Consider the following 57,671-nt stretch of genomic DNA (forward strand, 5'->3'; position numbering starts at 1 on the left):
GGGTCATTTCCATCCAACAGAGGTTATTTCCAATAAACTGTCGTCCTTGTCATTGTTTACAAGTGGCATTCTGCTTCACGTAAGCCGCCCGATGCGCTGGGACAGTGACCACGTGGTAATCATGGACGATGAGTTGCTGGAAATTGCCCGTGAACTGGTTCGACATGATCTGCTTGCGACCACACATATTGGACTGGATTTCTTCGATGCAAGCATTAACCGTGTAGCTGCATGGGTTGTGGGTACTCGCAACACAATCAAAGCCCTTCTTCGTGCGATGCTGGAACCGGTGGATGCCTTGAAACAAGCTGAGCTGGATGGAGATTACACCCTGCGTCTCGCGTTAACGGAAGAGTTCAAATCCTATCCGTTTGGCGCAATCTGGGACTACTATTGTGCTAGGCAGGGAGTGCCTGTTCGTGAAAAGTGGATCACCGATATCAAAACCTATGAACAAGACGTATTGCTACAGCGTGATAAATCGTTGGTGTAAGTCTAACCACTGCGGAATGAAAGTTCCGTGGTGGTTTTTTTTCTTTTTTGACATTAATCACAAGGAAATGCATAAGTGAGGAGATTGCTTCCATACTAGGAATATAGATCCGTATCGCATACGTTTGCCACGCAGAGGAGGAGTAATAGCGTTGAATCTAGCCCACAACAAACTGTATATCGCTGCACTTGGCGGCGTGAATGAAATAGGAAAGAATATGTATTTGATCCAGTACAATCAGGACATCATCGTGATTGACTGTGGTTCGAAGTTTCCCGATGAGACATTGCCTGGGATTGATCTGATCATTCCGGATGTTGCGTATCTGCTGGAGAATCTGGATAAAGTACGGGGGCTTGTGGTTACCCACGGACATGAAGATCACATCGGTGGCATTCCCTATTTGTTAAAACAAATGAACATCCCCGTGTATGCATCCAGGCTCACTCGAGGGTTGATCGAGCTTAAACTGAAAGAGCATGGACTTCTGCGCAAGGCGGACCTGCATACGATCGATGCTCACTCCAGCATTACGCTGGGAGGAATCGAGGTTTCCTTTTTCGCAACCAGTCATAGTATACCGGATTGTCTTGGTATCTTCTTTAAGACCCCCGTGGGCAATGTCGTGCATACCGGAGATTTCAAATTTGATATGTCGCCTGTACATGGACCTTTCCCAGATCTGCACCGCATGGCCGAGATTGGCAAACAGGGTGTCCATATTTTGCTCTCCGAGAGTACCAATGCAGAAAGACCGGGATTTACACCTTCCGAGCGTGTAGTGGGAGACCACATTCTGGATGCCTTTATCCGTGCAAAACAAAAAGTATTTATCTCTACTTTTGCGTCAAATGTCAGCAGAGTACAGCAGATTGTAAATGCAGCATTCGAGACGGGACGCAAACTGGCACTGTTGGGCAGAAGTATGGTGAATGTGGTATCGGTGGCGAGTGAATTGGGGTATCTGCAAGTTCCTGACGGATTGTTGATTGAAGCCATCGACTCGGATCAGTTTCCACCTGAACAGGTTGTTGTCTTATGTACAGGTAGCCAGGGAGAAGCGATGGCAGCATTATCACGTCTGGCATCCGGTAAGCATCCACATGTAAGAATTAACGCTGGGGACACGGTCATTATTGCGGCCGGAGCCATCCCGGGCAATGAACGGAATCTTGCACATGTCATTGATAACCTGTATGTTCTCGGAGCACGTGTGATATATGGTTCAAGTGGTGCAGCAGGAATGCATGTATCGGGACACGGCAGTCAGGAAGAGCTCAAATTGATGTTGACCCTGATGAAACCGGATTATCTGATTCCGATCCACGGTGAGTTCCGTATGTTGTATCAGCACAGGCTGCTTGCCGAGTCTGTAGGTATAGAGCGTGATCATGTGTTTATCGTGAATAATGGGGATATGGTCCAGTACAAAGACGGCACTGCTTCTCTGGGTCCCAAAATTGCATCAGGAAACAGTCTCGTAGACGGTCTGATCATGGGTGATGTCGGCAATATTGTCCTGCGTGATCGCAGGCAACTGTCATCCGATGGTATGTTGGTGATTGTAACTACCTTAAGCAAAACGGAAAAACAGATGGTCACGTCACCCGAAATTATCTCCAGAGGGTTCATATTCGTCAAGGACTCGGAAGAATTCATGCATGAAATTCATGAGCTGGTTCTAAACCGGATGGGTGAGCTGACCGCGTCTGGCGTGAATCAGTGGAATGTGATCAAAAGAAAGCTGAAAGACGAGATCGGTCACTATATTTACGCTCAAACCAAGAGAAGACCTATGATCTTACCTATTATTATTGAAGTTTGAGTTATAGGGAGTAGCGAGTGTTCTTGTGTTAATGATCTGAGCAAACGTGCAGATGAAAGTTTAACAGCCTGATGAATGTGGGATCATACTTTCTGTATGAACGTCACAGTGATATCGGGCTTTTGCTATTACATAGGAAAGTATATTGGACACGATAAACGGAGGGAATCTAATTCGCCATGGCTTTGCGATTCGAAGTATAATAAAAGGTAAACTAGTTAAAGAAACAAGAGGGGTCTTTATGAATAAAACGATTTCTGATATCGCTCAGATGGCAGGTGTGGCAAAAAGCACGATCTCTCGCTACCTGAATGGCGGATCGGTTAGTGAGGATACACGCCAGAAGATTGAGCGTATTATCAAACAATACAATTATGTTCCTAACACATTTGCACAGAGTCTGAAGGCGAAGAAGACCAGTATCATTGGTACGGTTGTGCCACGTCTCGATTCTTTTGCGACCTCCCAGACACTGATCGGAATTGATGAAGAGCTGCGAAGTAATCAATATCAGATGTTGATCGCAAATACGAGTCAGGACATGCAGCGTGAGATTGATGCCATTTATGATTTTGCACGACAGAAGGTGTCGGGTATTATTCTCTTGGCTGCTGAAGTGACCGAAGCACATCTGAAGGCTGTTGAAGATATACGGATTCCGGTGTTATTGGTGGGGCAGCAACATGAGCGACTGCACAGTCTGGTTCATAATGATGACCAGGCAGGTTATGAGATGGGCAGATATGTCGTCGAACAGGGTCACCGCAAGATCGTCTATATGGGGGTTAGCGAGAAGGATCGGGCGGTAGGGATCTATCGTAAACAAGGGTTCCAGCGAGCAATCGCCGAGTGTGGTGGATGTGAAGTGAAGTATTATGAGACGAGCTTCAAGATGTCTGAAGCCATCGTGACCGCTGAATCCATCCTGAAAGAAATCACACCAACAATCATTGTAGGGGCCACGGATAATATCGCACTGGGTGTGATGAAGATCGCGTTCTCCAATAAAATTCGCATACCGCAAGATTTGTCTGTTACCGGATTTGGCGGATATGATATTACGGAGATGATCCATCCCACGCTGACGACTGTGAAATATCATTATTTGCATGCAGGGAAAGTAGCGGCGAATCACATTATTCGTCTGGTCAAAGGCGAGTCGGTGGAGGCACGAACAACACTGGACGTAGAACTGATTCCTCGAGAAAGCGTTGACAAATTATAAAAACATCCTTTATGATAATTCCATCGAACCGGTTCCATAGTGGGTATCCAATACGGATATGCGAACACGGGCAGGCATTAATGCCAAATGGAATTATTTTTTTGTATCCGTTGGAACCGGTTCCTATAATTTGATTTTCGTATAAGTTAAATAAGAAATAAACATGGCGGAGAGGGCAGAAAAAATCTGAAGAAACGGAGTGCTCGCCTTTATCACCGGATTTCACCCTTTAGATAAGGGATCAGGTAATCTGGGGATAACAGCGATCGGAGGATTGTTCTGCCATCGTAGTCCCAGTGTGAAGTTTCTTGGTCTAACTTATATAAGCGAGAATGGAGAACAGCTATGAAAATGACTAGAGAGCAGCGCTATAGACGGATTGAACAAGCTGAGCCTGAAGAGATTGCGAAGCTTGAAGCACAGATATCCGAGTGTCCATGGAGACAGAGTTACCACATTCAGCCCATAACGGGTCTGCTTAATGACCCTAACGGCTTTGCATATTATCAAGGCTATTATCATCTCTTCTATCAGTGGTTTCCACTTGGAACAGAACACGGCATGAAATACTGGTATCATACCCGCTCGAAGAATCTGGTGAACTGGGAAAATGTCGGGATTGGAATCGAACCGGATAGCTGGTATGACTCACACGGAGCTTATTCCGGAAGTGCGATTGAAAAAGATCGCAAGCTGCACTTGCTCTACACGGGCAATATGAGGAATGAGGCTTGGGTCAGACATCCGTATCAATGCTTGGCAGTCATGGATGAAAGCGGTTCAGTAACCAAACGGAATGATCCCGTAATCTCGTCTGTTCCAGCCGGATACACGGAACACTTCAGAGATCCCAAGGTGTGGCAACAAGGAGGTACATATTATTGTGTCATTGGTGCGCAGAGAACAAACGAGACGGGATGTACGGTACTGTATCGCTCAATTGATCTGAACAACTGGGAGTTTCTTGGTGAAATTCGCACGCAATTCACTTCCTTTGGTTACATGTGGGAGTGCCCGGATTATATGGAGATAGACGGGAAAGGCGTGCTTGTCTTTTCACCACAAGGCTTAGATGCTGCAGGAGATCATTATCAGAATATTTTTCAGTCCGGTTATCTGATCGGTGAGCCGCTCAATCTTCAGACGAGAGAGTTCAATCATGGTGAGTTTCAGGAGTTGGATCGTGGATTCGACTTCTATGCTCCACAAACCATGCAGGGCCCGGATGGAAGACGTATTCTGGTTGGTTGGATGGGGCTTCCTGATCTGGCATATCCGACAGATGATAACGGTTGGGCTCATTGCCTGACCATTCCTCGGCAGTTGACACTGCGAGGCGGGAAGTTAATTCAACAACCGGTTGTTGAGATGAACCAATTGCGTCAACAGGAGGAAGGCATGCATATTCGTGTAACGATTGACCATGAGAGTCGATCTTTCACTGGTTTGAATGGAATTTCCTATGAGCTGATATGTGAGATAAGCCAAGCAGATGCAGAGATGGTCGGCATCGAATTCCGTGCAAGTGGAACGGAGAAAACGGTTCTTCTGTATGATCGGATTCAGCAGAAAGTTATTCTGGATCGGACGATGTCTGGTGCCGAGCTGGCAGAGCAAAATGGCGCTGTACGGCGGTGCGCGCTTACTGCGGACGTAATTAAATTCCATCTGTTCGTAGACGCATCTTCAGTTGAGATCTTTGTGAACGACGGGGAAGAGGTCTTTACCAGCCGCATTTTCCCAAGTCGGGACAGCGTAGATATTCGTTTCTTTGCACACGGAGGCAAAGCTGATTTCGAAGCAACACAATGGATTTATTAAGTATTACGTGAGAGGAATGAGATAACATGTCGGAGAATCAACGGATTGCCCAGGAAGTCATTCATGCCATCGGGGGCAAAGAGAATATCGCATCATTTGCACACTGTGCAACACGTCTTCGCATCATGGTGAAGGATAAAGAGAAAATTGATCAGAAAACGGTCGAGAACATCGAAAAGGTGAAAGGGGCTTTTTTCAACTCGGGTCAATATCAGATTATCTTTGGTACGGGAACGGTGAATCGAATCTTTGAAGAAGTTGAGAAGCTGGGAATCGAAGGATCGTCCAAGGATGATGTGAAGAGTCAGGGAAAAAAGGAAGGAAACGCTTTTCAACGGGCAATCCGCACTTTTGGTGACGTATTTGTACCCATCATCCCCGTACTGGTAGCTACAGGGTTGTTTATGGGCTTGCGCGGATTACTTACCCAGAATGAAATTTTGGCTTTGTTTGGTGCAACACCAGATGATATCTCTTCCAATTTCCTGTTGTTTACTCAGATTCTGACGGATACGGCATTTGCATTTCTGCCTGCACTTGTAGCGTGGTCTGCATTCCGCGTATTCGGCGGAAGTCCGGTACTTGGTATCGTACTGGGGCTAATGCTGGTTAATCCGGCATTACCCAATGCTTACGCGGTGGCGGATGGATCAGCCCAGCCTCTGCATATGTTCGGTTTTATCCCTGTCGTGGGTTATCAGGGGTCGGTCCTGCCTGCGTTCTTCGTAGGTTTGATTGGAGCCAAGTTCGAGAAGGTACTAAGAAGACGGGTGCCTGAGGCACTGGACTTGATTCTGACTCCTTTTATAACGTTAACGGTTATGATTACACTTGGACTGTTCGCGATTGGTCCCGTGTTCCATTCCCTGGAAGAGTGGGTACTGCATGGAACAACGGCCGTATTGGATCTTCCGTTTGGCATCGCAGGTATTATCATTGGATTCTTCCATCAGATTATTGTTGTTACCGGTGTGCATCACATCTTTAACTTCCTGGAGATTCAGCTATTGGAGAAAACAGGATTCAATCCGTTCAACGCGATTATCACCTGTGCCATGGCTGCACAAGGAGCCGCTTGTCTAGCGGTTGGTCTGAAAACCAAAAATATGAAACTCAAAGCACTCGCATTACCTTCGTCATTGTCTGCTTTTCTGGGCATTACCGAGCCAGCTATCTTCGGTGTTAACCTGCGTTATATGAAACCATTTATTATGGGGCTGGTTGGTGGTGGTGTGGGTGGTTTCATCGCTTCCTTGTTCCATCTGCAAGGTACAGGCATGGCAGTAACGGTTATCCCTGGAACATTGCTCTATCTCAACAGCCAACTGCCGTTGTACATCTTGTCCAATGTGGTTGCCATGGCCATTGCTTTTGCACTTACCTGGTTCTTCGGATATAAGGATCAACCGATTGCAGAGGAACCGGTGAGCCATGACCACAGTGGAGTAACATCAGTTGACGTTCATGTAGCAGATTCTAATCCGCACGCTAATTCAGTTACCCATGCTGTTATAAGCAATCGTCCTAAGGTAGAATTGCTCGAAATCGCTTCGCCGATGAATGGTACTGTCGTTGATTTGGAGCAGGTTCCTGATCCGGCTTTCTCGGAAAAACATATGGGTGAGGGCATTGCCATTGAGCCATCAGAAGGTAAAGTGTATGCACCGTTTGATGGTGTCATTGCACATGTCATGAACAAAAGTAAACATGCGGTGATTCTGGAGCATGAGACAGGTGTACAGATGCTGGTTCATATCGGAATTAATACGGTTGGACTCAAAGGAAGTGGTTTTACCGCCCATGTGAATAGCGGAGATCGTGTAACTGCAGGGCAATTATTGATCGAATTCGACATGGATGTCATTCAGGCTGCGGGTCTGCCGTTGATAACACCTGTGCTGATTCCAAGCGGGAATGAAACGATAGCAACGGTTACAGGAACCTCAACCGGTCCTGTACATGCCAATGGGGATGCAATGCTTGTGGTGAGATTCAATGAACCTCAATAAGTGAACATATGAAATTATTTTCGCCAGATTTCTATGCAATTTTTATAACAAAACAGAAACGTTCTGTCCGAGCCCATTGCTCTGGACAGAACGTTTTGTAATTCCGATGGGAACTAAGAATTTAGAAACCCTTAAAACCGTTATGAAGCTACGCCAACAACACTGGTTCCATTTTTTGTGATTTTATACGTCAGCACATCGCCGTTCCAGAAGTGGAACTTGAGGGTGACTTCGCCATCATTGGTTTCATTAAAGAAGTTAGGTTTTAGCTCGATCACCTGACGATCGTAATCTGGGCTGAACGTGTAAGAGAACTCTTTGAACGAAGTCCAGTTCTGTGGACCGGCGTTCTCCCCGTTGGCATATGTCGCTTCCATCGTTGCCAGTTGGTTGCCGTTAAACGTAGTTGGAATGGCAAATGCACTGGTTGTACCAGTCGTATCGTTTAACGTAGGTGTGTTATATTTTATGATATTAAAATTCCAGTCCGCACCTTGGTTGAATCCTGCTGTGAGTGTGGCATTTACGCCCAAATCACCAGAGGCTGTCAATTTGGTTAACAGATTGGATTTTAACGTAAGCACATCTTTTTTGATCGTATAGTCTTTACCTCTGACAAGAGGAGTAGTTCCATTCTTCAACGAATTGAATTTGTTGCCATTCAGATTGAGTTTTACTTTTTTATCTTGAATGCTTTCATTTTGTTTAAGGTACACGAGGTCCGTTTCAGCTGTGGATGAGCGACCTGTCCAGCTTGCTTTCATCGTATCAAACAGTTCCTGATCAGACCAAGTAAAGCTTGTGCGTCCGAAGTGTTGTCCGTTATCCCACAACATCGTTGTCATCTGTTTTTGACGCAGATATTGCCCAACAAATTCGAAGAATTTCAGCTTTTCGCCTTGTTCAATGACACCTGTATGCTGGTCAAAACCAAGCAAGCCATACTCACCGACGATAACCGGAATGCCTTTGGCTGTAAAAGCATTGTATACCCGATCGAAGGTATCGGTAATGTCTTTCTGGACTTCCTCGTTATACTTGGTGTAACCTGCAATATTCACACTGAATGGCCAGAACCCGTAATAGTGAACGGTTGCAATAATGTTGGGGTCACTCAATTTTTGAATGGTCTTATTCAGTTCATCCAGATCAGGTTGAGCGGAAGAGGTATGCATCGTTGGAAGCACAAGTGGACGTGTATCGTTGTTTCCACCCGAAGTTCTTACAATCTTATGAAAAGAAGTATTCAACTCGTCCAGCATGCGATAGCCAATAGCCGCATCTGTTGTACCTCCTTCGGAGAAGCGGGGTTCGTTAACACTTTCGAACATGAGCTTGTCGGATGCATCTTTGAACTTGTCAGCGATCTGAGTCCAAGCAGCATTGTAACGGGCAAGTACGTTGTCATGGTCTTTCTCCATGTAACTGATCCAGCGCCAGGAGTCATGGTGAAGATTGATCATGACGTAGAGATCGGCATCGAGGGCCCAGTTCACTACTTCTTGGACCCGATTCATGTAAGCGGAATCAATTGTATAGTCGGGTGCGTCACCGATGTGAGCTTCCCAGGTCACAGGAATACGGATACTGTTGTAGCCCTCAGCTGCGATCGATTGAATCAGTTCCTTCGTAATGCGCGGATTGCCCCAGGCTGTCTCATCCTCACCAACGGCATCCAGAGAGTTACCCAGATTCCAGCCAGGCTCCATGGCGTTCACGTATGTCTGCATTTTGCTTGGCGCGGTTGAGGTACTGGCCTGTTCACTGTTGTCTGTTGCAGCGGAAGCGACAGCCGAAGAGAAGAGAGACAGAATCATGGCAGTTACAAGTGTAAGAGAGAGGACCGATTTACGATTTTTTTTCATTAACATAATCTCCTTCAGTTAGAATGGTTGAACTTGAATGGAAGTTAAGCAACTGTGAAAATGGAGCTCAACTCAAACCAAATCATGACTTGTTCAAAAATGGGATCACCACCGAATTATGTATTGAAAGCGTTTTCGGAATTTAATATATCATGATTATATATAGGAGGATACCCGCACAATTGCAATAAAACTCATGTGATAATTAGTGATCTGGTTTAGCTAGTAGATTGTGTGAAGATAATGATTTTATTTGGAATTGAGATGATATAATTGATTTTAACAATAATTAGATTCATATACTCTTGGAGGAATGTAAAATGAAGCTGGATGCACATCAACATTTCTGGGAATACAATATTGCCGAGTATGGATGGATTGGGGAAGAGATGAAAGCCATTCGTCAGTCTTTTCTCCCACATGATCTGGAACCTATATTAACACAATCGGGGATGGACGGATGCATTGCAGTGCAAGCGAGACAATCACTGACAGAAACTGAGTGGCTTCTGCAACTGGCAGACCAATACGAGTTTATCAAAGGTGTGGTCGGATGGGTGGATCTTTGTTCGGATGATGTTCGAAATCAGCTTGAACTGCTCGCGTCCAATCCGGTTCTGAAGGGTGTACGTCATGTCATACAGGATGAGCCTGATCTTCAGTATGTTTTGAGAGAAGATTTTCAGCGCGGGATTTCATTGCTTAAAGAGTATGATTTGGCCTATGATCTGTTGGTATCCAAGGAGCAACTGCCTTATGCCGTTGACCTGGTTAAGGCGTTTCCTGAACAGCGATTTGTACTTGATCATCTAGCCAAACCCGACATAAAATCAGGTATACTCTCACCATGGCGAGAAGCACTGCAGTCGTTGGCTGCCCAACCAAACACATATTGTAAACTTTCAGGAATAGTGACTGAAGCAGATTGGGCAAGTTGGACTCCGAGTGACTTTACATCCTATCTGAATATCGCCATAGAAGCCTTTGGTGCGGAACGGTTAATGTTTGGGTCCGATTGGCCAGTGAGTAACCTTGCGGCTTCGTATTCTGAAGTATACGGTCTCATTAAGACTCACATTCAATCCCTATCAGAGTCTGAGCAACAGATGATTCTTGGTGGGACATGTGCTGCCTTTTATCAAATATCATAATGGGCATTTCTTCGTTAAACCGGTTTCGGGAAGTTGACAACGGTTCTGATTCTTGCTAAAGTTTTATCCAATCCGCATAATTGATCTGGGAATGTTACCGATATGGGCATAACCTGAGCTGGCTTGTTTACACGTAATCGTGTACCCAGGCTGGTTCGGGTTTTTTCTATTTAAGCTGAACAAAAAAATGTGTAATTTTGCAGTTCAACTTAAATATGCTGTCTTTTTAATATTCTAACGATTTGAGCGGATAGCTGAATTACATATTTGGAAGGAGAAATGATGATGACGAATTTTGAGTTTCCTAAAGATTTTCTATGGGGTGGAGCCATTGCTGCGAATCAGGCGGAGGGTGCGTATCTGGAAGATGGCAAAGGCCTGAGCATCGTTGACTTGCTGCCAACAGGAGAGAGCCGCAGAAGCATTATGAAAGGTCATGTTCCAGCTTTTACGCCGCTCGCTACCGAATTCTATCCTTCACATGAAGCAATCGATTTTTATCACCGTTACCCTGAAGATATTGCTCTGTTTGCCGAAATGGGATTCAAGGCACTGCGTGTCTCCATTGCCTGGGCACGGATTTTCCCAACAGGAGAAGATGCACAGCCAAATGAAGCAGGATTGCAATTTTACGATAACCTGTTCGATGAATTGTTGAAGCATGGTATTGAACCTGTCGTTACATTAGCTCACTTCGATGTGCCTGTGCACCTGATCGAGAAGTATGGTAGCTGGAGAAGTCGTGAACTGGTAACCTTATTCGAGAAGTACGCTAAAACAGTATTCACACGGTACCAAGACAAGGTGACATACTGGATGACATTTAATGAGATCAACATGCTGCTTCATCTTCCATTCCTTGGCGCGGGGCTGGCGTTCAATGAAGGCGATAATATCAAGGAAATTCAATATCAGGCTGCTCACCATCAACTGGTTGCAAGTGCACTGGCAGTCAAAGCATGTCATGAGATTATCCCTGGTGCCATGATTGGTTGTATGCTTGCGGCAGGAAGCTTCTATCCGTATACCTGTAATCCGGAAGATGTGTTCCAAGGTATGGAGAAAGATAGAGAATCCTATTTCTTCATTGATGTGCAATCACGTGGGGAATATCCGGGTTATGCCAAACGTTTCTTCAAGGATCACGGGTTGAACATTGTTATGCAGCCGGGTGATGCGGAAATCTTGAAGAATCATACCGTAGATTATATCGGATTCAGCTACTATTCAAGTCGTACTACGAGTACCGATCCTGAAGTGGTTAAAAATATGACCAGTGGCAATGTATTTGGCTCGGTAGCCAATCCATATCTGGCGAAGTCCGAATGGGGATGGACGATTGATCCAAAAGGATTCCGTATTACTGCCAATCAGCTTCATGACCGTTATCAAAAACCGCTATTTGTCGTTGAAAATGGATTTGGTGCCAATGATGTGGTTACACCGGAAGGTGAAGTGGAGGATGCATACCGGATTGATTACTTGAAACGCCATGTAGCTGAAATGGGTGAGGCCATTCAGGATGGGGTCAACATCATCGGTTACACCAGCTGGGGACCTATTGATATTGTAAGTGCATCCTCAGGAGAGATGAGAAAACGTTATGGCTACATTTACGTGGACCGTGATAATGAAGGTCAAGGAGAGCTAACACGACTGAAGAAGAAGAGTTTTGAGTGGTACAAAAATGTGATTGCATCTAACGGAACAAACCTGGGTGACAAGTAGTTTATACTTTTCTGAATTAAAATGGTCTTGAACGGCAATAAAACATCGGAAGTTTCATCTATATCAATTGAACTAAACTTTTACACAAAACGGAGAGGACAGAAAAAAGCTGGAGAAGCGAAGCTACAAGCTTCCAATGGAAAGCTACTTCGTGAGTATCAACTCGCTTTATCCCCGGATTTTCCCTTTAGCAAGTGAATCAAAAAAATCAGGGGGTAACAGCGATCGGAAGGTTGTTCTGTCATCGGAGTAGCTAGTGTAAATATTCTCTAGTTCAATTGATATAACCATGTCACTTCCGATGGTCCTCACAGTGAAAGCGTTGACATATAGTCAGGTTCGCGCTATACTTGACGCAATTATATCGTTTCTGGGATTGTTACTACTCGAAGTAGGCAAAACCTAAGCACCAAAAAAGCAGACCACCATGTCTTGTTTATTTTGTGATGCTTCAGGTTTTTTTTGTATGCCCAAAAGACGATGTATAACTGCCAAGAGAGTGGAACGTGACGGGGGGATTGAAGTGAAAATAGCAAAGGTTATCAACAATAACGTCATTAGCATCTATCAGGCGAATGGAGCAGAGCTTGTGGTGATGGGACGTGGGATTGCCTTTAAGAAAAAGCCGGGGGATAAAGTAGACGAGACCCGCATCCAAAAAGTATTTGCATTGAAAAACAAACAGACATCCGATAATTTCAAAATGCTGCTGCGTGAAGTTCCGATGGAACTGATTGAAATTGTGGAAGAGATCATCACGTATGCGCGTGAGAATCTCGGCCGAAAGCTCAATGAGAACATCTATGTGTCCCTTACGGACCATATTAACTTCGCCATCGAACGTTATCGGGAAGGCGTGGAGATCAAGAACGCATTAATGTGGGAGATCAAGCAGTTGTACAAGCCTGAATTCGAGCTGGGTCTGAAGACACTGGAACAGATCAACACTCGAATGAATATTGAGCTTCCACCAGATGAAGCCGCGTTTATTGCCCTTCATATTGTTAACGCAGAGATGAACGAAGAAGTCATTACAACGATGAACATTACGAAGTTTATTCAGCAAATTATTAATATAGCGAAATATCATTTCAAAATGGAATTTGATGAGGATTCTCTCAGTTATTTTCGCTTCATTACACATTTGAAGTTTTTCTCTCAGCGAGTGCTCAGTGGTACGCATTACGACAACAACTATGATCATTTCTATGACATGATTAAGGAGAAGCATCCTGATGCCGCAGCGTGTGCGGAGAAGATTGAGTTGTTTGTCAAAAAAGAGTACAACCATGAGCTGACCAATGAAGAAAAGTTGTATCTGACAGTTCATATCGAACGAGTGGTTAATCGATAATATTTAAATGTTGACAAAAATGGTTTAATTATAATAATATGTGATTAACAGGAATTGAATACGATTTAACTGGGATTGTTACTGGTTATGCAGGCAAAACCTAAGTCATGAGAAGGTCAGGACCATTGTGTCAGTGTCCCCTTACTCAAGGCTTAGGTTTTTTGCGTGCAAAAAAATCGGTAAAGGGCCTGTTTGAGAAAAAGTGGGGGTGCAGATTATGAGTCAAGAGAAACTGGCCAAAGAGATCGTAGAACTCGTCGGCGGTGAGAAAAATGTGGAGTCGCTTGTTCATTGTGCAACACGGTTACGGTTTGTATTGAAGGACGACGCCAAGGCAGACAAGGCCAAGCTGGAGAAAACAGAAGGTATCATCGCAGTCAAAGAAAATGGAGGACAGTTCCAGGTTGTTGTTGGTAACAAGGTGCCTGAAGTCTATAATGCCATTGGACAGATCAGCAACATTCTGGATGATTCGTCGAACAAAGAAAAACCGGGCAAAAAAGCCAAGGGGATTGGCGGTATCATTGATATCATTTCCAGCATCTTTGCTCCACTTCTGGGAGTTATGGCGGGAGCCGGTATTCTAAAAGGGTTATTGTTGATTGCAAGTAATATCGGATGGCTGGAAACGACAGAAACAACTTATACGATCCTGTATGCAGCAGCAGATAGTCTCTTCTACTTCCTGCCTCTGTTGTTAGCGGTTACAACAGCGCGTAAATTCCAGGGTAATATGTTTGTAGCGATGACGATTGCGGGAGCACTGATCTATCCATCCATCGTCACGTTGAAAGCAGAGGGAACACCAACGGATTTCTTCGGTATCCCTGTCATTCTGATGAACTATTCATCTACGGTTATTCCTATCATTTTAGCTGTCATTGTCATGAGCAAGTTGGAGAAGTTCTTTAATAAGACACTTCACGATAGTGTGAAAAACTTTGTTACACCGTTATTTTTGCTAGTGATTATGGTACCTCTGACACTGTTGGTATTCGGACCATTTGGTGTATACGTTGGTAATGCAATTGCAGCCGGACTCGTTGCTGCATTTGGATTCAGTCCATTGCTTGCGGGAGCCGTTATGGGTGCAAGCTGGCAGTTACTCGTTATCTTCGGAATACACTGGGGTCTTATTCCGGTATTTATCAACAACGTTGCAGTGTATGGACAGGATGGCGTTAAACCGGCTGCGACAGCTTCGATCTTTGCTCAAACGGGCGCGGCTTTTGGGGTTATGCTGAAAACCAAGAACAAAAAACTGAAAACGCTGGCTGGATCATCCACATTGACCGCATTATTCGGTATCACTGAACCGGCTATCTATGGGGTAACATTACCACTGAAACGTCCGTTCATTGCTGGAGTAATCGGTGGTGCAGTTGGTGGAGCGATCATTGGTCAAGCGGGCACTTTGGCATTCGCGTCTGGTGCACCGGGATTGCTGACTTTGCCAATCTTCTACGGACCAGGTGGGCAAGGCTTCCCAGGATTGATTTTGGGTATCGTAGTATCCTTTGTGGTTTCGGCTGTACTGACGTACATCATGGGCTTCAAAGATCCGGTTGAAGAAGAAGAAACAAAGTCCGATTCTACGTCATCTGCTCAGCAACCTGCCCGTCCAATGAATGCTTCAGACGAAGAAGTATTTAGTCCAATTCAGGGAACGATTGTGGAATTATCGGAAGTTCCAGATCCGGCATTTGCTTCGGGAGCAATGGGTAAAGGGATTGCGATTGAGCCAGCTGTGGGCAGAGTGGTAGCGCCATTCGACGGTACAGTTACCGTTGCATTCAAGAAAAAACATGCCTTGGCTGTAGTATCTGACACCGGTGCAGAAATATTGGTTCATGTAGGTGTAGATACGGTCAAGCTGGACGGACAGCATTTTGTCTCCCATATCAAAGAAGGGGATCGGGTTCAAGCGGGAGACCTGCTGCTAGAATTCGATATTGCGCAGATTAAGGCGGCTGGTTATCATACGGTGACACCTATTATCGTAACGAATTCCGCCAACTATGAGGAAGTTATTCCGCAGGCAACAGGTCAGGTTGATACCCAGGACCTTCTATTGAAGTTGAACAGTGGAAAGGGAGAGGAATAAAGTAGATTAGATGCAAAATCAGTGTTTTAGGTTTTCATGGTTCCGTTGACAGGGTGGAATTGGAAATTTATAATTGGAATTGTACATCTATTACCTGATAATGAAAGGTGGATTATTGAACATGACGAATGCGATGAGACTGCGTTTCTTTCCTTTGAATCGTTAAATTAAATACGTTCAAAGGCTCTGACCGTTAGTTCAGAGTAAACGGGATCAGTCTGTCATTTTCAATTATCCTGACCTTATATACATGGTTTAACTTGTATTCTCGTTTACATTGGATCACAGGCCTTTGGCCTGTGATTTTTTGGTTTACTTATCACGAGTCTGAGCTGATATGATGCTCAATAGAGACTACAGGAGGTACGCCGCTATGATGACATTACTATTCTATTGATACGAGCTGGCACGATAAGCTCGTATCGATAGAAGTGTTCTTCGCTATCGATACGAAATAAATCTTATTTCGGAGGTAGCGAATATGGAAAAGATATGTTTTGAATTAGTGCAGGTTGAAATGTCCTATATGGATAAAGCAGTTCTGAATATTGAGCGACTGGCCGTGCATCAACTGGATCGCATCGGTGTAGTGGGTGGTAATGGTCAGGGTAAAAGTACATTATTGAAACTCATTGCGGGACAGATCCAGCCAATAGCCGGAAAGGTAAAACGTTACGCAGAGTTTGGTTACATGGAACAAGTAGAACCACCCCAGCCAAACGAAAATCTGGAGGTTGACGGGGCTTTACTCAGCAAATTGGCGATTCCTCAACATGATAAATCATGGAGTGGCGGAGAACAGACCCGTTTGAAACTGGCTCAATTGTTCACTCATTACCACGAAGTATTATTACTGGATGAACCCACAACCCATCTGGACCAAGAGGGCATTACATTTTTACTGGATGAATTGCGGTATTACTATGGGGCAATCGTGCTGATCAGTCATGACCGTGCGGTTCTGGATGAACTGGTGACCACGATCTGGGAAATTCATCAGGGAGAAGTCCACGTATATACCGGTAACTATAGTGATTATCAGGAACAGAAGAGGCTGGAGCGTGAACAGCAACACCTGGCCCATGAACAATTCTCCAAAGAGAAAAGAAGATTGGAGCTGGCCGCCCAGGAAAAGATGAAGAAAGCCGAGAAAATAACGCAGGCTGGAAACATGTCCAAAAAAGAATCCAAGGTAAAAGCAAACCGCATGTTTGAGACCAAATCCAAAGGTACCAGTCAAAAAGCAGTGCATCGTGCTGCTAAAGCGATTCAACAACGCATGCAACAACTTCAAGAGGTGAGTGCGGTGCAGGAGGATCGACCGATTATCTTCCGTCAGCCGAAGACATTGGAGTTACACAACCGATTTCCAATTATGGCAGATCGCCTTACACTTGAAGTGGGTGGAAACATATTATTGGAGGATGCAAGTTTTCAAATTCCGTTAAAACAAAAAATAGCGATAACTGGAACCAATGGCAGCGGGAAAAGCACATTGCTTAACCATGTTTTCCGTGCTGGAGATGGAATCACGATGTCTCCAAAAGCAAAGATCGGTTATTTTCAGCAAATGAGCTATCGTTTCACGATGAAAGATACTGTATTACAATTTCTGAAAAACCGTTCGGAATATGAGGAATCAGAGCTTAGAAGTGCGTTGCACGCGATGCAGTTTACAGGGAATGACTTGCTCAAGAATGTGGGAACATTAAGTGGAGGAGAAGCGATTCGTCTTCAATTATGTTATTTGTTTCTTGGGCAATATAACATTCTATTGTTGGATGAGCCGACGAATTTTCTTGATATGCATGCCTTGGAAGCGTTGGAGCGTTTTATCAAGGCGTATGAAGGAACGATTCTCTATGTATCTCATGACCAGAGGTTCGTTGAAAATACAGCGGATCAACAATTTCAGATTGCGGAGCGTCAATTAATTCGGGTGAATATATAAGTTGAACTAAAAATATTTACACTGGACACTTCCATGACAGAACAACCAACAAAAACAGCCAAAGAGATTTTGGCTGTTTTTGTTTTAGAATATGGATGCTCGTGATCCAATAGGATATGTAGATTCATTAAGAATCGATTTTTACAACCGTTGAATGCATGTTACCTGTAAGACGTTGAGGTGGAAATACCATGCGCACGGGTGCGATGATGATCGTGGCAAATACCGCTTTGATCAGATCACCAATAATGTAAGGATAGAATCCTTGAATCATGGCCTCGGGCAAGGACATTTTGTATGCATAAGCCAGCCAGGGAACGCCTGAGACATAATTTAATAGTGAACCAAATAATTCAATGATGATAAACGCAAAAATAAAACCTTTAACCCCTTGGATTCTCACTTTGGAGAGGAACAAACCGATCAGGAGTGCGGAAAAGGGCCAGATTACAACATATCCCCCGGTCGGACCTAAGAGAACAGCAAGACCACCAGTTCCATGTAGAAGTGGGAAGCCTAGTGCTGTCAGCACAACAACGAGAGCAATACTTAAGAACCCATACAACGGACCAAGTAACCCTCCGGCCAGCATAACAGCCAAGGTTTGTAATGTTATGGGTACCGGGGAAAAGCCAATAGGAATGCTTATGTAACCAAAAAGTACTAATATTGCGGCCATAAGGGCGCTGAATACAATGCCTCGCAAAGATAATTTCATGTTTGAACAATCCTCTCCATTTTGGTAATATGATTGTTAACCAATTATATAAATGTGGTTGACGATTAGGATCGTACCACATAAAAATAGAAAGGGAAAGGACTAATTTACGATGCAAGGCAACCTGCCCATAATTACATTAGAAGATATCCGAGTGCATTATGCTTCCGAGGATGGTCAACTAAGGAAAGCGCTGGACGGTATCTCGCTTACGCTGCATCAAGGAGAATGGATTAGTATTGTAGGGGCGAATGGCAGTGGGAAAAGTACGCTCGCCGGGCTACTCATTGGATTCATTCCATTATCGGGAGGGGTACGGATTATCCCGGAGGCACTAACCGTCCGAGGTGTATTGCAGCAACCGGATACCCAGGTATTGGGGGACACGATTGAAGAGGAATTCCACTATGCATTGTCTCCATTAATGATTACTGTAGAAGAACAATTGGAGCTCAGGCAGGACGTATTACATACCGTAGGACTTCAATATGCGCCGGATATGGCCATCTCACAGTTATCGGGTGGACAGAAACAACTGCTCAACATTGCTGTAGCGCTCGTGTCCAGACCCGATGTATTGATTCTGGATGAACCAACAGCCATGCTTGATCCCGGAGCAAGAGACCGTATTGAGACCATAGCTCAGAAGATCACCCAGCGGGGGACAACGGTAATCTGGATTACGCATCATCTGGAAGAAGCGACCTTGTGTGATCGGATTATTGCTATGGACCGAGGGCGTTGTGTGTACGATGGAAAGCCCGAGTCCTTTTTCTATGAAAAAGAGATGACTGAGAAGGCTATTTTGAATAAAGAGCAGCTATCTCCCTGTGAAAGATTAGGGTTGGATCCTCCGTTCACTGTGAAGACTGCGTTATTGCTCAAGCACAAAAAAGGCATCAGGCCAGAAGCCATGCCACTGAGGCCTGAACAATTGGCTAAGGAGGTCGCACGTTGGAGATCGAATTAACCAATATACGTATAGAAGCATCGGAATCGAGCAAGCGTGCACTGCTTGAAGATATAAATATTCAGTTGAACAGTGGGGAAATCACGTTGCTGTTGGGCTGCACGGGTTCAGGAAAAACGACTTTACTACAGACGTTGGCTGGTCTGAGACCTCCCGATGCAGGCAGTATCACATTGGATGGTACACCTTTCTGGAAAGAAGGAAAAGTGCCGAAGTCCATTTTATTGCAAATGGGACTATTGTTTCAATTTCCGGAACAACAACTGTTTGCCAGAAGTATTCAGCGTGAATTCGCATATTCTCTGCGTTCCTATCGATATTCAGAGAAACACCAACAAGAGCAGATCACAAAAGCTCTGAATCAGTGGGATCCGCCGGTATCCCCGGAGTTGGAACGACGTTTTCATCTGGACAGGTCGCCATTTGCCCTAAGTGGGGGAGAGAAGCGCAGACTAGGTCTTGCTCTCGGAATGGTGACCAACCCACATTGGCTTCTGCTGGATGAGCCGAGCGCTGGTTTGGAAGCGCAAAGTGTCGTGCTTTTGCTGGATGCATTGGAGCAACATCGTCAGGCAGGTGGTGGGGGCGTGGTAGCAACACATGATTTGGATACATTCTTGCCTTGTGCGGATCGGGTATTGTTATTGCAGGAAGGTCGCCTAATCGCCGATCTTACGCCGCGAGAACTTCACGATAGGCCTGAATTGCTGGAGCAGACAGGGATCGGACTGCCACCTTCGATGCGACTAGCACAGCAGATGAGGGCTGCGGGTCTTGATCTGCCTTCTATCGCGATGACGCCAGAAGAGATGGCTGAAAGTATTATTCAGTCTACGTTCGTTGAGGTGGGCGTTCAGAACAAAGCAAAAGTGGCATCCGAACCAGCGATTAACCCGGCAGAGGGAGATACAATGGAGAATATGGAAGAGCACGATCCGAAGCTTCTTCCGAACACATGGACTCATTCAGGCGGATTATATGGTGTTATGGACCCGCGTTTGAAATGGATTTTATATATTTTGCTGGTCACCGCCGCGATGCTTCAACATCGATGGCTGGGATTGACATTAACACTGGTGCCGGTAGTGACAGCACTTGCCGGGCTCCCGCGTCAGACTTTGGCTGGATGTATGAAGTTAATGAAGCCACTATTATTCTTTTTCATCATATCGACAGCGCTATCGGGGACAACCCTTTCAACAGAGGGAGGGGGTCTGCACTTTGGCTTTTCCCTGATGCAGGCAGAGGGCACTTTGCTGAATGTGTATCGTTTGTTTATCGTCACGTTGGCAAGTTTATGGTTTTCACTGACGACACCATATGGGCGAATGGTAGAAGGACTGAATTGGGTACTCGGTATCGGTAAAAAGATCAGACTGCCCGTAGCTTCGTTTGCTCTTGCTGTATCGTTAATCTTTCGATTTATCCCGATGATCTGGAGTGAATGGCAGCGATTCTCACTGATTGTACGGGCACGTGGAAAGGTCGCTTTAAGACCAAATACCGTACGGATTCGTGATTTGGGTCCGATGGTGATTCCCTTGTTAATGGCACTGTTCCAACGTGCAGAGGATATGACTATTGCGATGGAAATGCGTAAAGTTAGAGAGCACTCTATGCTTGGAACGCGCTCTTCGTTATTGGTGTGGTCCAAGCGTGATACCTGGATTAGCATGGCAGGCCTCATTGGTTTTGTACTATTAGTATGGATTGGCCAATTGTGATGAATTAGAATTATTAACGCTGTGTTTTCCAAAGATCATGCATAAGTACGGTCGACCTTGCTCACAATAAGTGTGCGTGAATCATCTGGAAGTGGATCAGGAGGGATAAACGATGAAAGATAAGTTTTTGCGTGAAGAACGACAAGAATATACCGATGTGTCTACGGTGGAGTCGCAGCGAAACGATATCACACTCGAAGAATTCCCGGAGGGTCCTTACGGTTCATCTCTGTTATCCGAGTCTCTTGGGAAAAGTTCTCCGTGGCGGGCGGATCAGAGGTCTGCACATCGTTTTGATTATGAGAATCATGAGCTTCACGAGGGAGAAGTACGGGATTATCCGGGTCAGGATGTTTTTGACGAAACGGTTCCGGATAATGTGTCCAAACCTCAATACACGGAAGAATCGTAATGTGATATGGATATAAAATAGAGCGCAGCCTCCGACAGGTTTTATCTTGTTCGGGGGCTATTTCGTTTGTCCTCAATAAAAACAAATCTCCTCCAATTCCACATTATGGGTTATTATATTTGTAGCTCGGAGTAAAAATTTGGTTGAGTAGGCGGAGGATTCGGAATGGGCGGTTATTGGAGTGTGCAGTAGAATTACCTCCAACTCATGGTGAGGCTAAGAATTTCACGGAAAACTTCTCTGATTTTTCTTTAACCAAAGGACGGATCATGTTTACCATTGTAAATATGGATGGTGAGAATGTCGGAGGTGTAAACCTGAACAGCATTGATGAGAGAAACGGTACCTTTAGCATTGGCATTCAAATTGACAGGGATCATCGAGGAAAAGGATACGGAACCAGAGCTGTTCGAATTTTGCTGAAGTATGCCTTCTTCGAGCGTAGGCTCAACAAATTCAATGACTCTGTACTCGAAGGAAATGAACCTTCTGCAGCCATGATGAGAAAACTTGGATGTATTCAGGAAGGTGTGCGTCGCCAAGTGATCTACACCGATGGAAAATACCAGGATATGATCCTCTTTGGATTAACCAAAGACGAGTTTATGGAAAAAGAGGGGCTTGTTTGATTGTTTGATTCCAGCATATATAAGATCACTAGGTGCTTGAAGTCTGCCAATGATCATTGGATAAATGGTATGTACATTACGCTAAAGGTGAGAGTATATTCTAATGATATCAAAATCTGAGGTGATCGTGTGGATAAAGGGATACCTGATCCGACATGGAAAAGGTTAGGTTTTGCTGAACAGCCTGATTTTCATACTTCTGGTCTGGGTGTAGGGATTGTAATTATCGATTCAATTAAACCACATCATCTCGTACATCACTTAAATACAGGAATTAAATGTGTTACCGTACATGAAAATATGACTGTCACTATGCGAGACATTTCATCTATGAACAGGGAGGAGGATAATCGGAAAGGCGAGCATGGCCTTATGAGTGTATTAGCTTTGGCTCATGAACCTATTCTATTAGAGGGACAGATTCATGTCGGGATTGCACCAGCAGCAACATTTATCGTTTTAGATCATGGGGCATTTACAACTGGAGAAGGAGAACGTCTGAAAAAAAGGAATGGAATGGATTCTTGAACATGGGCTCGAATGGAATATAAAAATTATTTTAAGCACTGGTTGGCAGGCATTAGATAATGAAGTTTATCTTAAAAATACGAGTGAAAACTCAACGGTTAAAGCATTGGCGACAGCTGTGCAACAGGGCATTTTGGTTATTTGTTCGAATGGGAATACACGTTTAAATAACATCATGCCTCCAATACAGTATTTAGCAGTAGGCGGCTACGTGGATCGTGGAAATGCTGATCGTTCATTACACGCTCCTTTCCCTGATGAACCTTATGGCAGAAATGGAGATGGTCACTATAGACCAGATATATTAGCGCCCAGACTAGACCTTACGATCCCCTTTTGTGAAATTGAAGAATCTACTCGGCGTGTATCTTTTTATGGGGGCACATCTGGAGCGGCTGCCCTTGTTGCTGGTGTTGCGGCTCATCTATTCTCCCGATTTCCGAGTTTAAGTTCTGAGATGCTAAGACACTTATTAGTCGAGCATGGAGAACCACTGGAGGGTGATGATAACCTGGCTCCTCGAATTAACGTTGAGAATACAATTCGTTATATGGACAGGGCAGTTAAGCCAAGCTACATAACAAAAACTTTACCCATGGTAAGTATAAAAAATCAAAATCCCTATAACACAATTCATTCAATGGATGATATCGAAAGAGCGCTCTCTTTAACAGTTTTAGTGGAGAGGGGAGGATTATCACGTGAAGAGTTGTGGAGCTTCACTAAGGATTCATCCGCTATTGTTCGTAAAATTGCAGTATCGACCCTCGGCCAACCGATGAACGAACGAGAGCGAAAGTTGTATTGGATGTATTTAATGAATGAAACAGAAGGGGGAGTGCGTGGATGGTATATGCATGGATTATTGCAAAATGCTCCAAAGGAGGAAATACATAAATGGATAAATTGGTCAACAGATATTAACTGGCGGTTCGATGGTGTGTTAGCGAATATTTGGCTCAATATCCAGAGTGTTTTCCCCAACTGGAAAAAAACCAAGATCCTGACGCTATACATATCAAGGCATTGCCTTTAAGGCAATGGTTCACGACTCTATTTCTATAATGAAGTAACGTAAATCAGTATGTGGAGGGAACCTTATGAAACAAACCATTTCAAGTGATGAATTAATCATTGATTGCAAGGATATTTATTTGCGCGAGTATCGACTTGAGGACTTAGAGAAACTGCAAGAAATTACGTGGCAACCTGAGGTGTATGAAATGTTACCCGGATGGAACGCTACGATTGAAAACAGGACCCTGTGGCTCACCGAATATGAAATCCCTGAGAATCAGCGTTTTAAACAAGCAGTATTGGCGGGAGGGGATATTGGAGATTTATACTTACGTATGGCTATCGTACTGAAAGAGAATGATGAGTTCATAGGATGGTGCTGCTCAGGGACCAAGGACGAACTGCCAGCACCCAATCGGGAGATTATGTACGGTATTTCGAAACACTTCAGGAATCGTGGCTATACAACGCAGGCAGTAAAAGGGATGACACAGTATTTGTTTGAACATACCAACGTTGAAATATTAAATGCCATCGCTTTGATTACCAATCAAGCATCCAATAAGGTGATACAGAAATGTAATTTTGAACGGTTAAATTTGATCGAGATCGAGAATGAACCTTATCACCATTATCAACTGTGTAAGCATGAAGGTCATTTTTGATAGAACATAGTCCCATGTAGAATCGTTATAACATTAACATTTTGGATCAGGCTAGACAGTTATTGCTGGCTGCCTGATCTTTTTCTTTCATTTATTTATAGGACAAGGCTTATTTTAAAAATTTTCTCCGCGATAATAGCGTTCCAGTTTGTGATCCAAATGAACAAGCTGCGCCTTTTTTTCCTCGATATCATTCAGCAACTTTTGCTTTTGATCCTCAATTAGCCTGGTTCTTTCTTTCAACGTGGAGGTTCCTTCATTGACCTGATCATAATACTTTTTGATGTCTTCCACACTCATCCCCGTTTCACGAAGGCATTTGATAAAAACCAGCCAGTTCAGATCATCCTCCAAATAAAGGCGGTTATTCTGCTGATTTCGTGCAGCAGGTTTCAGCAGTCCCTTTCTTTCATAAAAGCGGATCGCTCCTATCGAGATATCAACTTTTTTGGCTACTTCTCCAATCGTTAACATGTGAATCCACCTTTTTATAAAAAAAATTTGACCTGCACTAAGTGTAGCATAGTAACTTATACCTTGTTAAATAAAAATCTAATGACGGAAAGAAGGATTCACATGAAAAAAACTGTTTTTGTAACCGGAGCAAATAAAGGAATTGGATATGAAATTGTAAAACAGTTGGGTGAAGCTGGTTGGAAAGTTATCCTTGGCGCAAGGAGTGTCGAACGGGGGGAAGCAGCTGTTTCGGAGTTAACTTCCAGGGGATTGGATGTAGAATTTGTGCAGATCGACATGATTGACATGAAGAGTATCGAACTGGCAGCTGATACGATCTATAAGAAGTATCCCTCAATAAACCTTCTGATCAATAATGCAGGTATGCCTGGTGCATTCTCTCATTCCTTCACGGATACGAAAGAGGAAGACCTGCGGAACGCCTTCGAAGTGAACTTTTTCGGCACGTTCCGTTTGAATCAGCGTTTGTTCCCGTTAATTAAAGATAATGAAGGCACAATCATTAATGTTTCGACCGACATGGCATCTCTGGACCATATGCAAAATGCGGAATTCACTTTAAATGCCTTCGACTATAACTCATCCAAAACGGCCAACAGTGCCATGACTCTTTCCATGGCCTATGAAGTCAAAAACAGCAAGGCTCAAGTCTTTGCAGTCACGCCCGGATTCACTTCAACAGATCTTAACGGCAATGCCGAAGGCGGTAAATCAAAAGAAGCCGGCGCTGCGATTATCGTGCGTTATGCGACAGATGGTAAACGCCATAATGGGGAGTTCCTTGATGAGAATGGCGTATACCCTTGGTAATCCATAAGATAATGGGTATGAGGGGCTAAAAAATTTTGAGTTCATTCTGACTGATTTTGTCTCTTGGATAGCAAGGAATATGAGAATATAACGTCGAATAAGAAAAATGTGTTTGTTAGTTCTAATTTATTAGTTGTATATGAAACAAACATAAACGTAGACGAACATCTTTCTTGTACCAGTTTAAGAGAGCATGTACTGAAAAATCATATTTCTAACAAGTGTATCAATCGGAGGTATATATTTAATGGGGGTTTCATTAGATAAAGCATGTTTAACAGATGCAGTGACTATTCATGAGATGAAAGTTAAATCATTTATGCCTTTGTTGGAAAAATATCAGGATTTTGAAACAAGCCCTGCTAATGAAACCGTAGAAAGAGTTATTACTCAAATCAATCAATCTTTTACAGATTATTTCATAATTCGTCATCTTGAAATTGCTGTTGGTGGAATAAGAGTCGTGAAAAAAGAAAATCAAGTCTACAGTGTTAGCCCAATTTTTATACTGCCAGAACATCAAGGAAAAGGAATTGCTCAAAAAGTCTTTACAATAGTTGAGCAGATATATGATGATGCAAAATCATGGAAACTAGGTACCATCTTGCAAGAGAAGGGAAACTGTTATTTGTATGAAAAGATAGGCTATAAAAAAACAGGTGCAACAAAAGCAATTAACGACAAAATGACAATGGTATTTTATGAGAAGCATTTATAGGCCGTAAATCCTTGAATAAGAGGCTTCAGATTCCTAAGCTTGTAAGCCCGGAAGCCTCAAACCAATTGGACTACTACTCTTCACTCTATCAAACAGATACAAAAAAGAATCCCCCATTCGTTTCTTAATTGAAATGATGGGGGATTCTTCATGGCAATGAAAAGCCGGAGTCTACCTCAATTCAGACATCAGTCTTATACAGCGGCATCAAAATCATAAATTCAGTTCCCGCGCCTACCTGACTTCGTACTGTAATTTTCCCACCATACGACTCCACAATTGAGCGGGTAATGGCTAGACCGAGACCTGCACCACCTTGTTTGCGCGAACGAGAACTGCTTGTGCGGTAAAATCGCTCAAAGATATGGGGCAGATGTGCAGGTTCAATGCCTGTGCCGTTATCCTTTACTGACAATTCAGCCTTATGGTGCGTGGCATATAACGTGATGGAGATGGCTCCATGCTCTGGATCGGTGTGCTGCACCGCATTATGGAACAGATTCAGCACAACCTGCTTCAGCTTATAAGGGTCAGCCAGTAAATGGACCGCAGCCGTCAAGTCCAGATGAATGGACCTCAGCTGAGCCATCATCGCAAGTTGGGGTTGCATTTCAAGCAGCAGACTGTCCAACTGAATGACCTCACGCTCCTGCTTCGGAGCCTGGTCCAACTTGGTCAGGAGCAGTAAATCTTCAACGAGCTTGTTAATTCGTACCGATTCGCCGTGCATGCTGTCCAGTGCTTTATACAATTGATCCTGATTGGTCGCTGCTCCCCGCTGTAGAACTTCAATGAAGCCGTGAATGGAGGTAAGCGGGGTACGAAGCTCATGGGAAGCATCGGACAAGAAACGCTGCATCTGCTCTTTCGATTCCCGCTCCGCTTCAAACGAGTTCTCCAACCTTTCAAGCATCCCATTAAATGAAACGGCGAGCTGATCCACTTCCTCTTGTCCCTGAACGACGGGAAGTCGTTCTGCAAGGCTGCCTGCATCGATCTGCTGAACTTTATTCACCATGTTGGACAGGGGAATCAATGTCCGGCGTAATACCTTAGTGTATAGAATAAGACCGGCTACCATCGCCAACAGTGATAACATCAGAAAGATCAGAAGCTGTTTAATAATCAAGTCTTTCAGTGGTTTTGTAGCTGTGCCCATCTGGACCATGGGTAAGCCCCGATTGCGTGGACCTGGTGAGGCGAATACAATCAATTGCTCATTCCCTTGACTATCCGTTACGATCCGGTAGGGAATATGTTTTTGTTCTTTCAACTCCGCTGTAATGTCTTGATATTCAACGCTTGATAGATGAGGAGCTTTCAGACCGTCTTCCCCAAAAACATCCTCGAACGTACCTTGATTATCAAACAACGCCAGTGACCGGTCCGGAATAAATAGCACCCGATTGCCAGATCCGTTACCTGCCTGTCCTCCAAAAGGATTGTTGGAAGAGCCACTACGTGACTGGATTCCAAGCCAAACCGGGGGCATGGACATGAGCTGTTCTTGCATAGTTTTTGCCTGATTTCGATACAGAAAGCTTTCCATGATCCAGAATTGCAGGATACCGATTAACAATAGCAACCCAGCAAGCACGAACAGAGAACGTGAGAGCAATTGAGAACGCAGTGAACGGGGCCAGATCCATTGGTGAAAGCGTCTTAAACGAAGTTTATTTTTCTTAGGCAGTGAGTTCATCAGAGGTCCACCCTATACCCGACACCCCGAAGCGTGCGTATGAGTTTATGCTCTTTGTCCCCGAGTTTGTCACGCAAGGAGCGAACATATACCTCCACAATATTTTCTTCTCCGCCAAAATCATACCCCCATACCCGGCTCAAAATGGTTGCTTTGCTAAGTACGATCCCATGATTAAGCACAATAAATTTTAACAGTTCGTATTCGGTAGGAGATAACTCCAGGATCTGATTCTGATAGGTGATTTCTTTGCGCTGATCATCAATTCGGAACGGACCGTGGGTGACGGCTCCTATTAATAAAGGAAATTGATTGCGCAGTCTGGCCTGAATTCGAGCGAGCAGCTCGTCGAAGGCAAAGGGTTTGATCATATAATCATCAGCCCCCAGCCAAAGGCCCTTAACCCGATTCTCGACTTCGTCCTTCGCTGTCAGCATAATAACACCAACCTGAGCTCCGGTCTTACGAAGACGCTCGACCACTTCGAATCCATCCATCTCTGGCATCATGACATCCAGAATAGCCATATGTGGCCTGAATTCAAGTGCCAACTCAAGCGCAGTCGCTCCATCCGGTGCCGTACGCACATCGAAGCCTTCATTGCTTAATCCAAGCTCCAGAAATTGCAAAATATGTGGTTCATCATCAGCCAATAGTATTTTAATTCCGCTACTAAGCTTCATAATGCGGGGTTCCTCCTTGCTTGCTTCCATCTTAATTCTCCCTCAAGTGATAGGGACTATATGTTGTATTATCGCTTGCTAAACTGAAATTTAGCTGAAAGGATTATGAATTATCCTCAGACAACATTCAGCGGACACTCATCCCAGTTTTATTTTGGCATGTCAGAATAGTAGACATGAAGAACTTTGAAGGAGTGATTAACATTGAATAACACCAAAAGAAGGATGGATTTTGTCCTTCTGCCAATTGTATTACTGGCGGCGTTTTTGAATGGATACGGTATCTGGAACGATCAATATGCCAATTCCTACTATACGACTGCCGTTGGTAGTATGCTCAGCAACTTCCATAACTTTTTCTATGCTTCACTAGACTCGGCAGGCTCCGTCACTGTAGATAAACCACCTGTGGTCTTCTGGATTCAGACGGCTTTTGCCTATGTCTTCGGATTGCACGGATGGAGTGTTATTTTGCCACAGGTATTAGCGGGAATCGGTTCGGTGCTCCTGATCTATTTCATGGTGAAACCTACATACGGTCTTGCAGCAGCACGGATCTCGGCGCTTGCAATGGCGACTGTGCCTGTCGTGGCGGCAGTCAGCCGGACCAACAATATTGACAGCATGCTGGTGTTTACACTACTGCTGGGTTCATGGTTTTTGTTCAAAGGCAGCAAACAAAACAGTGCTTGGCGCATACTGGTTGCCTTTGGGTTAATCGGCTTAGCCTTTAATATGAAAATGCTTCAAGCCTACATGATTCTCCCGGCTTTTTATTTGTTCTATTTGCTCGCATTTCAGGCGAAATGGAGAAGGAAGATCATCCTGATGATCGGCAGTACAGCGGTTCTGGCGGTCGTTTCCTTATCCTGGGCCGTCACTGTGGATTCCATACCCGAAGAAGAGCGTCCTTATATCGGCAGCAGTGAAACGAACTCGGTCATGGAACTGGCATTTGGATACAACGGCCTGGCTCGTCTAACGGGTCAGCAGAATACTTCAGGTAACGCTGGTATGCCAAATGGGATCGGACAGGGAAATAATCGTGGCAATCAAGGGGACGTGTCTTCAGTTCCTAATCAGACGGATAGTGGTGTTCCTGGCGCTGGACGAGATGCCAATGCACCGGATACCGATAATTCAAATGCTTCAAACGGCAGGAACGCCATGGGCGGCATGAATGGGCTGAATGGCAATTTCCCGAACGGACAGATGCCAAATGATATGGAAATGCCAAACGGAAGAAATTTTGGCGGTAATGGTGGCGGAGGCATGGGAGGCATGTTTGGTACGGGGGAGAAAGGTCCTTTGCGTCTCTTCCAGACTGAACTGTCAGGTCAGGCAAGTTGGCTATTGCCAGTTGTGCTGATTGGGTGCATTGCCATATTTGCAGGGTTAAGACGGAGAAATATAACCAATAAGCACAAGGAGGCCTTATTCTGGTTGACCTGGCTGCTGCCGGTTGCTGCCTTTTTCAGTGTGGCAGGGTTCTTCCATCAATATTATCTGATTATGCTTGCACCTCCAATTGCAGCGCTGACTGGCGCAGGATTTGTAGCGATGTGGAAGTTATATCGTGATCGCACCGGATGGCAGGCGTGGTTGCTTCCAGTGTCCATACTGCTTACGACGCTGTTCGGCTGGTATATCATGCAGGTGTATAACGATACGATTGGTGCAGGATGGTCGATTAGTGAATTAATCGCAGGCATTCTGGTTACGGTCATTCTGGTCGTTATGCTTCATCGCACACATCGATGGAAACAGGGCTTCATTATCGCGGGATTCATGGTGATGCTGATTGGTCCAATCTATTGGGCATTCACCCCAATTACTTATGGTGGCAACAGTATGATTCCGGCAGCAGGACCTACGGGTTCGAATAGCATGTTTGGTCGAGCCGGAATGGGCATGCCGATGGGTAACGGTGCAGGAGATACAGAAATGCCTGCAACGGGTGGCCGAGGTGGAATGGGTAACCGTAACGAAGAAGTGGATACAGCCACATTGAATTATCTGAAAGAGCACAATACGGGCGAAACGTATCTCTTCGCCACTACGGACTATAATCAGGCAGCGCCTTATATCATCGATGAGAAAGCAGCAGTGATTACGCTTGGCGGTTTCTCCGGATCAGACCCGGTGTACACCACAGAGGAACTTGAGGAACTCGTCAAGAGCGGGCAAGTGAAATATTTCATGGTTGGTGGCATGGGTGGCCGTGGAGGAAACTCGGAAATTACCGATTGGATCAAAGAACATGGAACCGAGATTCCAACTTCAGAATGGAAGACAGGCACGGACAGCGCGTCCATGAATAATGGAGATACAGAGAATGAAGCTGGACTCGGATTTGGATTCGGGTTCGGATTTAGCGGACAGACGACCTTGTACGAAGTGAAATTATAAACTGTAATGAAAATCTCGAACGAAGTCCGTTGGAAAAGGGAGGGGACGAACATGGCTCACGCGTACCGATACAGCATTATTATTCCTATGTATAACGAGGAAGCGGTGATTGAGGAGACTTATCGGCGTCTGAAGAAGGTCATGGGCAGCACAGGAGAGAGCTATGAACTGTTGTTTATCAATGATGGCAGCGTGGATCGAAGCGCACAGATGATCCGTGATTACGCTCGTTGGGACGAGAGTGTGAAACTGATTGATTTTGCCCGTAACTTCGGACATCAGATTGCGATAACAGCGGGTATGGATTATGCAGTGGGGGATGCGGTGGTGATTATTGATGCGGATCTACAGGACCCTCCCGAACTGATACTGGATATGATCGCCAAATGGAAAGAGGGTTATGAAGTCGTATATGCCCGACGCACCAGACGCAGTGGGGAAACTCGCTTCAAGAAATGGTCTGCCAGTCTGTTCTACCGTGTACTTCGTGCCTCCACGGATACGGATATCCCGGTAGACACCGGAGATTTTCGCCTCATTGACCGCAAAGTATGTGATGAAATGAAACGTCTTCCGGAGAAAAACCGATTTGTGCGCGGGTTGGTCAGTTGGGTCGGATTTCGTCAGACGGCTATTGAATATGAACGGGATGAACGTCTGGCAGGTGAAACGAAATATCCGCTGAAACGCATGCTGAAGCTGAGCCTGGATGGCATTACGTCATTTTCGCATAAACCGCTCAAGCTGGCCGGATATGTAGGTGCGATCCTGTCGGTAGGCGGATTCATCTACATGTTAACGGTTATTGGTTCAGCCATCTTTACGGATTCTACGATTAAAGGGTGGCCATCCATTGTGAGTATCATGCTGATGTTTAACGGATTCATCCTGATTATGCTGGGCATTCTGGGCGAGTACGTTGGCCGAATCTATGATGAGACCAAGGCACGTCCACTATACATTGTAAGAGACGTGGTTCAGGCCGAGAGTCAGCAAGTGCAATCCCGATTGACAGCCCGAGTTGCTCATCATGACTAAGCGTCTGGTAACAATCTTCAAGTTTGGTATTGTGGGCGTTGCGAATACCGCAGTGGATGCGGCGGTGTTTGCTATACTCGCACTGGTCGGTATGCCGATTCTGATTGCTCAAGGAGTCTCGTACAGCTGCGGTGTTGCCAACAGCTATTGGCTGAACGGCAGGTGGACTTTTCGAGATGCGACGCGAGGGGGTAACGATAGAGCGAAACTTATTCGTTTTCTAATCACCAATCTCATCGTTCTTGCATTATCCGCCCTCATTCTGATGACATTGCACGATGTGTTGGGATGGAGTCTCGTGATGAGCAAGATCCTGGCGACATTAATGGGAATGGTCCTGAACTATATGGCTAGTAGATATTGGGTGTTTCGTATAGGAGCTTAGCTGCGTGCAGTATGAAATATTAGTTATACGCAGCAAATGAAAGGAGTGTATGATGAAATGCGCATTAAAAAAGCAGTTATTCCGGCAGCGGGTCTCGGAACCCGTTTCCTGCCAGCAACGAAGGCACAGCCTAAAGAGATGTTGCCCATCGTGGATAAACCGGCTATCCAATACATTGTTGAAGAAGCAGTGCAGTCAGGCATTGAGAATATCCTCATTGTGACTGGACGTAACAAAAAATCCATAGAAGACCATTTTGATAAATCGGTTGAACTTGAACATTCTTTATATGCCAAGGGCAAACAGTCTTTACTGGAAGAGGTGCAAGCGATCAGCGAGATGGCCAATATTCATTTTATTCGTCAAAAGGAACCGCTGGGTCTGGGGCATGCCATTGGATGTGCACGGCAGTTTGTAGGAGATGATGCCTTCGCAGTACTGCTCGGCGATGACATTATGGTGTCTGATCCGCCTGCACTTGCCCAGATGGTTCATCTCTATGAAAAGACAGGCAGCCAGATCATCGGTGTCCGTCAGGTAGACGCGGCACATGTGAGCAAATATGGCATTATTGATTCGGCTGGTGCAGAGGACCGGGTTCACCGAGTCACCAATCTGGTCGAAAAACCTTCCCTTGCAGAAGCACCATCCCGAACAGCTGTAATGGGAAGATATATTCTGAAACCTTCCGTCTTTCCCATTCTGGATCAGATCGAGAGAGGGGCCGGAGGGGAATACCAGTTAACGGATGCCTTGAAAGAAATAAGTCAGGTGGAGGAGTTGTTAGCTCTTGAACTGAAAGGACGTCGCTACGATATTGGCGATCAATTCGGATATATTCAGGCGATCTTGGAGATCGGATTGATGCGCAAGGAATTACAGCCCATGCTGACACCCTATCTTCAAAAGCTTGCAACCCAGTGGGTATAGGCATTGATATGAAGCAGAGGCCCACATCTGCTGCAACAAGATAGCCTTTCCTTCGTCCATGGTTCTTTCATCGAATCCAGCATTGTACAATGTTTCCAGTAACGCTACAATGAGCAAGAAGTTCAAGTTGCTCTTGGAGGAGTGAGGAATCATGAATGAGACTATCATCAGGGACCTTATTAAGTATATGGACGTCGAGGACAACGCCGCCATTCAGTACATTCAGACCGAGCATCGGATGAAACTGGGACACTTTTGGGGAATACAGAAAGGTAACCGTGTGCTGGAAATCGGGTGTGGTCAGGGAGATACAACAGCCGTACTTGCACACCTGGTGGGGGAGCATGGGTACGTTCATGGTGTAGATATTGCACCAGAGGATTATGGTTCACCGTTGACCGTAGGTGAAGCGGCAGCCAAGCTGCGGAGATCTCCGCTGGGTGACCGAATTCGAATGGATTATGAGTTCGACATTCTAAGTAATGAGGTTCAATTTGCCGAGAATGAGTTTGATGTGATTGTACTATCCCATTGTTCCTGGTACTTGAAATCGTTTGACGAACTCGCCCGGATTCTTAGCAAGGTTAGGACGTGGGGACATCACTTATGTTTTGCCGAATGGGATGCACGAGTAACAGATGTGAGCCAGCTCTCGCATTGGTTATCCGTTCTCATTCAGTCCCAGGTTGAATGTTACAAGGAGAACAGCTTCTCCAATGTGCGTACGCTTTTTACACCGGAGGATATTCAGGAGCTTGTCACTGCGTCAGGCTGGATGATGAAGGAAGAGATTTCGATCCATTCTTCCGAACTGCAGGACGGTCGCTGGGAAACTGAAATGACACTGGCAGAAGCGCCTGAGGAACTAAAACGGCTTCCGATCCCTGACAAAGTAAAAACACTTCTTCTTTCCGAACTGAAATTACTCAGAACACATCATGCGTTGGGCCCTGGGAGTCCACTGGGGACGTATGCCATTATTGCCAACAAACAGTAAGGAAATCACGAATAAATTTTAATAGCCAAAAAAATATGTTTACTTCATCACGGTAATTTTGATATTATAATCGCAATATCAAATGCGACGAAGAGACGAGTAGATAAAAACGATTCTTTCAAAGAGAGCTCCGGCAGCTGAAAAGGAGTAAAGAACTTTTTATTGAATAAAGACTCAGAGCAGCACATCGGAACTTAGCATTAAGGGATGGTGTGACAGGCGCTCCTGTTACAGAGCTAGAGTAGGAAGGTATACAACAGCAACATGGTTGTGTAACCTTTACTTGAAGAGGCGGATATGGTGACATATCAGCGAATCTGGGTGGTACCACGAGAGTTCAATCTCGTCCCTGAGACTATTGTCTTGGGGATGGGATTTTTTGGTTTTTTCGGGGCTGTGACTACACGCTTTGGAATTGCCTGAATAGTGTTTAATAAGAGGAAACTCACACCGAAAGGAAATGATGATTGAATGTCAGCAAAATTGAAAGTTGGTATCGTCGGTGGAACGGGAATGGTAGGTCAGCGTTTTGTAGACCTGCTCGATCAACATCCATGGTTTGAAGTAACAGCTATTTCTGCAAGCGCCAATTCGGCAGGTAAAACATATGAAGAATCCGTACAGGGCAGATGGAAACTCGCAGTTCCTATTCCGGAAGCGGTGAAGAAAATCGTGGTTCAAGATGCTTCGCAGGTCGAAGCTTTTGCCAGCCAGGTTGATTTTATTTTCTGCGCGGTTGATATGAAAAAGAATGAGATTCAAGCGCTCGAAGAGGCTTATGCCCAAACAGGAACACCTGTCGTATCCAACAACTCCGCTCACCGCTGGACAGCAGATGTACCTATGGTAATTCCTGAGATTAACCCGGGACATCTGGACGTGATTGAAGCTCAACGCAAACGTCTGGGTACGAAAACCGGATTCATTGCCGTAAAACCAAACTGCTCGATTCAGAGTTATGTGCCAGCATTGCACGCTTTGCGTGAGTTCAATCCGACTCAGGTCGTTGCTTCCACGTATCAAGCCATCTCGGGAGCAGGTAAAAACTTTACGGACTGGCCGGATATGCTCGATAATGTCATTCCATACATCGGTGGCGAGGAAGAGAAGAGTGAACAGGAACCTCTCCGGATCTGGGGTAGCATCGAGAACAATCAGATCGTCAAAGCTTCTGCTCCATTGATTACCACACAATGTATTCGTGTGCCGGTAACGGATGGGCATCTGGCTACCGTGTTTGTAAACTTCGAGAAAAAACCAAGCAAAGACGAAATTCTGGAGCGTTGGTTGCAGTTCAAAGGTCGTCCGCAGGAACTGGCTCTGCCAAGTGCACCAAAACAGTTCATTACGTATTTTGAAGAAGAGAACAGACCACAGACAAAACTGGATCGTGACATCGAACGCGGAATGGGTGTATCGACAGGCCGACTGCGCGAAGATTCACTCTATGATTACAAATTCGTTGGATTGTCCCACAACACGCTCCGCGGAGCGGCAGGTGGTGCGGTTCTGATCGCTGAATTGCTCAAAGCCGAAGGATACATTCAACCGAAATAAGCATCAAAGAATCATGAACAGCAACAGATTTCTGCAAAGAATGATTAGATGAAAACCATCACTTGTTGATGGTTTTTTTTGTGGGCTATATCCGGAAAACGGAGTGGAGTCATGGAGTGGTATGAAATATGTAAAGTGAAAAACGCCGACAGGATTGTCAGCGTTATTTACTGCGCAGCTGCCGGGCACGGACTCGAAGCTTCGGATTCAGGAAGAATACGACTCTTTAGCCGAGAAGCCGGACAGCTGCCTTCTTCGTCGCGTTTGGTTTCCCAATGAATAGGATTGGTCATATCCGGGATGCGTTGCTCCAAAATGGCTTGATATTGACGTGCTTTCTCTTCCAAATGAGCAACCCGGCTCTTGGCTTCTTCAAGCTGAATCAGCGCTGCTTCCTTGTATTCCATCATAAGTGCGAATCGCTGTGCAACGGTTGAATCCCCTTCAAGACAGAGATCGACGTATGTTTTAATGTTCTCAATCGGTAAGCCAGTCTGTTTGAGGCATTTGACACCATGCAGCCAGTTGATGGATTCCTCATCAAACACCCGAATGTTATTTTTATTGCGTTGAATGCTTGGAACCAAACCTTTATCCGTGTAAAAGCGTACCGCGTGCTCTGTGAGTCCTGTAAGCTGGGCAGCATCCTGAACCGTATACATATGTAACCCTCCTCGTAAAAAATATATTGGAGACCGCTTGACTTCGTGTAACACGAAGGAGCTAGGGTTATTGTAACGCAAGTCGGACGGAAGTGGAACAACTGCTTTTTTTGCTGAATTTCAGCAATACGTGAAGACTTGCGATTCACAATAGAACCTTAGGAGGCGTTAATATGCAAACTGTAACTTTAAATAATGGAGTGAAAATGCCGATCATCGGCTTTGGTGTCTACCAGGTTCCTGATGCCGATGAATGCGAGAACACGGTATATGAAGCATTGAAGGCAGGTTACCGCTTAATTGATACGGCCGCCGGATACCTGAACGAAGAAGCAGTTGGACGCGCGATCAAGCGCAGTGGCATACCGCGGGAAGAACTGTTTATCACGACCAAGCTATGGATTCAGGATGCCGGATATGAAAGTACCAAGCTGGCGTTTGCCAAATCGCTCAGTAAGCTGCAGCTCGATTATCTGGATATGTACCTCATTCATATGCCTTTTGGTGACTACTACGGGTCTTGGCGTGCGATGGAAGAACTGTACCGCGAGGGCAAGATCAAGGCAATAGGCGTCAGTAACTTCCTGCCAGACCGTCTGATGGATCTTATTGTTCATAACGAAATTGTGCCTGCCATCAATCAGATCGAAACACATCCGTTTCAACAGCAGGTCGATAGTGCTGCTTTTATGAAAGAACAGGGCATACAACACCAGTCATGGTCACCGTTTGCGGAAGGTCGCAACAATTTATTTAGCAACGAAGTGCTGGCTTCCATTGCCGGGAGACATAACAAATCCATCGCCCAGGTTGTACTCCGCTGGCTTGTGCAACAAGACATCGTGATTATTCCAAAATCGGTACGCAAAGAGCGGCTTATCGAGAACTTTGATATTTTCAATTTTGTACTGAGTCCGGAAGAGATCGCAACCATTTCCACGCTGGATACCAAGGAAAGTCTATTCATTAAGATTGACGACCCTGAAGTTGCCCAGATGCTAGGTAATATGAAAGTGGATTTGTAAAGACAGAAACGAATGACTAGATTTACGAAGCGGAGCTGTATCGTAGCGATATTAGTAATAAAAGCAATCCAATGTAAAACGCCGACAATCATGTCGGCGTTTTTTACATTCCAGTATGTTGTTAGGCGGCAGATGTCTTATCCGACTTATGCAGAAGCTGAGAGCGACGACCGAGCAGATAACCTGTCAGGGAAGCAAGCATCTGTTGGAATACCATGCCGAGCACAACCGGGACAGCAACAGGTGGCGGAAAATACGAAACAGCGAGTACTGCACCTGCGCTGATATTACGCATGCCTCCATTAAACACGAGAGCTACCTGGTCGGCCTCATTCCATCCCAACAATCGAGCAATAAAGTAACTTAGTGCATAACCGAAAGAGGCCAGGAAAATAATGATGACCGCAAGACCAGCCAATTTCCAGTTGAAATCGGCCAAGTAGGGGGCAACAACAGATCCATTTATTGCAACGACGGATGCCATAAACAATTTGGATAATGGATTCAATCTCGGTCCCCAGACCGGGACAATGGCGCCTTTGGTCCACTCATTCAAAAGCATACCGAGCAGGGATGGCACTACAATCATCCAGAACAGACTGCTCATCATGGCAGCTGTATCCAGGGTGACACTGGTGCCAATCAACAGAGATAATACGCCGGGAACGACGAAAGGAGCAAGCATCGTATCAATCAGGATGATGGAAAGCGTAAGTGCGATATTGCCCCGATAGATGCTGACCCAGATGAAGCTGCTTATTCCAGTTGGTATAACGGCTGCCAGAACCAGACCCGTTATGGTGTACGCATCTGTAGGGAACACCAGATGACCCATACCGAGAGCAATTAGAGGCATCGCCAAATGCAAAATAAACAGACATACAAACAAGGGGAACGGCTTCTTCAGTACATTGACAAAATCCCGTATCCCAAGACTGATACTTCCAGCGAACGTCATGAACGCAAAGAGCCAAGGAGATAAAAAGGTATAAGAAGAAAGGAAACTCCCGCATAACACGCCAATAATAATGCTGATTGGGGTAATCAGTGGCATGATGCGGTTCAAGCGTTGGTTCAAGGCTTGAAGCATTATCATGACATCCCTTTACCGTGTGATTTTACTATTATACATGTTAATAACGCTGGCTGCAGATCCATTTGCAATAAAACAGTCTAAACAGGTATCATGGACTTGGAACAAGGATTTAGAATAGGAGAAAGGGAGATGATCATGTTTATAAGAAAACGAAGGCACACATTAATGATGACAGGCCTTATCGCATCAAGTATTCTTTTGATTTCGGCCTGTTCTGTCGTGGAGCAAGCCAATGAAAGTTTAAATTATGTTAGTGGGGCTACTGATTATATAGAACAGGTATCGAACGCCGGCGCAGATCTGCAAGAGCTCGCATCAGGTGCAGTGAACAATCCGGAGATAACCACTCAGATTCAGGAGAAAATCGATCTGATTCAAGCAGAAGCAAGCGAATTTTCTCAGCTGACTGCTCCTGCGATCGGTGAGAGCATTCATGAGAATCTGGTCAGATACAATACGCAATTAACGGAAGTTGTGGACCATTTCGAGAATACGATTACAGAGCAAGGGTTTACGGTGGGAAATTGGGAGAAGACGGGCATTCCTGAACTGATCACCAACATCAATAACATGAAAGATCCGCTTAGTGGACTTCAGGGGGAATAAGTTGAATTCATTTTCAATATGTAGAGACCACTCAGTTTGAATTTTCATTTTTTGTAAGGGCGAGATATCGAAGGGATAGAATTTCTGATATCTTCGCTTTTTTTATTTTCCGTTGACTCATGCATATTTAATGTCACAGGAGCTAGACTATAGCAAGTAATCACGAGATGAATATGAGCCAGGGTTTGATATATTTTGCCACAAAGGAGAATTGGATCATGACTGAACACAATGGAAAAGTAATCATTATTACTGGTGGAGCTAGTGGTATTGGTAAAGAAACAGCCCTTCAACTTTCGGATCAAGGTGCGACTATTGTTATCGCTGACTATAATGAAGACGGAGCGAAGAAGCTTGCGGCAGAGATTGAAGCAGCAGGCGGAACAGCGGGCGCATATAAAGTGGATGTATCCAAAGGGGACGAGATCAAATCCCTGATCGACTGGACAGTTGAGCAATACGGGACGTTAAGCGGTATCTTCAATAACGCAGGCATTGGACTTGTGAAGCCATTTCTGGAGATGGACCCGGAATCCTATCACAGAGTCATTGATGTAGATCAACACAGTGTATATTATGGGATGTATTATGGCGCGAAAAAAATGGTTGAATTAAATGTACAAGGTACCATTGTTAATACCGCTTCAATCTATGGAAGTGTTGCTGCAGTAGGCAGCTTCAACTACAATGCAGCCAAGGCGGCTGTTGTAATGATGTCCAAGTCTGGTGCATTGGAACTTGCGGAGCATGGAATTCGTGTCGTTGGTGTAGCGCCTGGTTTTATCGAAACACCGATTCTTGGCGATGACCAAGCCATGAAAGATGCACTTGCTACTCAACATATGCGTGGAGAACTTATTCAGCCAGAGAAAGTAGCCAGTGTGGTTACATTCCTGTTCAGTGATGCAGCAAGTGCAATGAATGGTACAACCGTAGCAGTAGATGATGGTTTCCTCAGCTTCAAAACCAAATAAGTAACCCTTCGAGGATGAAGGGAACGTCTCCTCAAATAAACAGAAAAAAACGGTGCAAAACGATTTATTCGTTTTGCACCGTTTTTGTATTTCATTATAAAGGAATCGTGGCATAGGAGGTGGAAATAAGTTTGTCGAATTATCCCGAAAATTCAGAGATCATGATACAATTATCAAGGCTATAGCTTTTTATCATTTTGTAGTGTCATATACAATTCGAACTCCAAGAGAGCCATAGCTCTCTTCTTTGTAATGACATTGAGAACAGCTTTTGGTTGAACACAAAGCATCATTATGAACTTGTAATTTTTCGTTACACTGTGGACATTTATTTTCAAAAAGAGTCTTCAACACGTTAAACATGCTTAATCACTCATTTCGGATTAATTTACTTGGTTTTTATTATAACGGATAATATTCGCCTTGTATAGCACTTTAGATGGGGATCGAAATGAAATTTATATTGGCACGAAAGGAAGCGCATAACCGATGGATCTTCAGCTTTTTATCATCATGTTTATTCTCGGTCTGGTCGGTTCATTTTTCTCCGGTTTGTTGGGTATTGGTGGAGCCATTATCAATTATCCGCTACTGTTATATGTTCCATCCTGGATGGGACTGGAGCCATTCTCAGCCCATGCGGTATCGTCGATTAGTATGTTTCAAGTATTTTTCGCTTCACTGGCCGGTGTTGTTGCATTCCGGAGAAAAGTAAAAGCGGGGAGAAGTGGTGGGGCATTTGTTCACCGCGGATTGGTGCTCTACATGGGCTCCAGCATTCTTGCTGGCAGTCTGATTGGCGGGTTCGTCTCAGGTCATTTGGATGGAAGGGTTATTAATCTGATCTATGGTATTTTGGCAATTCTGGCGATTGTGCTCATGCTGATTCCCGGAAAAGGAAAGCTTGATACCTCGGCTCCTTTGGTGTTCGACCGATGGATAGCAGCAGGCACTGCGTTTGCAGTAGGCATTGTATCAGGAATTGTGGGTGCGGGTGGTGCTTTTATCCTTATTCCCATCATGCTGACAATCCTTAACATCCCCGTGCGAACGACGATTGCATCTTCACTGGCAATTGTATTTATCTCGGCCATTGGTGGTGTGATAGGGAAATTGACGGGTGGAGACATTCCGCTGGAACCCATTATCTATACAGTGATTGGTAGCATGCTGGGGGCGTCCATTGGTTCTAAGGTTAGTTCGATGATCAATGTGAGGATACTTCGGTATGCATTAATTGTACTTATCGCCATTACAGCGGTCAAAGTCTGGTCTTCCATTCTTTAAAATCACGTACGTAGAATGAACAGTGACGATTTCGTAACCAAACGGTTGGATCACCGTATAAAGGTTATGAACATGAGCTGACACGTTGGATACACCATCAAATGAGTTCAGTTTTCGTCCATGGAGCACCTCATCTCCTTTCATGGATACATGTTTAACATTAATAGAAGTTGAGGTATCCACCCTATGAATAACGTACTTACAGAACAGGCTGATGCAGGATATCGGCTAGCTGAACAGAAAGCATCTCAGTATTTTACTGCTCTTAGGCAGCAACTTATGGATAATACGTATACGACTATACTTACCCAAGATATTCATATGTGGCAAAAAAAACATATTCATCGTTTTGCCTGGCTTTCTCTTTTGTCACCAAGTAAACGAAAACCCGACCCCCGGGATGTGCATAGATATATCCATTGGCTGAATACGACTGGAAAGTTGGATGATTACCTGGATCGGAGTATTTCATATATCTATATGCGAGATCTGGGGCAAGCCCTTGATTCTCCAGATACTCAGGCCCGAATTCAGCACGTTGTCGAGAATACCAAAAAATATTTTATGGGCTCTGCCGCTGGGCGCAAAGGACAGCACGATTACATCAGTCTGGCTGCGCTGTACCGGTGGGGGCAGAAAGAGCACATTGAAACGGCTGTCATCTGGGTGATGAACAAATTAAAGAACGTAGCATCCAACATCCCGAAGGAGCTGGATGCAGAGCAGGCGCAGCGGAAGCTTATCAAAATTATTCTCGGCGTGGTTCTTCATGTGGACGATGAGATGAACGAGCAGACCCCACCTGAGGAACGGGCCCGAAGATTTGATGCGGCGATCAGACTCGGTTATTCCTACGGTTTGACGTATCCATTTGTGGATGACCTGCTGGATTCTCAAGCCTTGACTGCTCAGGAAAAGGAACAATATTCCCTGATGATACGCGATGCACTTCTTACCGGGGTTGTACCTGATCTCGGAGAATGGAAAGGTGCTAACCTTGAAGTGATTGAATATGTGCATTCCGAGCTTCGGGAAGCATTTGAGTACATCAAGAATTACCAGCACCCAGAGAAACAACGCACGTTCCTAGAGCAATCCTATGTTTTCTTTCAGTCTCAAGAGATGGATCGCAACAAGAAATTAGCCAATGCGAATTATACCAATGAAGAATTGTACATTCCAATTATTATTAAATCTTCGTCTTCCCGATTAATTGTCCGGTCTGTACTCAGTGCACCAGTGGATGAAGGATTTGATCTGCGGACGTTCTATTACGGGATATATAATCAGCTGGCAGATGATTTTGCCGATATGTTTGACGATATGGAAGAAGGGGCTGTAACTCCTTATACGTACTATTTGAAGTATCGTGATTTGCGCCCTGATCTGATTAATCCATATGAATTGTATTGGGCAGTCATCTCTCACTTGATCCACGATGTATACAACTCGGACGCCAAGACCCGGGAGGTCATCCTGGATCGGGCTATAAATGGTCTGAAGCGTTGTAAAGAACGGTTGGGGCAGCAGAAATATGATGAAGTAATGACGATCTTTGCCTCGGGACAGCCTGAATTCAATCAACTGGTTCAACAGATGGTGAGAAAAGCAGATGACGTTGATTTTCTCGATAAATTGTTACGGGATCAGGTTGTGCTTCAGTTGAAACATGACAAGCAGGAGAAAGAGGAGTTCAAGCAGACCATTCGAACAGTTCGCGAACAGATTAATGTGGAGTTGCAGATTGCGAAGCCCGGTGGACTTCATGAGATGAAAGAAACGCTGATCGATGCAGCCAATTATAGCTTGCAGGGAGACGGAAAGAGGTTACGCCCCATATTAACCTGGGTTATGGGTGTGCGCGAGTATGGCCTACCCGAATCATCTATTGTTCCGCTGCTACGATCGCTGGAGTACATGCATACTGCTTCCCTGATCTTTGATGATCTGCCTACGCAGGATAATGCTTCGACAAGGCGTGGACGTTCCACACTGCATCAGGTACACAATAGCGCCACAGCAGAGCTTACGGGTCTGTTTCTCATTCAGAAGGCGATAGGAGAACAATCCTCATTGAATCGCTTTGATGCAGCAACCGTACTTACTCTTATTCAATATTCGGCTGAAAAAGCTGAGGATATGTGTATGGGGCAAGCGATGGATCTGAACTCCAAAGGCAAAGTGTTAACGCTTGAGCAGTTGAATATGATCTGTTTTTACAAAACAGGCATTGCCTTCGAAGCTGCTCTGGTCATGCCAGCCATACTTGCTCAAGTGAAGGAACCGGAGATGGCAACGCTGAAAAAGTTCGCTTATCATGCGGGGATCGCCTTCCAGATCAAGGATGACTTGCTGGATTACGAGGGAAATCACCTCATTCTTGGGAAACCTGCAGGTCAGGATGAGCGGAACAACAATTCAACCTTTGTGTCCATCCTGGGTGATGAAGGCGCGAAGAAAGAGATGTGGGAACATTACTGTCTTGCTACAGATGCATTAAACGAGTTGCCGAAATCTATTCCATTTTTGAGACATCTTTTGGATTATCTTGTGGGTCGTGAGCGATAAACCATTTTTCTCGTGATGCCTTACTGCATATGACTTATAATGATAGATAACGACAAAGGTCGGGATTCCATAGGATGGATTCCGGGCCTTGTTTGCCTTCATAGACACAAATTTCTTGGAAAGTTTTGTTTCAAGGATTGAAATTCTGGGTATTAAGCAGGTACTGTTGTTTTAAAACCGACTAATTATTATAGAAGATCTTTTATCAGGAAAAATCTTAGATTTCGACAATCTTTAGATGGAGTTTATATGCCAAAAGGAGAGCTTACAATGCAGGTTCAAAAGGTCGATCATCATGAATTGTTCGAGCAGATTTACAACCAAGCGCCTATTGGGATTGCACTCGTTGCTCCGACAGGGCAATGGATGAAAGTGAACCCTGCTTTTTGCTGTATGCTAGGTTACACAAGTGATGAACTAATGAATCTTACGTATCAGGATATTACACATCCGGATGATTCACCACACGATATGATCTGTAGTTACGACCTATTTGAGGGTAAAATAAAAGAAAATCAATACGAAAAGCGTTACATCCATAAAAATGGTGACATCTTATGGACGTCATTGCATGTTACATTAGTTCGTAGCGAAATTACGGATGAACCGATTTACTTTATCTGCCATATTGTTGATATTACTGACCGCAAAATGTCTGAACAAAAGCTTCTGCATAGTGAAGAGATGTTCAAACTTATAACAGATCATGCTCAGGAGATCATCTATATTGCCGATCAGCAGGGTGTTTGTCGATTCTGCTCACCCTCCGTTCAAGGTTTACTGGGTTATTCGCCAGAACAAGTAATTGGTCAAAATAATGATGCATATTTTCATCCACAAGATCTGGAACGGATTTCACAGATGGACTTGACCAAGGGTAATCTGTTGAATACTAGGGTCCGTCATAAAGATGGGCATTATCTGTGGTTTGAAACCACATACAAGGTCTTTGGTGATGCTGAGCATGGAATGCAGATTTTTTCAATTGGACGAGATGTATCCGAACGGAAAAAACATAAAGACATCAGTGCAGAGGCTGAACGCATCGCCTTAATTGGCAGTTGGGAATGGGATATGGTCAATGACCAGATCGCTCTTTCAGATCAGATTTTTGAGATTCTTGAATTCGAACGTACACGAAAATCATATCGTGCAAGCGATATAGCTAATGTGATTAATCCTGCGGATAAAGCCTCCTTATACGAACAAATGGAATGGGTAAAACAAGGGAAAGCGCTAGATTTCGAGTACAAGCACATTAGTACGAATGGAAGTGAGAAGTATCTTCACTTGCGTGGATTGATTACGTTCGATGAGGATCATCAGCCAGTCCAGCTAAACGGGACACTACAGGATATAACTGAACGCAAACGCATCGAATTTAAATTACAGGAATCTGTGGAGCGCTACACTTCGCTTAAAAAATACAATCATGACGCCATTATCTCGTTTAACATGGATGGTAATATTATGAATGCCAATCCCGTAGCGGTGAACATGACGGGCTGTCCCGTGGCTGAGATGATCGGCACAAGCATAAGCAGATTTATCGGAGCCGACAACTTGGGTCTGATCTTGGGCAGTAATTATGAGATGGCTGAAAAGGAAATCAACGCTGTAAGGCACACCGATGGCTCTGAGACCGAAGTCTTGGCTACGCTTGCTCCAATCATTGTAAATAAATCCAATGTCGGGTTTTACCTGATTGCGAAGGATATCATGGAGCAGAAGAAACTGCTTGTTGCCAAAGAAACAGCGGAGAGAATGAATAAGGCCAAAAGTGAATTTTTGGCGATGATGAGCCACGAGATCCGCACACCTATGAATGGTGTAATTGGGATGACGGATTTGCTATTGGATACTCCTGGACTTAGCGCGGAACAAAAGGAATATATTGAAATCATTCAGAAGAGTGGAGATTCCTTGCTGGCTATCATTAATGATATTCTTGATTTTTCCAAAATCGAGTCAGGCAAAACCGATCTGGTAGAAGATCCTTTTGATCTCGTAGAAATCGTGACCGAGACGGTACAAATCGTAAAACCACTGGCTATTGAAAAAAAACTGGATGTTCGTATGTGCGTAGAAGATGTCATACCAACTCCGGTATATGGTGATGCGTATCGACTGAAACAGGTGCTTACCAATATCATTGGCAACGCGGTCAAATTCACTTCAGAAGGCGGCGTGGATATTAAAGTTGGGGTTAAGGAGCAGTCTAGCAATAGCGTGAAACTTTATTTTCAGGTAAAGGATTCGGGCATTGGGATTCCGGCTGAGAGGAGACAACAATTATTTGAACCCTTCTACCAACTGGAGAATTTTATGACCCGCAAACCTCAAGGTACCGGTCTTGGCCTAGCCATTAGCAAGAAACTGGTGGAGCTTATGCAGGGCGAGATTTGGATTGAGGATTCGGATCAACCGGGTACAATATTTATATTTACTGCCCAATTCAAATTAAATAATGGTGAAGAAAGCAACAGCTTGGATCAACAGCAGAAGAAGAGCAGAACCTCAGCCTTGCGAATATTAGTCGCAGAAGACAATGATGTGAATCAGCTTGTCCTTAGCAGAATTGTGGAGAAAAAAGGACACTTTGTGGATCGTGTGGCGGACGGTATTGAGGTAGTCGAAGCGGTAAAACACAATTCATATGATATTATCTTCATGGATGTGCATATGCCAAGGCTTAATGGATTCGAAGCGACAAAAGTGATTAAAAATTCTTTGCACTCCGAGAGTTGTCCGTATATTATTGCGGTAACTGCCAATGCGTTAAGAGGAGACAAGGATAAATGCTTGAAGGCAGGCATGGATGCGTACGTCAGCAAACCGATTAAAATCGAGTCCATCATGCAAGTCTTGGAAACCTATTACGTCAAACATAATCTTTGAAACTAATTTCTAATTGTACTAAAAAATAGATTGGCAATAGAGCCGTTAGCTTATCACAAATAAACTAGCGGCTTTTTTTGCTGTTCCATGATTTTGGTCCACCCCTATATCCCATAGATGCAACTGCTCACGAATATCCCTAAGGATTTTTGATCCACAATTTGGAGATGTCCATATATCCGAATTCTGCTATCTGCATGCCGAAGATGCTTTGATCCAGTTCAGCCTGCTTGTTCATGTGGCACCCATGCAAGATCCAGCATTGATCACGAAGCAAGGCTTCAGCTTCGTCCAGGAGCACTGTACGGTCTTCCCGATGAAGCTTCGCGAAATGATCCAGTTTGTCATCCAGTTGAGACTGGAATGCAGGAGACATACACATATGAAAATGGTTGGACAGGTTTTTGAAAAAATGAATCATGCCGTACTGCCAATCTTCCTCCAGTATCTCTTCAGCCAAGATCAATTGTGCGTTCGTGGTTTCCTCTGAGTTGAAATAATCCACAACGGGCTGCATGCTGATGTTTATTCCGATGGACTGCGCACGACATTGGAACCACTCCGCAACATCTGCATCCTTATTTTGCTTATACGATAAAGTTATCGTCTCACCCTGGTATCCACAGCCATGCAGCAAATCACGAGCATGGTCAAGAGAAACCGCTGTCCAGTCTTGGGCTGCACTTCTCCAGGGAAGGAAACTGCTGGCTGGTGTGATCCGATTGCCACCGAGATCTCTGACAAGAGCGACCGAATCATAGACGATACGAAGCGCTTGTCGAAATAGAGGCTGATGATGGATGCCTTCTTTGTGAAAATTAAACAGCATATACTGACAACCCAGTGCCGGATAATTGATGCTGTTGGTCCGTTCAAAGCCTGTTGCGAGACTCAATCGATCTGTACCTGGTAGCTCATAATAACGATCATTCGGACTCAGGTCAGGTACGAACCAGAAATGGACTTGATCCAGATGTGGCCGAATGCCGTAGTAGGCATCAAATGCAGTAAGTTCCAATACATCTTCATTCAGCTCAGAGATCAGGAAAGGACCGGTACCAATTAAGGTATTGGCTACATTGTAATCGTAGGGCAGGATCGTCATTCGAATACAGCTGAACAGATGCAAAAAGAACCGATTAGGACGACGAAGAACAAACTTGATGCAGTAATCACCTGCTACTTCCGCGTGTTCGATATCCCGATATAACCAGATGGACGGACTATGCACGTCTTTTAATCGTTGCAACGTTGCTTGCACATCCCGGGAGGTCATGACACGACCGTTGTGAAAACGTACACCCTTCCTGAGATAGAAGGTCCATAATCGGTGGTCCTCGCTGCACTCCCACATATGAGCCAATGCTGGGCGGAATGATTCTTTTTTGGCATCATAAGTGATTAATGTATTACAGACCTGGCTCAACAGATAGGTTTCAAAAGCAGTATACACAAAGGCTGGATCCAAATCGCCTAACTGGCGAGACCTCATAATGCGCAGGATATCCTGACCTGAGGAAGTTTCGTCGTGGCTGTGAAATCCCATCTGTTGATGGAGGGAAAGCATGAGCTGTTCTCGCAATGAATCATGCATCTGAATGGTTCCGATGAGTTCAATGGCATCTTTCATTTTGTCTTTAGCGAGAAGTTGGGTAAAACTCGCTTCCAGCGCTTCATTCATGCTACGCAGCAACGTTAATTCCGAATGGTGCCCACGACCACGCCCGGGTTGCCAGTGGATGAAGCCTTGCTCCTCCAATTTTCTAATAATGAACTTCACATTACGAGGGGTGCAGCACAAGGCAGCGGACAGGCTATCAATGGTTACCGCTACAGGTTCATGGAGCTTGAATGAAAGTTGTTCGGAACCGGCGAGCCTTAGAAAGTGTGTATGTAGAGTATCCATGTGCATAACTCCTCTATTAAAGGTGAAAAGTGTGATCAAATGTTTACACTTTTACTTCCCCCTTTTATCCTTACAATTATACATGAGTAGAGGTAGTTCAAAAAGTCCGCTTTTGATTACGAAAGATGCCTAAAGGCATCATCAGCATCGATTATGGAATACAGCCGAAATGTCCGTTGCTCACGTAGTTTTCCCTACGCTCCGCTACTCCATTTCTAGCTTTATCCCATCTTCTCGGTACTGAAAACCGAACTTTTTGAACACGAATTAGTAGAAGTTGTTCAAAAAGTCCGCTTTTGAAGCATCTAGAATGAATAGGAGAAGTTCGCATGAAGCAATATTTAAGGCAAATTCACCCCTTGGCATGGACCATCATTATCGGAACCATGTTTGGACGTCTTGTCACGTCAATGAGTATCCCGTTTCTATCCATTTATCTGACACGTGTACTAGAGGCTACACCGACCCAGACCGGTATTACTGTGGCCGTTAGCTCGCTGGCAGGTGTAATGGTCAGCTTTTATGGCGGTTATATTTCGGACCGGATTGGTCGCAAAATCGTGATGTTAATCTCGGTATTTAGCTGGGCAGGTGTGTTTTTCATTTTTTCAGCAGCAGAGCATCTATGGGTGTTCTTTGTTGCCAATACGTTAAACGGATTATGCCGTGCAGTATTCGAGCCTACCTCCAGAGCCCTGTTATCGGATATTACTTCTCCGCAGAACAAATTGCTGGTGTTCAACCTCAGATATGCTGCGATTAATCTCGGCGTGGTCTTTGGGCCAATTATCGGATTTCAACTGGGATCGTCTGAATCGACATTTCCGTTTGTGATTTCCGGCTTGGTATACATAGCCTATGGACTTGTACTGTTTCTGCAATTCAAGCTACAGCATGCCAATTTGCCAGAGCGTCATCAGGCAACCGCACCACGTTTGCGTGAAGCACTCATGACCACTGGTCGCGACCGGGTGTTTCTGCCAGTATTGATCGGTACCACATTTTGTGTTCTGGGTTACGGACACTTCAGTTCTACATTGGCACAGTACTTGGCGAGGAGCCCGATCTTTGAAAATGGAAGCCAGATGTTCTCGTACATGCTTTCCCTGAATGCCGTGACGGTATTGATTATTCAGTATCCGCTTGTGCGAACATTCCGAAACTTTCCACCGCTTGTTCCTCTGATTGTGGGTAATCTGCTGGTTGCAACCAGTCTGATGATGGTTGGAATCGCTGAAGGTGTACTCATGATGATGATGAGTGTCATACTATTTACCATTGGGGAAGTATTATTGTTCACGATGATGGATATGCTCATCGACCGGATTGCGAAGCCGGAATGGAAGGGAACGTATTTCGGGACCATCGGCTTCAATAATATTGGTAGTGTCATTGCTCCTGTAATGGGAGGGGTGTTATTAAGTCAATTTGGAGCGGAGAATGGACTCGCTGTCTTTGTACCGATTGCGCTGACGACTGCACTGGGAGTTCCTTTTCTTCTGATCGCACATAGACGCCTTGTTGTTAGAGAGAAGCAAACGGAGTCCACATCATTGGGAATGTAGCAGGAATTGAAAGATTAATGACATGAATTAAATAACAATTCAGTTAAAATTATCTTGACGGATGTTAAACCAGCGAATACAATAAACAACAAATATGTGAAACGGGTGGGATGATGATTATGTTTATGCCTATACAGATTTCGAATCAATAACTGAATACGCATAAGCATAGTGACATTAATCCGATTTTTTTGCAATGATCGCGTTGGGACAGTCATGTTTGTGCACCCCTGTCGTGGACGCTCATCATTATTGCGATGCAGAGGAGATTCGGGAAATGCTTGCATTTCATCCGGATTCCTTCGGTTATAAGCTGTAGATGAACTTTAGTTCATCTATGGCTTTTTTGCATGCATCCCACCAATCCGTTCACATGGAAAGGAGCATTTGTTTTTCTTTTTGGCAATGAACATACCCTTAAGGGAAGAAAGAGAGGTAACCTTATGAAGCAACCTGCGCAAAGTTATACCATTTGGTTCTCCCAACGCACGGGCAGTACTCTGTTGGGTGACGCTTTAAGTTCTACAGGTGTGGCCGGTTATCCGAACGAATGGCTGCATTATCAGTTTAAAAGTCCAGAAAATTTGAAGATTGAAGATCTGGAGCAGATTTGGAGCCAAGGGACAACGTCAAACGGCGTGTTTGGCATAAAGATTAATTTTGAACAACGATGGATTGATGCATTCCGTAGTCTCTATCATCTGCCACCAGTGTTATCACGAGCTGAGGTATGGAGTACGGGGTTTCCGAATTGTAACAAGCATATATACATGACACGTCGCAACAAAGTCAGATTGGCGGTGTCGTGGTGGAGAGCCATTGTTTCGGGGGAGTGGCATCGCAAGCATGGAGATCGCCCTCACATACAAGATATTGCAGATCAATACAACTTTGATGCGATTAAACATTTGCTTGTTGAGAGTAACATGTGCGAAGCTGCAATCGAAGATTTTCTGTCCGAATCAGGCATTGAACCGCTGACAATTGTATATGAGGATTTTATACAAGATTATGAGGGGACCGTCATGGATGTGTTAGCGTTTTTGGGTGTTCAATCGGACGGTATTACGGTATCAGCCACTTCCTTTGACCCGATTGCAGATGAGATCTCTGAACAATGGGTCCAACGATTTCGGGAAGAGTGCCAGAGAGGATGGGAGAATGTAAGATGGTAAACACACATGAAAAAATACATCCACGGGTCGGAAATGTTGCATTTAGTGTTATTATGTATGATTCATCTTAGTGAGGAACAAAGATGGTTTGAATCATTAGAACAGAAAAGAATTGTTATACGAAGGAGTGAGGGGTTATGCCCAAAACAGAGAAACGCTCCATGTCTTGGCTGCTGCGCTATTTAAAACCAGTCAAAGGACGGCTGGCCTTACTTTTACTCATGTTGCTGACATCAACGGGGCTTCAGCTATTGAATCCACAGATTATCAAACGATTTATCGATACAGCGGCAAATGGTGGAGTGCTCACCAATCTCATTCAGCTTGCAGGAATATTTCTGGTTGTGGCCGTGTTTAATCAACACATCACGGTAGCGGTCAGTTATCTGGGAAATGATGTGGCCTGGCGGGCTACGAATCAACTTCGTGGAGATCTGCTGAAGCACTGTCTGCGTCTTGATATGCGTTTTCATAATGTGAAAACACCTGGAGAGATGATTGAACGTGTGGATGGTGACGTAACGAGTATCTCCAATTTTTTCGCAATGTTTATCGTGCAAGTGATCGGGAGTTTTGTACTGCTGGCCGGAATTCTCGGGTTCATGTTCAGCGTCAATGTGCCTATTGCTATGGTCATGACCGTGTTCACATTGTTATCGATCCTGTTCATGGTCTTCATCCGAAATCTGGGCGTGGACTCTTCCAAAAATGAACGGGCGGCAAGTGCCGCTCTGTTTGGATTAATTGAAGAACGTATTGCCGGGATTGAAGATGTGCAAGCGAATGGCCATGTGCCCTATGTGATGAACCGCTTTTACCGCACGATGCGCACAGTATTCCGTAAGGGGAGAAAAGCCTGGCTACTTCGGGTTATTCCATGGAATACCACAGTAGTTCTGTTCGCTCTGGCGGTCACTGCGGTGTTATTGTTGGGTGTGCATTACTATATGGAAGGTCTCATTAGTATCGGAACATTATTTCTAATCTACCAATATACGCAGATGCTGAATGATCCGATTGAGATGCTTGGAGATCAGGTGCAGGAGTTCCAAAAAGCAAAATCAGGTATGCTGCGCTCCAGAGAGCTGCTATCCATGCAGAGTGTGATTGAAGAGGGGAGAGAGGAGCAATTGCCTGAAGGACCGCTTGGATTGGAATTCAATCAGGTACATTTCAGCTATAACCAGGATAAACCGGTATTGCAGGACATTAATTTTGCCATTAGACCTGGAGAACGTCTGGGAATCATCGGTCGCACAGGAAGCGGCAAATCGAGTCTTAGTCGTGTTCTTCTCCGATTGTACAATCTGGATCGGGGAACGATCCGTGTAGGTGGAACGGATATCACGAAGCTTTCATTACAAGCGCTCTATCGCCGGGTGGGTATGGTGACACAGGATGTGCAGTTGTTTGATGGCACGCTGCGTGACAATCTGACCTTGTTCAATGGGGATGTATCGGATCATATGATCAGGGAAACGACGGATCGCCTTGGGCTTAGCCAATGGATTAATTCACAACCAGAAGGACTCGATACGTATCTGGCAGCAGGTGGAGCTTCGTTATCGGCAGGGGAAGCACAGTTATTTGCCCTAACCCGCGTATTCCTGACCGAACCAAGTCTGGTCATTCTGGATGAGCCTTCCTCACGTCTGGATGCTGCGACAGAAGGCATGCTGCAATCTGCAATTGACCAGTTAATGAAACAATCCACAGGAGTCATCATTGCTCACCGACTGGCTACACTGGAGAAAGTTGACCGGATTATGGTGCTGGGGGATGGCAAGGTACTGGAATTTGGAGCGAGAGAAGAACTTGCCAGTAACCCGGCATCTCATTATGCCAGACTGCTCATTACAGGCCGAGAGGAGGAATTGGCATGACTGTAGCAGAATTTATAGGCCGTTTGTTTCGATTCAGGCCTTTGTTATTTGTAATCAACGGATTGTTATGGTGTATATTTCATTCCTTGCCGTTAGCCATTGGTATTGGGATGCAGTGGTTTTTTGATCGCACAACAGTGGGGTCAAATGACTATATGTGGCTTGCTGTGCCGCTTATCTTTATTGCTTTGGTCCGAATGGCTCGGGTGGGCACATTCTTTGTAGCCTTCTATGCATGGGTTACGTATCTGTATCATGTTCAGGCGATTTTGCGTACCAACATGCTCGCAGCGATCATGCGCTGGCCGGGCCGTAATCTTCCGGCTTCACCAGGGGAAGCGATGAGTCGTTTTCGGGATGATGTGGATGAAGTCGTCGAGTATGTAGAATCATGGGTGGACTTCTGGGGACGACTTGTATTTGCTGTTGTGTCCATCGTCATTATGGCGAACATTAATTGGCAGATCACATTGGTTGCCGTGCTGCCATTGGTGGTCGTGACCTTACTTAATAACCTGTCGGGGAATCGGGCCCGGAAATATGCACAGGTTAACCGCGAAGCGACTGGGCGAATTACCAGTTTTATTGCGGAAACGTTTGGAGCTGTGCAAGCCCTGAAACTGGGTCAGGCGGAAGAGAACGTCTCTTCACGTTTTAACCAGTTGAATGAGGATCGTCGTCAGGCTGCACTCCGGGACAATCTGTTCAAACAGTGGATGAGATCAATGAATCAGCATGTGCTCAGTATCTGCACCGGGCTGATTCTAATGATGTGTGCAGCTGAGATGAAAGCAGGGAACTTTACCGTAGGTGATTTTGCTTTATTCACCAGTTATCTGGCTAATATCGGATTTAGCATTTCACTGTTTGGTTATATGGTGTTTCAGCACAAAAGGCTTAAGGTATCCTATGATCGTTTGCGCAAGCTATTTCGCCCAGGGGAAGAAGACCAGATCATGGATTCGAGAGAAATCTACCTGTATGAAGATCCGCCAGCGCTTGTAAGTGAACAGAGAGATCCCAAGGAGAAATTGCAATCGCTTGAGGTGAAGAATCTGACGTATCAATACCCGAATTCTGCAAATGGCATAGAAGAGATCAGTTTCCGTCTGAAACGCGGACAATTTCTGGTCATTACGGGACGGATCGGGTCAGGTAAATCAACACTTGTACGCACACTTCTTGGACTGTTACCCAAGCAAAAAGGGGACATTCACTGGAATGGAGCAGCTGTTGATCCAGCCACGTTCCTGATGCCGCCTAGAGCAGCGTATACCCCACAAGTGCCAAGACTGTTCAGTGATACGTTGAAAGAAAATATCGTCCAGGGTAAACAAGGTAACATGGAGCAAGCGCTGGAGAAAGCCATTCGTCTGGCTGTGATGGAGAAGGACATCAACCATCTGGATCAGGGGCTTGAGACCCCGGTTGGTCCAAGAGGGGTGATGCTGTCAGGCGGGCAGATTCAACGGGCGGCTACAGGGCGCATGTTAATGACGGAGGCGGATTTATTTATCTTTGACGATTTGTCCAGTGCACTGGATGTGGAGACCGAACAACAAGTATGGGAAGGGTTGTTCCAAGAGCCGGATGTCACCTGCATCGCGGTTTCTCACCGCAGGGCAGCGCTCTCCAAAGCAGATCATATTATCGTGATGAAAGATGGACGCATTGAAGCGGAGGGAAGCTTGGCTGAATTGCTTGCTACCAATGAAGAGATGCAACTGCTGTGGCAAGGCGAACAAACTCCCGCTAAAGTAGGATAGTTTTAATAAATTAGAAAAGCCAATAAAAACCAAAAAAGCCTTACAGACGTTTACTCCTTGAAAGAGTATAGTCTGTATGGCTTTTCGTTATAACGAGTGTAACGGTTTTATCTCATCATTTGAGCAATCAAGGAATACGCAATGATGACCAAGAAGATAATAGTGATATGGTTAATGGAGAAGATAAACATCCGTTTGGACCATTTCTCCGTTTCTTTCCGATCAAAGGTAGCCACACTGAGAATGAGCCAGGCCAAGGTAACCAGAAATGCCACAATAGCGACAAAAGGACTCATCGGCCAGAATAAAAAGCTGGATATCAGCAAGAGTACCAGATATACATTCGTCTGAATGTATGTCCGTCTAATACCTTTAACGACAGGCAACATGGGAACACCAGCCGCTTTGTATTCGTCAAAACGACGAATTGCAATGCCGTAGAAGTGAGGCATTTGCCATAGGAGCATCGTTACGACCAATGCCCAGATCTCAAAATGACCCAGTTCCGGTGAAATGGCTGCCCAACCGATAAGCGGAGGCACAGCCCCTGAAAGACTTCCCACTTCCGTGTTGTAGATCGTTGTACGTTTGGTCCACATCGTGTATGGGAACACGTAAAGCAACAGTCCCAAAATACCGAATACGGCAGCAGATGGGGAAGCGATGTACAACATGATGCCCCCGATGATGGTGATTGCAATACCGAGAATTAACCCCGACTTGGTATCTACGCGTCCCGTAACGGTAGGACGTGTCTTCGTGCGCTCCATAATCGCGTCAATGTCGCGATCATACAAGTTGTTAAACACCCCTGCTGCCCCAATAATAAGGGAAGACCCGATAAAAGAAAGAATAATTGGTACAATATTAGCTAAGATTGAAGCATCAAATACATATAAAGCCAAACTTAAACCCGCAAACATGGCGATCAGGTTGGACTTGATGATTCCGATTTTGATCGTATCGAAGAATACTTTCGGAATCGAGCTATACTCCAGGCTGATATTGGTCTGTGAACCATTGTTCAATGTTTTCAAGAACTCACTTCCTATATCTATACTTATATATTATGTCGCTATTATACCATTCAATACACTATGTGATTTAATTAACGTTTTAGTATTTAAAATAATGTCATTTGATTGTGAACAATTTAAAAACAAGGTTTTTTTTAATTGTTAAATAATTATTTCTGTGTTACAGGAGAGAAGCAGAAAATCCGTGGATAACAGTGATGTGAAGTTTGTTCTATCATTAGTAGTGTAATTGTAAATGTTCTTTTGTTCAACTCACATAGGGTGGATTGAAGAATGTAAACCAAGATATAGGTTGCAAAATGTCTGAGATTTGTATATTGTAGATATAAGATATCTTTAATGGTTTTATTTTAAATGATTTTACGTAAATCTCCGAATGATTTTTCTTAAGAGAAAGCGGAGGTTATTTTTAGAAGTCAATTAGAGATATTAAATGTCTGGAAAGGGTGAATAATATGAGTAATACGAATCAACTCTTGGATGTACTTATTATTGGTGGAGGACCAGCGGGGCTTAATGCAGCCCTTGTACTCGGCAGAGCCCGCAAGAACGTCGTAGTCATCGACGATGAGACACCGCGAAACTGGGTTACAAAGGAGACGCATGGGTTTGTGACGAGAGATGGGGCCAGTCCTCGTGAATTTCGCAAAGCGGCAAAAGAGCAGATTGCAGCATACCCTTCAGTTCAATTTGCATCGGATACGGCAGTAGCAGTTACAGGTAGTGATGGTGATTTTGTAATCCAGACTACACAGGGGACAAGCTATCGCACGAAAAAGATTTTGTTTGCAGTAGGTAAGAAAGATCTGCCTCTGGATATTAACGGATTAACAGAGGTTTATGGCAAAAGTGCGTTTGTGTGTCCATATTGTGACGGATGGGAGCTAAGAGACCAGTCGTTGGTCATCATCGTTAGTGGAGATAAGGCATTACATATGGCAAAAGTCATATCCGGCTGGACAGATCGTTATACAATCTGTACGAATGGATCAGATTCCTTAACCGATGAGGAGCGTGAAGAGCTGAAACAGCATCATGTTACTGTATTCGATGCACCAGTTAAATCCATTGACTCTGAAAAAGGAATGGTAAAGCAAGTTGTACTGAATGACGGTACAGCGATTCCATGCACGGGAGTTTTCTTCCAACCCAAACTGTTCACCGGATCAGAACTGCCGAAGGCCATCGGTTGTGATATTTCAGAATCAGGAACAGTTATCGTTGATGCTTCGGGCAAAACATCCATAGCGGGTGTGTACAGTGCAGGTGATGCAGCCTCTGAGTTGTATCAGGCCATTACGGCTGCGTCCCTGGGAGCATTGTCTGCAGTA

General features: G+C 44.7%; 45 protein-coding genes and 1 other annotated feature (2 of these 46 running past the window's edge). Of the genes, 36 read left to right on the forward strand and 9 right to left on the reverse strand.

Going from position 1 to position 57,671, the window contains the following annotated elements:
• The 5 genes from rhaA to NLBNIHML_RS00450 all read left to right on the forward strand — a co-directional run.
• Positions 1-493, forward strand: the end of a protein-coding gene (gene rhaA, locus NLBNIHML_RS00430) for an L-rhamnose isomerase (RefSeq protein ID WP_494353482.1). Its footprint begins 779 nt before the window's first position; only the last 493 of its 1,272 coding nucleotides appear in the window; its start codon lies beyond the left edge, outside the window; it ends in the stop codon at positions 491-493.
• 151 nt (positions 494-644) lie between these two features.
• Positions 645-2,318: a ribonuclease J gene (locus NLBNIHML_RS00435; protein WP_342572833.1), complete on the forward strand. Its 1,674-nt coding sequence runs from the start codon at positions 645-647 to the stop codon at positions 2,316-2,318.
• A 241-nt stretch (positions 2,319-2,559) separates the two neighbouring features.
• The gene (locus tag NLBNIHML_RS00440) at positions 2,560-3,543 is read left to right on the forward strand and encodes a LacI family DNA-binding transcriptional regulator (RefSeq protein ID WP_494353483.1); all 984 of its coding nucleotides are present in this window, start codon (positions 2,560-2,562) and stop codon (positions 3,541-3,543) included.
• Positions 3,544-3,888: 345 nt separating this feature from the next.
• Entirely contained in the window at positions 3,889-5,364 is a 1,476-nt protein-coding gene (locus tag NLBNIHML_RS00445) for a glycoside hydrolase family 32 protein (RefSeq protein ID WP_494353484.1), read from the forward strand.
• 26 nt (positions 5,365-5,390) lie between these two features.
• Entirely contained in the window at positions 5,391-7,373 is a 1,983-nt protein-coding gene (locus NLBNIHML_RS00450) for a sucrose-specific PTS transporter subunit IIBC (protein WP_472478489.1), read from the forward strand.
• Positions 7,374-7,513: 140 nt separating this feature from the next.
• Here NLBNIHML_RS00450 and NLBNIHML_RS00455 read toward each other — a convergent pair whose 3' ends face one another.
• On the reverse strand, positions 7,514-9,238 hold the full coding sequence (locus NLBNIHML_RS00455) for a cellulase family glycosylhydrolase (protein WP_494353485.1): 1,725 nt from the start codon (positions 9,236-9,238) through the stop codon (positions 7,514-7,516).
• A 320-nt stretch (positions 9,239-9,558) separates the two neighbouring features.
• On the opposite strand from NLBNIHML_RS00455, the gene NLBNIHML_RS00460 reads away from it, so the two are divergent.
• The 5 genes from NLBNIHML_RS00460 to NLBNIHML_RS00480 all read left to right on the forward strand — a co-directional run bounded on the left by NLBNIHML_RS00460 (position 9,559) and on the right by NLBNIHML_RS00480 (position 17,526).
• A complete protein-coding gene (locus tag NLBNIHML_RS00460; RefSeq protein WP_494353486.1) occupies positions 9,559-10,389 on the forward strand; it encodes an amidohydrolase family protein in 831 nt (276 codons plus the stop codon).
• A 285-nt stretch (positions 10,390-10,674) separates the two neighbouring features.
• Positions 10,675-12,117: a 6-phospho-beta-glucosidase gene (locus NLBNIHML_RS00465; protein WP_494354645.1), complete on the forward strand. Its 1,443-nt coding sequence runs from the start codon at positions 10,675-10,677 to the stop codon at positions 12,115-12,117.
• Positions 12,118-12,640: 523 nt separating this feature from the next.
• Positions 12,641-13,471 (forward strand): BglG family transcription antiterminator LicT, encoded by an 831-nt coding sequence (gene licT / locus NLBNIHML_RS00470; protein ID WP_494353487.1) that lies wholly within the window; start codon positions 12,641-12,643, stop codon positions 13,469-13,471.
• Positions 13,472-13,688: 217 nt separating this feature from the next.
• Entirely contained in the window at positions 13,689-15,575 is a 1,887-nt protein-coding gene (locus NLBNIHML_RS00475; RefSeq protein WP_472478483.1) for a beta-glucoside-specific PTS transporter subunit IIABC, read from the forward strand.
• Between the two features lie 481 nt (positions 15,576-16,056).
• Positions 16,057-17,526 (forward strand): Msr family ABC-F type ribosomal protection protein, encoded by a 1,470-nt coding sequence (locus NLBNIHML_RS00480; protein WP_494353488.1) that lies wholly within the window; start codon positions 16,057-16,059, stop codon positions 17,524-17,526.
• A gap of 127 nt (positions 17,527-17,653) precedes the next feature.
• Here the strand turns inward: NLBNIHML_RS00480 and NLBNIHML_RS00485 are convergent, their stop codons facing one another.
• On the reverse strand, positions 17,654-18,244 hold the full coding sequence (locus NLBNIHML_RS00485; RefSeq protein ID WP_494353489.1) for a biotin transporter BioY: 591 nt from the start codon (positions 18,242-18,244) through the stop codon (positions 17,654-17,656).
• A 112-nt stretch (positions 18,245-18,356) separates the two neighbouring features.
• On the opposite strand from NLBNIHML_RS00485, the gene NLBNIHML_RS00490 reads away from it, so the two are divergent.
• From NLBNIHML_RS00490 to NLBNIHML_RS00520, 7 genes are all read left to right on the forward strand, one after another.
• Entirely contained in the window at positions 18,357-19,214 is an 858-nt protein-coding gene (locus NLBNIHML_RS00490; RefSeq protein WP_494353490.1) for an ATP-binding cassette domain-containing protein, read from the forward strand.
• Positions 19,199-20,938 (forward strand): ATP-binding cassette domain-containing protein, encoded by a 1,740-nt coding sequence (locus tag NLBNIHML_RS00495; RefSeq protein ID WP_494353491.1) that lies wholly within the window; start codon positions 19,199-19,201, stop codon positions 20,936-20,938. The genes NLBNIHML_RS00490 and NLBNIHML_RS00495 overlap by 16 nt, the downstream gene beginning before the upstream one ends.
• Before the next feature lie 112 nt (positions 20,939-21,050).
• A complete protein-coding gene (locus NLBNIHML_RS00500) occupies positions 21,051-21,350 on the forward strand; it encodes a hypothetical protein (RefSeq protein ID WP_307537017.1) in 300 nt (99 codons plus the stop codon).
• 176 nt (positions 21,351-21,526) lie between these two features.
• Entirely contained in the window at positions 21,527-21,979 is a 453-nt protein-coding gene (locus NLBNIHML_RS00505) for a GNAT family N-acetyltransferase (RefSeq protein ID WP_494354646.1), read from the forward strand.
• A gap of 129 nt (positions 21,980-22,108) precedes the next feature.
• Positions 22,109-22,507, forward strand: a complete 399-nt coding sequence (locus NLBNIHML_RS00510) for a hypothetical protein (RefSeq protein WP_494353492.1) — start codon at positions 22,109-22,111, stop codon at positions 22,505-22,507.
• Positions 22,491-23,543, forward strand: coding sequence for a S8 family serine peptidase (locus NLBNIHML_RS00515; protein WP_494353493.1), 1,053 nt, complete (start codon positions 22,491-22,493; stop codon positions 23,541-23,543). Before NLBNIHML_RS00510 ends, NLBNIHML_RS00515 begins: the two co-directional genes overlap by 17 nt.
• Before the next feature lie 64 nt (positions 23,544-23,607).
• Complete coding sequence (locus tag NLBNIHML_RS00520) at positions 23,608-24,189, forward strand: GNAT family N-acetyltransferase (protein ID WP_494353494.1); 582 nt, start codon at positions 23,608-23,610, stop codon at positions 24,187-24,189.
• Positions 24,190-24,303: 114 nt separating this feature from the next.
• On the opposite strand, the gene NLBNIHML_RS00525 is transcribed toward NLBNIHML_RS00520, so the two are convergent.
• A complete protein-coding gene (locus NLBNIHML_RS00525) occupies positions 24,304-24,663 on the reverse strand; it encodes a MerR family transcriptional regulator (protein WP_342572853.1) in 360 nt (119 codons plus the stop codon).
• 102 nt (positions 24,664-24,765) lie between these two features.
• On the opposite strand from NLBNIHML_RS00525, the gene NLBNIHML_RS00530 reads away from it, so the two are divergent.
• Both NLBNIHML_RS00530 and NLBNIHML_RS00535 read left to right on the forward strand, forming a co-directional pair.
• On the forward strand, positions 24,766-25,476 hold the full coding sequence (locus NLBNIHML_RS00530; RefSeq protein WP_342572854.1) for an SDR family NAD(P)-dependent oxidoreductase: 711 nt from the start codon (positions 24,766-24,768) through the stop codon (positions 25,474-25,476).
• A gap of 247 nt (positions 25,477-25,723) precedes the next feature.
• Positions 25,724-26,194: a GNAT family N-acetyltransferase gene (locus NLBNIHML_RS00535; RefSeq protein ID WP_339242277.1), complete on the forward strand. Its 471-nt coding sequence runs from the start codon at positions 25,724-25,726 to the stop codon at positions 26,192-26,194.
• A 181-nt stretch (positions 26,195-26,375) separates the two neighbouring features.
• On the opposite strand, the gene NLBNIHML_RS00540 is transcribed toward NLBNIHML_RS00535, so the two are convergent.
• Positions 26,376-27,893: a sensor histidine kinase gene (locus tag NLBNIHML_RS00540; protein ID WP_494353495.1), complete on the reverse strand. Its 1,518-nt coding sequence runs from the start codon at positions 27,891-27,893 to the stop codon at positions 26,376-26,378.
• Positions 27,893-28,576 carry a response regulator transcription factor gene (locus NLBNIHML_RS00545; RefSeq protein ID WP_494354647.1) on the reverse strand — a complete coding sequence of 228 codons (684 nt, stop codon included), beginning with the start codon at positions 28,574-28,576 and terminating at the stop codon, positions 27,893-27,895. Before NLBNIHML_RS00545 ends, NLBNIHML_RS00540 begins: the two co-directional genes overlap by 1 nt.
• Before the next feature lie 225 nt (positions 28,577-28,801).
• Here NLBNIHML_RS00545 and NLBNIHML_RS00550 point away from each other — a divergent pair, with 225 nt between their 5' ends.
• The 6 genes from NLBNIHML_RS00550 to asd all read left to right on the forward strand — a co-directional run bounded on the left by NLBNIHML_RS00550 (position 28,802) and on the right by asd (position 35,892).
• Positions 28,802-30,985, forward strand: a complete 2,184-nt coding sequence (locus NLBNIHML_RS00550) for an ArnT family glycosyltransferase (protein WP_494354648.1) — start codon at positions 28,802-28,804, stop codon at positions 30,983-30,985.
• A 51-nt stretch (positions 30,986-31,036) separates the two neighbouring features.
• Positions 31,037-32,023, forward strand: coding sequence for a glycosyltransferase family 2 protein (locus tag NLBNIHML_RS00555; protein ID WP_494353496.1), 987 nt, complete (start codon positions 31,037-31,039; stop codon positions 32,021-32,023).
• Positions 32,016-32,408: a GtrA family protein gene (locus NLBNIHML_RS00560; protein ID WP_494353497.1), complete on the forward strand. Its 393-nt coding sequence runs from the start codon at positions 32,016-32,018 to the stop codon at positions 32,406-32,408. The genes NLBNIHML_RS00555 and NLBNIHML_RS00560 overlap by 8 nt, the downstream gene beginning before the upstream one ends.
• A 57-nt stretch (positions 32,409-32,465) precedes the next feature.
• Positions 32,466-33,338, forward strand: coding sequence for a UTP--glucose-1-phosphate uridylyltransferase GalU (gene galU, locus NLBNIHML_RS00565; RefSeq protein WP_494353498.1), 873 nt, complete (start codon positions 32,466-32,468; stop codon positions 33,336-33,338).
• A 151-nt stretch (positions 33,339-33,489) separates the two neighbouring features.
• Positions 33,490-34,335: a class I SAM-dependent methyltransferase gene (locus NLBNIHML_RS00570; protein ID WP_494353499.1), complete on the forward strand. Its 846-nt coding sequence runs from the start codon at positions 33,490-33,492 to the stop codon at positions 34,333-34,335.
• Positions 34,336-34,413: 78 nt separating this feature from the next.
• Positions 34,414-34,689, forward strand: a binding site (T-box leader).
• Between the two features lie 117 nt (positions 34,690-34,806).
• Positions 34,807-35,892, forward strand: a complete 1,086-nt coding sequence (asd, locus tag NLBNIHML_RS00575) for an aspartate-semialdehyde dehydrogenase (RefSeq protein ID WP_339260880.1) — start codon at positions 34,807-34,809, stop codon at positions 35,890-35,892.
• A 167-nt stretch (positions 35,893-36,059) separates the two neighbouring features.
• Here asd and NLBNIHML_RS00580 read toward each other — a convergent pair whose 3' ends face one another.
• Complete coding sequence (locus NLBNIHML_RS00580; protein ID WP_494353500.1) at positions 36,060-36,554, reverse strand: MerR family transcriptional regulator; 495 nt, start codon at positions 36,552-36,554, stop codon at positions 36,060-36,062.
• A gap of 173 nt (positions 36,555-36,727) precedes the next feature.
• Between NLBNIHML_RS00580 and NLBNIHML_RS00585 the strand changes: the two genes are divergently transcribed.
• A complete protein-coding gene (locus NLBNIHML_RS00585; RefSeq protein ID WP_494353501.1) occupies positions 36,728-37,579 on the forward strand; it encodes an aldo/keto reductase in 852 nt (283 codons plus the stop codon).
• Between the two features lie 121 nt (positions 37,580-37,700).
• On the opposite strand, the gene NLBNIHML_RS00590 is transcribed toward NLBNIHML_RS00585, so the two are convergent.
• Complete coding sequence (locus NLBNIHML_RS00590) at positions 37,701-38,669, reverse strand: bile acid:sodium symporter family protein (RefSeq protein ID WP_047842786.1); 969 nt, start codon at positions 38,667-38,669, stop codon at positions 37,701-37,703.
• Positions 38,670-38,810: 141 nt separating this feature from the next.
• Between NLBNIHML_RS00590 and NLBNIHML_RS00595 the strand changes: the two genes are divergently transcribed.
• The 5 genes from NLBNIHML_RS00595 (at position 38,811) to NLBNIHML_RS00615 (ending at position 47,008) form a co-directional block, all read left to right on the forward strand.
• Positions 38,811-39,281, forward strand: a complete 471-nt coding sequence (locus NLBNIHML_RS00595) for a DUF6376 family protein (RefSeq protein WP_494353502.1) — start codon at positions 38,811-38,813, stop codon at positions 39,279-39,281.
• Between the two features lie 218 nt (positions 39,282-39,499).
• On the forward strand, positions 39,500-40,255 hold the full coding sequence (locus tag NLBNIHML_RS00600; protein ID WP_494353503.1) for an SDR family NAD(P)-dependent oxidoreductase: 756 nt from the start codon (positions 39,500-39,502) through the stop codon (positions 40,253-40,255).
• Between the two features lie 489 nt (positions 40,256-40,744).
• On the forward strand, positions 40,745-41,542 hold the full coding sequence (locus tag NLBNIHML_RS00605; protein ID WP_494353504.1) for a sulfite exporter TauE/SafE family protein: 798 nt from the start codon (positions 40,745-40,747) through the stop codon (positions 41,540-41,542).
• A gap of 186 nt (positions 41,543-41,728) precedes the next feature.
• Positions 41,729-44,110, forward strand: coding sequence for a polyprenyl synthetase family protein (locus NLBNIHML_RS00610; protein ID WP_494353505.1), 2,382 nt, complete (start codon positions 41,729-41,731; stop codon positions 44,108-44,110).
• Between the two features lie 270 nt (positions 44,111-44,380).
• On the forward strand, positions 44,381-47,008 hold the full coding sequence (locus NLBNIHML_RS00615; RefSeq protein ID WP_494353506.1) for a PAS domain S-box protein: 2,628 nt from the start codon (positions 44,381-44,383) through the stop codon (positions 47,006-47,008).
• A gap of 139 nt (positions 47,009-47,147) precedes the next feature.
• Here the strand turns inward: NLBNIHML_RS00615 and NLBNIHML_RS00620 are convergent, their stop codons facing one another.
• Positions 47,148-48,914: an ABC transporter substrate-binding protein gene (locus NLBNIHML_RS00620; protein WP_494353507.1), complete on the reverse strand. Its 1,767-nt coding sequence runs from the start codon at positions 48,912-48,914 to the stop codon at positions 47,148-47,150.
• 329 nt (positions 48,915-49,243) lie between these two features.
• Here NLBNIHML_RS00620 and NLBNIHML_RS00625 point away from each other — a divergent pair, with 329 nt between their 5' ends.
• The 4 genes from NLBNIHML_RS00625 to NLBNIHML_RS00640 all read left to right on the forward strand — a co-directional run bounded on the left by NLBNIHML_RS00625 (position 49,244) and on the right by NLBNIHML_RS00640 (position 55,303).
• Positions 49,244-50,479: an MDR family MFS transporter gene (locus tag NLBNIHML_RS00625; protein ID WP_339242305.1), complete on the forward strand. Its 1,236-nt coding sequence runs from the start codon at positions 49,244-49,246 to the stop codon at positions 50,477-50,479.
• A 443-nt stretch (positions 50,480-50,922) separates the two neighbouring features.
• Complete coding sequence (locus tag NLBNIHML_RS00630; protein WP_494353508.1) at positions 50,923-51,654, forward strand: Stf0 family sulfotransferase; 732 nt, start codon at positions 50,923-50,925, stop codon at positions 51,652-51,654.
• A 137-nt stretch (positions 51,655-51,791) separates the two neighbouring features.
• Positions 51,792-53,537, forward strand: coding sequence for an ABC transporter ATP-binding protein (locus tag NLBNIHML_RS00635; RefSeq protein ID WP_494353509.1), 1,746 nt, complete (start codon positions 51,792-51,794; stop codon positions 53,535-53,537).
• Positions 53,534-55,303: an ABC transporter ATP-binding protein gene (locus tag NLBNIHML_RS00640; RefSeq protein WP_494353510.1), complete on the forward strand. Its 1,770-nt coding sequence runs from the start codon at positions 53,534-53,536 to the stop codon at positions 55,301-55,303. Before NLBNIHML_RS00635 ends, NLBNIHML_RS00640 begins: the two co-directional genes overlap by 4 nt.
• A 107-nt stretch (positions 55,304-55,410) precedes the next feature.
• Here the strand turns inward: NLBNIHML_RS00640 and cyoE are convergent, their stop codons facing one another.
• Complete coding sequence (gene cyoE, locus NLBNIHML_RS00645) at positions 55,411-56,340, reverse strand: heme o synthase (protein ID WP_253434982.1); 930 nt, start codon at positions 56,338-56,340, stop codon at positions 55,411-55,413.
• A gap of 455 nt (positions 56,341-56,795) precedes the next feature.
• On the opposite strand from cyoE, the gene NLBNIHML_RS00650 reads away from it, so the two are divergent.
• Positions 56,796-57,671, forward strand: partial view of an NAD(P)/FAD-dependent oxidoreductase gene (locus NLBNIHML_RS00650; protein ID WP_339242315.1) — the 5' portion only. 54 nt of this gene lie beyond the right edge of the window; the window shows 876 of its 930 coding nt (coding positions 1-876); the start codon lies at positions 56,796-56,798; the stop codon falls past the right edge of the window.

This window comes from Paenibacillus sp. JNU01 (assembly GCF_059130585.1).

What these genes read in the sequence shown, in the direction of transcription:
- NLBNIHML_RS00440 (WP_494353483.1), top strand. Translation starts at nt 2,560, where the DNA reads ATGAATAAAACGATTTCTGATATCGCTCAGATGGCAGGTGTGGCAAAA.
- NLBNIHML_RS00445 (WP_494353484.1), top strand. Translation starts at nt 3,889, where the DNA reads ATGAAAATGACTAGAGAGCAGCGCTATAGACGGATTGAACAAGCTGAG.
- NLBNIHML_RS00450 (WP_472478489.1), top strand. Translation starts at nt 5,391, where the DNA reads ATGTCGGAGAATCAACGGATTGCCCAGGAAGTCATTCATGCCATCGGG.
- NLBNIHML_RS00455 (WP_494353485.1), bottom strand. Translation starts at nt 9,238, where the DNA reads ATGAAAAAAAATCGTAAATCGGTCCTCTCTCTTACACTTGTAACTGCC.
- NLBNIHML_RS00460 (WP_494353486.1), top strand. Translation starts at nt 9,559, where the DNA reads ATGAAGCTGGATGCACATCAACATTTCTGGGAATACAATATTGCCGAG.
- NLBNIHML_RS00465 (WP_494354645.1), top strand. Translation starts at nt 10,675, where the DNA reads ATGACGAATTTTGAGTTTCCTAAAGATTTTCTATGGGGTGGAGCCATT.
- NLBNIHML_RS00475 (WP_472478483.1), top strand. Translation starts at nt 13,689, where the DNA reads ATGAGTCAAGAGAAACTGGCCAAAGAGATCGTAGAACTCGTCGGCGGT.
- NLBNIHML_RS00480 (WP_494353488.1), top strand. Translation starts at nt 16,057, where the DNA reads ATGGAAAAGATATGTTTTGAATTAGTGCAGGTTGAAATGTCCTATATG.
- NLBNIHML_RS00485 (WP_494353489.1), bottom strand. Translation starts at nt 18,244, where the DNA reads ATGAAATTATCTTTGCGAGGCATTGTATTCAGCGCCCTTATGGCCGCA.
- NLBNIHML_RS00490 (WP_494353490.1), top strand. Translation starts at nt 18,357, where the DNA reads ATGCAAGGCAACCTGCCCATAATTACATTAGAAGATATCCGAGTGCAT.
- NLBNIHML_RS00500 (WP_307537017.1), top strand. Translation starts at nt 21,051, where the DNA reads ATGAAAGATAAGTTTTTGCGTGAAGAACGACAAGAATATACCGATGTG.
- NLBNIHML_RS00515 (WP_494353493.1), top strand. Translation starts at nt 22,491, where the DNA reads ATGGAATGGATTCTTGAACATGGGCTCGAATGGAATATAAAAATTATT.
- NLBNIHML_RS00520 (WP_494353494.1), top strand. Translation starts at nt 23,608, where the DNA reads ATGAAACAAACCATTTCAAGTGATGAATTAATCATTGATTGCAAGGAT.
- NLBNIHML_RS00525 (WP_342572853.1), bottom strand. Translation starts at nt 24,663, where the DNA reads ATGTTAACGATTGGAGAAGTAGCCAAAAAAGTTGATATCTCGATAGGA.
- NLBNIHML_RS00530 (WP_342572854.1), top strand. Translation starts at nt 24,766, where the DNA reads ATGAAAAAAACTGTTTTTGTAACCGGAGCAAATAAAGGAATTGGATAT.
- NLBNIHML_RS00535 (WP_339242277.1), top strand. Translation starts at nt 25,724, where the DNA reads ATGGGGGTTTCATTAGATAAAGCATGTTTAACAGATGCAGTGACTATT.
- NLBNIHML_RS00540 (WP_494353495.1), bottom strand. Translation starts at nt 27,893, where the DNA reads ATGAACTCACTGCCTAAGAAAAATAAACTTCGTTTAAGACGCTTTCAC.
- NLBNIHML_RS00545 (WP_494354647.1), bottom strand. Translation starts at nt 28,576, where the DNA reads ATGAAGCTTAGTAGCGGAATTAAAATACTATTGGCTGATGATGAACCA.
- NLBNIHML_RS00550 (WP_494354648.1), top strand. Translation starts at nt 28,802, where the DNA reads ATGGATTTTGTCCTTCTGCCAATTGTATTACTGGCGGCGTTTTTGAAT.
- NLBNIHML_RS00555 (WP_494353496.1), top strand. Translation starts at nt 31,037, where the DNA reads ATGGCTCACGCGTACCGATACAGCATTATTATTCCTATGTATAACGAG.
- NLBNIHML_RS00560 (WP_494353497.1), top strand. Translation starts at nt 32,016, where the DNA reads ATGACTAAGCGTCTGGTAACAATCTTCAAGTTTGGTATTGTGGGCGTT.
- galU (WP_494353498.1), top strand. Translation starts at nt 32,466, where the DNA reads ATGCGCATTAAAAAAGCAGTTATTCCGGCAGCGGGTCTCGGAACCCGT.
- NLBNIHML_RS00570 (WP_494353499.1), top strand. Translation starts at nt 33,490, where the DNA reads ATGAATGAGACTATCATCAGGGACCTTATTAAGTATATGGACGTCGAG.
- asd (WP_339260880.1), top strand. Translation starts at nt 34,807, where the DNA reads ATGTCAGCAAAATTGAAAGTTGGTATCGTCGGTGGAACGGGAATGGTA.
- NLBNIHML_RS00580 (WP_494353500.1), bottom strand. Translation starts at nt 36,554, where the DNA reads ATGTATACGGTTCAGGATGCTGCCCAGCTTACAGGACTCACAGAGCAC.
- NLBNIHML_RS00585 (WP_494353501.1), top strand. Translation starts at nt 36,728, where the DNA reads ATGCAAACTGTAACTTTAAATAATGGAGTGAAAATGCCGATCATCGGC.
- NLBNIHML_RS00590 (WP_047842786.1), bottom strand. Translation starts at nt 38,669, where the DNA reads ATGCTTCAAGCCTTGAACCAACGCTTGAACCGCATCATGCCACTGATT.
- NLBNIHML_RS00595 (WP_494353502.1), top strand. Translation starts at nt 38,811, where the DNA reads ATGTTTATAAGAAAACGAAGGCACACATTAATGATGACAGGCCTTATC.
- NLBNIHML_RS00600 (WP_494353503.1), top strand. Translation starts at nt 39,500, where the DNA reads ATGACTGAACACAATGGAAAAGTAATCATTATTACTGGTGGAGCTAGT.
- NLBNIHML_RS00605 (WP_494353504.1), top strand. Translation starts at nt 40,745, where the DNA reads ATGGATCTTCAGCTTTTTATCATCATGTTTATTCTCGGTCTGGTCGGT.
- NLBNIHML_RS00610 (WP_494353505.1), top strand. Translation starts at nt 41,729, where the DNA reads ATGAATAACGTACTTACAGAACAGGCTGATGCAGGATATCGGCTAGCT.
- NLBNIHML_RS00615 (WP_494353506.1), top strand. Translation starts at nt 44,381, where the DNA reads ATGCAGGTTCAAAAGGTCGATCATCATGAATTGTTCGAGCAGATTTAC.
- NLBNIHML_RS00620 (WP_494353507.1), bottom strand. Translation starts at nt 48,914, where the DNA reads ATGGATACTCTACATACACACTTTCTAAGGCTCGCCGGTTCCGAACAA.
- NLBNIHML_RS00625 (WP_339242305.1), top strand. Translation starts at nt 49,244, where the DNA reads ATGAAGCAATATTTAAGGCAAATTCACCCCTTGGCATGGACCATCATT.
- NLBNIHML_RS00630 (WP_494353508.1), top strand. Translation starts at nt 50,923, where the DNA reads ATGAAGCAACCTGCGCAAAGTTATACCATTTGGTTCTCCCAACGCACG.
- NLBNIHML_RS00635 (WP_494353509.1), top strand. Translation starts at nt 51,792, where the DNA reads ATGCCCAAAACAGAGAAACGCTCCATGTCTTGGCTGCTGCGCTATTTA.
- NLBNIHML_RS00640 (WP_494353510.1), top strand. Translation starts at nt 53,534, where the DNA reads ATGACTGTAGCAGAATTTATAGGCCGTTTGTTTCGATTCAGGCCTTTG.